The organism is Massilia sp. BGA-UO-ETr-WB1, from assembly GCF_059567845.1.
In genome coordinates this window covers 898,595-954,503 of the sequence record NZ_JCAQOT010000026.1, presented here as the reverse complement: position 1 = coordinate 954,503, position 55,909 = coordinate 898,595, and the positions used below count along the sequence as shown (strand labels likewise).

General features: G+C 65.0%; 53 protein-coding genes (2 of these 53 cut by a window edge). 35 read left to right on the top strand and 18 right to left on the bottom strand.

Annotated features, from left to right (window positions below; all coding sequences use genetic code 11):
* Nucleotides 1–3,620, bottom strand: partial view of a methionine synthase gene (metH, locus tag AC56DV_RS26680; RefSeq protein WP_496317226.1) — the 5' portion only. It extends 163 nt beyond the left edge of the window; only the first 3,620 of its 3,783 coding nucleotides appear in the window; it begins with the start codon at nucleotides 3,618–3,620; the stop codon falls past the left edge of the window.
* 127 nt (nucleotides 3,621–3,747) lie between these two features.
* Here metH and AC56DV_RS26675 point away from each other — a divergent pair, with 127 nt between their 5' ends.
* Entirely contained in the window at nucleotides 3,748–4,566 is an 819-nt protein-coding gene (locus tag AC56DV_RS26675) for a glycosyltransferase (protein ID WP_496317225.1), read from the top strand.
* Between the two features lie 98 nt (nucleotides 4,567–4,664).
* Nucleotides 4,665–5,081, top strand: a complete 417-nt coding sequence (locus AC56DV_RS26670; protein WP_496317224.1) for a tautomerase family protein — start codon at nucleotides 4,665–4,667, stop codon at nucleotides 5,079–5,081.
* 7 nt (nucleotides 5,082–5,088) lie between these two features.
* Here the strand turns inward: AC56DV_RS26670 and AC56DV_RS26665 are convergent, their stop codons facing one another.
* The 3 genes from AC56DV_RS26665 to def form a co-directional block, all read right to left on the bottom strand.
* Entirely contained in the window at nucleotides 5,089–6,021 is a 933-nt protein-coding gene (locus tag AC56DV_RS26665) for a LysR family transcriptional regulator (protein ID WP_496317223.1), read from the bottom strand.
* A gap of 3 nt (nucleotides 6,022–6,024) precedes the next feature.
* A complete protein-coding gene (fmt, locus tag AC56DV_RS26660) occupies nucleotides 6,025–6,984 on the bottom strand; it encodes a methionyl-tRNA formyltransferase (protein WP_496317222.1) in 960 nt (319 codons plus the stop codon).
* Nucleotides 6,985–7,062: 78 nt separating this feature from the next.
* Entirely contained in the window at nucleotides 7,063–7,605 is a 543-nt protein-coding gene (gene def, locus AC56DV_RS26655; protein WP_496317221.1) for a peptide deformylase, read from the bottom strand.
* Nucleotides 7,606–7,767: 162 nt separating this feature from the next.
* Between def and AC56DV_RS26650 the strand changes: the two genes are divergently transcribed.
* From AC56DV_RS26650 to AC56DV_RS26635, 4 genes are all read left to right on the top strand, one after another.
* Nucleotides 7,768–8,874, top strand: coding sequence for a LysM peptidoglycan-binding domain-containing protein (locus AC56DV_RS26650; protein ID WP_496317220.1), 1,107 nt, complete (start codon nucleotides 7,768–7,770; stop codon nucleotides 8,872–8,874).
* 8 nt (nucleotides 8,875–8,882) lie between these two features.
* A complete protein-coding gene (gene dprA, locus AC56DV_RS26645) occupies nucleotides 8,883–10,082 on the top strand; it encodes a DNA-processing protein DprA (RefSeq protein WP_496317219.1) in 1,200 nt (399 codons plus the stop codon).
* A 52-nt stretch (nucleotides 10,083–10,134) separates the two neighbouring features.
* Nucleotides 10,135–10,599 (top strand): Smg family protein, encoded by a 465-nt coding sequence (locus AC56DV_RS26640; protein WP_496317218.1) that lies wholly within the window; start codon nucleotides 10,135–10,137, stop codon nucleotides 10,597–10,599.
* A 207-nt stretch (nucleotides 10,600–10,806) separates the two neighbouring features.
* The gene (locus AC56DV_RS26635; protein WP_496317217.1) at nucleotides 10,807–13,503 is read left to right on the top strand and encodes a DNA topoisomerase III; all 2,697 of its coding nucleotides are present in this window, start codon (nucleotides 10,807–10,809) and stop codon (nucleotides 13,501–13,503) included.
* 61 nt (nucleotides 13,504–13,564) lie between these two features.
* Here AC56DV_RS26635 and AC56DV_RS26630 read toward each other — a convergent pair whose 3' ends face one another.
* Together AC56DV_RS26630 and AC56DV_RS26625 are read right to left on the bottom strand one after the other, a co-directional pair.
* On the bottom strand, nucleotides 13,565–14,284 hold the full coding sequence (locus tag AC56DV_RS26630; RefSeq protein ID WP_496317291.1) for a hypothetical protein: 720 nt from the start codon (nucleotides 14,282–14,284) through the stop codon (nucleotides 13,565–13,567).
* Complete coding sequence (locus AC56DV_RS26625) at nucleotides 14,284–14,970, bottom strand: hypothetical protein (protein WP_496317216.1); 687 nt, start codon at nucleotides 14,968–14,970, stop codon at nucleotides 14,284–14,286. Before AC56DV_RS26625 ends, AC56DV_RS26630 begins: the two co-directional genes overlap by 1 nt.
* Nucleotides 14,971–15,454: 484 nt before the next feature.
* On the opposite strand from AC56DV_RS26625, the gene arsA reads away from it, so the two are divergent.
* Nucleotides 15,455–17,227, top strand: coding sequence for an arsenical pump-driving ATPase (gene arsA, locus AC56DV_RS26620; protein WP_496317215.1), 1,773 nt, complete (start codon nucleotides 15,455–15,457; stop codon nucleotides 17,225–17,227).
* A gap of 42 nt (nucleotides 17,228–17,269) precedes the next feature.
* Here the strand turns inward: arsA and AC56DV_RS26615 are convergent, their stop codons facing one another.
* From AC56DV_RS26615 to AC56DV_RS26600, 4 genes are read right to left on the bottom strand one after another with little or no spacing between them, the layout of a single operon-like run.
* Nucleotides 17,270–18,259 carry an FAD:protein FMN transferase gene (locus tag AC56DV_RS26615; RefSeq protein ID WP_496317214.1) on the bottom strand — a complete coding sequence of 330 codons (990 nt, stop codon included), beginning with the start codon at nucleotides 18,257–18,259 and terminating at the stop codon, nucleotides 17,270–17,272.
* Complete coding sequence (locus AC56DV_RS26610) at nucleotides 18,243–20,453, bottom strand: PepSY domain-containing protein (protein WP_496317213.1); 2,211 nt, start codon at nucleotides 20,451–20,453, stop codon at nucleotides 18,243–18,245. Before AC56DV_RS26610 ends, AC56DV_RS26615 begins: the two co-directional genes overlap by 17 nt.
* Nucleotides 20,454–20,461: 8 nt before the next feature.
* Entirely contained in the window at nucleotides 20,462–20,932 is a 471-nt protein-coding gene (locus AC56DV_RS26605; protein ID WP_496317212.1) for a DUF2271 domain-containing protein, read from the bottom strand.
* Nucleotides 20,929–21,294, bottom strand: a complete 366-nt coding sequence (locus AC56DV_RS26600; RefSeq protein ID WP_496317211.1) for a PepSY domain-containing protein — start codon at nucleotides 21,292–21,294, stop codon at nucleotides 20,929–20,931. Before AC56DV_RS26600 ends, AC56DV_RS26605 begins: the two co-directional genes overlap by 4 nt.
* Before the next feature lie 285 nt (nucleotides 21,295–21,579).
* Between AC56DV_RS26600 and AC56DV_RS26595 the strand changes: the two genes are divergently transcribed.
* The 3 genes from AC56DV_RS26595 (at nucleotide 21,580) to AC56DV_RS26585 (ending at nucleotide 24,323) form a co-directional block, all read left to right on the top strand.
* Nucleotides 21,580–21,975 carry a hypothetical protein gene (locus AC56DV_RS26595; RefSeq protein WP_496317210.1) on the top strand — a complete coding sequence of 132 codons (396 nt, stop codon included), beginning with the start codon at nucleotides 21,580–21,582 and terminating at the stop codon, nucleotides 21,973–21,975.
* Between the two features lie 211 nt (nucleotides 21,976–22,186).
* Nucleotides 22,187–23,824 (top strand): methyl-accepting chemotaxis protein, encoded by a 1,638-nt coding sequence (locus AC56DV_RS26590; protein ID WP_496317209.1) that lies wholly within the window; start codon nucleotides 22,187–22,189, stop codon nucleotides 23,822–23,824.
* 79 nt (nucleotides 23,825–23,903) lie between these two features.
* Complete coding sequence (locus AC56DV_RS26585) at nucleotides 23,904–24,323, top strand: hypothetical protein (protein ID WP_496317208.1); 420 nt, start codon at nucleotides 23,904–23,906, stop codon at nucleotides 24,321–24,323.
* A gap of 16 nt (nucleotides 24,324–24,339) precedes the next feature.
* Here AC56DV_RS26585 and AC56DV_RS26580 read toward each other — a convergent pair whose 3' ends face one another.
* The 4 genes from AC56DV_RS26580 to AC56DV_RS26565 all read right to left on the bottom strand — a co-directional run bounded on the left by AC56DV_RS26580 (nucleotide 24,340) and on the right by AC56DV_RS26565 (nucleotide 30,947).
* The gene (locus AC56DV_RS26580) at nucleotides 24,340–27,912 is read right to left on the bottom strand and encodes an ABC transporter permease/M1 family aminopeptidase (RefSeq protein ID WP_496317207.1); all 3,573 of its coding nucleotides are present in this window, start codon (nucleotides 27,910–27,912) and stop codon (nucleotides 24,340–24,342) included.
* A gap of 10 nt (nucleotides 27,913–27,922) precedes the next feature.
* Entirely contained in the window at nucleotides 27,923–28,816 is an 894-nt protein-coding gene (locus AC56DV_RS26575) for an ABC transporter ATP-binding protein (protein ID WP_496317206.1), read from the bottom strand.
* 151 nt (nucleotides 28,817–28,967) lie between these two features.
* A complete protein-coding gene (locus AC56DV_RS26570) occupies nucleotides 28,968–30,164 on the bottom strand; it encodes an ABC transporter permease (protein ID WP_496317205.1) in 1,197 nt (398 codons plus the stop codon).
* A 3-nt stretch (nucleotides 30,165–30,167) separates the two neighbouring features.
* Nucleotides 30,168–30,947: an ABC transporter ATP-binding protein gene (locus AC56DV_RS26565; RefSeq protein ID WP_496317204.1), complete on the bottom strand. Its 780-nt coding sequence runs from the start codon at nucleotides 30,945–30,947 to the stop codon at nucleotides 30,168–30,170.
* A gap of 97 nt (nucleotides 30,948–31,044) precedes the next feature.
* On the opposite strand from AC56DV_RS26565, the gene AC56DV_RS26560 reads away from it, so the two are divergent.
* Together AC56DV_RS26560 and coq7 are read left to right on the top strand one after the other, a co-directional pair.
* Entirely contained in the window at nucleotides 31,045–31,497 is a 453-nt protein-coding gene (locus AC56DV_RS26560; protein WP_496317203.1) for a hypothetical protein, read from the top strand.
* 33 nt (nucleotides 31,498–31,530) lie between these two features.
* Nucleotides 31,531–32,175: a 2-polyprenyl-3-methyl-6-methoxy-1,4-benzoquinone monooxygenase gene (gene coq7, locus AC56DV_RS26555; RefSeq protein WP_496317202.1), complete on the top strand. Its 645-nt coding sequence runs from the start codon at nucleotides 31,531–31,533 to the stop codon at nucleotides 32,173–32,175.
* On the opposite strand, the gene AC56DV_RS26550 is transcribed toward coq7, so the two are convergent.
* Nucleotides 32,172–32,594 (bottom strand): OsmC family protein, encoded by a 423-nt coding sequence (locus tag AC56DV_RS26550; RefSeq protein ID WP_496317201.1) that lies wholly within the window; start codon nucleotides 32,592–32,594, stop codon nucleotides 32,172–32,174. The two genes, coq7 and AC56DV_RS26550, sit on opposite strands and share 4 nt — an antisense overlap.
* Nucleotides 32,595–32,852: 258 nt before the next feature.
* Here AC56DV_RS26550 and AC56DV_RS26545 point away from each other — a divergent pair, with 258 nt between their 5' ends.
* The 6 genes from AC56DV_RS26545 to erpA all read left to right on the top strand — a co-directional run bounded on the left by AC56DV_RS26545 (nucleotide 32,853) and on the right by erpA (nucleotide 37,961).
* Nucleotides 32,853–35,054, top strand: a complete 2,202-nt coding sequence (locus AC56DV_RS26545; RefSeq protein ID WP_496317200.1) for an NHL repeat-containing protein — start codon at nucleotides 32,853–32,855, stop codon at nucleotides 35,052–35,054.
* 136 nt (nucleotides 35,055–35,190) lie between these two features.
* On the top strand, nucleotides 35,191–35,619 hold the full coding sequence (rplM, locus tag AC56DV_RS26540; protein WP_056398365.1) for a 50S ribosomal protein L13: 429 nt from the start codon (nucleotides 35,191–35,193) through the stop codon (nucleotides 35,617–35,619).
* Nucleotides 35,620–35,628: 9 nt separating this feature from the next.
* A complete protein-coding gene (gene rpsI / locus AC56DV_RS26535) occupies nucleotides 35,629–36,021 on the top strand; it encodes a 30S ribosomal protein S9 (RefSeq protein WP_056398368.1) in 393 nt (130 codons plus the stop codon).
* Between the two features lie 123 nt (nucleotides 36,022–36,144).
* Complete coding sequence (argC, locus tag AC56DV_RS26530; RefSeq protein WP_496317199.1) at nucleotides 36,145–37,182, top strand: N-acetyl-gamma-glutamyl-phosphate reductase; 1,038 nt, start codon at nucleotides 36,145–36,147, stop codon at nucleotides 37,180–37,182.
* Nucleotides 37,183–37,194: 12 nt separating this feature from the next.
* Entirely contained in the window at nucleotides 37,195–37,539 is a 345-nt protein-coding gene (locus AC56DV_RS26525) for a hypothetical protein (protein WP_496317198.1), read from the top strand.
* Nucleotides 37,540–37,595: 56 nt separating this feature from the next.
* On the top strand, nucleotides 37,596–37,961 hold the full coding sequence (gene erpA / locus AC56DV_RS26520; protein WP_161071691.1) for an iron-sulfur cluster insertion protein ErpA: 366 nt from the start codon (nucleotides 37,596–37,598) through the stop codon (nucleotides 37,959–37,961).
* 75 nt (nucleotides 37,962–38,036) lie between these two features.
* Here erpA and AC56DV_RS26515 read toward each other — a convergent pair whose 3' ends face one another.
* Both AC56DV_RS26515 and AC56DV_RS26510 read right to left on the bottom strand, forming a co-directional pair.
* A complete protein-coding gene (locus AC56DV_RS26515) occupies nucleotides 38,037–39,128 on the bottom strand; it encodes an anhydro-N-acetylmuramic acid kinase (RefSeq protein WP_496317197.1) in 1,092 nt (363 codons plus the stop codon).
* Between the two features lie 153 nt (nucleotides 39,129–39,281).
* A complete protein-coding gene (locus AC56DV_RS26510; RefSeq protein ID WP_496317196.1) occupies nucleotides 39,282–40,667 on the bottom strand; it encodes a M23 family metallopeptidase in 1,386 nt (461 codons plus the stop codon).
* Nucleotides 40,668–40,822: 155 nt separating this feature from the next.
* Here AC56DV_RS26510 and tyrS point away from each other — a divergent pair, with 155 nt between their 5' ends.
* The 15 genes from tyrS (at nucleotide 40,823) to AC56DV_RS26435 (ending at nucleotide 54,095) form a co-directional block, all read left to right on the top strand.
* Nucleotides 40,823–42,058 carry a tyrosine--tRNA ligase gene (gene tyrS, locus AC56DV_RS26505; protein ID WP_496317195.1) on the top strand — a complete coding sequence of 412 codons (1,236 nt, stop codon included), beginning with the start codon at nucleotides 40,823–40,825 and terminating at the stop codon, nucleotides 42,056–42,058.
* A complete protein-coding gene (gene dtd / locus AC56DV_RS26500) occupies nucleotides 42,055–42,501 on the top strand; it encodes a D-aminoacyl-tRNA deacylase (protein ID WP_496317194.1) in 447 nt (148 codons plus the stop codon). Before tyrS ends, dtd begins: the two co-directional genes overlap by 4 nt.
* Before the next feature lie 30 nt (nucleotides 42,502–42,531).
* Nucleotides 42,532–43,182 (top strand): YbhB/YbcL family Raf kinase inhibitor-like protein, encoded by a 651-nt coding sequence (locus AC56DV_RS26495; RefSeq protein ID WP_496317193.1) that lies wholly within the window; start codon nucleotides 42,532–42,534, stop codon nucleotides 43,180–43,182.
* An 11-nt stretch (nucleotides 43,183–43,193) separates the two neighbouring features.
* Entirely contained in the window at nucleotides 43,194–43,847 is a 654-nt protein-coding gene (locus AC56DV_RS26490; protein WP_496317192.1) for a histidine phosphatase family protein, read from the top strand.
* Between the two features lie 151 nt (nucleotides 43,848–43,998).
* Complete coding sequence (dusB, locus tag AC56DV_RS26485; RefSeq protein ID WP_496317191.1) at nucleotides 43,999–45,015, top strand: tRNA dihydrouridine synthase DusB; 1,017 nt, start codon at nucleotides 43,999–44,001, stop codon at nucleotides 45,013–45,015.
* 43 nt (nucleotides 45,016–45,058) lie between these two features.
* Nucleotides 45,059–45,292, top strand: a complete 234-nt coding sequence (locus AC56DV_RS26480; RefSeq protein WP_056398400.1) for a helix-turn-helix domain-containing protein — start codon at nucleotides 45,059–45,061, stop codon at nucleotides 45,290–45,292.
* Nucleotides 45,293–45,390: 98 nt separating this feature from the next.
* On the top strand, nucleotides 45,391–46,977 hold the full coding sequence (gene purH, locus AC56DV_RS26475) for a bifunctional phosphoribosylaminoimidazolecarboxamide formyltransferase/IMP cyclohydrolase (RefSeq protein ID WP_496317190.1): 1,587 nt from the start codon (nucleotides 45,391–45,393) through the stop codon (nucleotides 46,975–46,977).
* 133 nt (nucleotides 46,978–47,110) lie between these two features.
* Nucleotides 47,111–47,659: a crossover junction endodeoxyribonuclease RuvC gene (gene ruvC, locus AC56DV_RS26470; protein WP_496317290.1), complete on the top strand. Its 549-nt coding sequence runs from the start codon at nucleotides 47,111–47,113 to the stop codon at nucleotides 47,657–47,659.
* Nucleotides 47,660–47,683: 24 nt separating this feature from the next.
* A complete protein-coding gene (gene ruvA, locus AC56DV_RS26465; protein WP_496317189.1) occupies nucleotides 47,684–48,262 on the top strand; it encodes a Holliday junction branch migration protein RuvA in 579 nt (192 codons plus the stop codon).
* Nucleotides 48,263–48,276: 14 nt separating this feature from the next.
* Entirely contained in the window at nucleotides 48,277–49,332 is a 1,056-nt protein-coding gene (ruvB, locus tag AC56DV_RS26460; RefSeq protein ID WP_496317188.1) for a Holliday junction branch migration DNA helicase RuvB, read from the top strand.
* 19 nt (nucleotides 49,333–49,351) lie between these two features.
* Nucleotides 49,352–50,305: a LysR family transcriptional regulator gene (locus AC56DV_RS26455; protein ID WP_496317187.1), complete on the top strand. Its 954-nt coding sequence runs from the start codon at nucleotides 49,352–49,354 to the stop codon at nucleotides 50,303–50,305.
* 110 nt (nucleotides 50,306–50,415) lie between these two features.
* Nucleotides 50,416–51,183 (top strand): SDR family oxidoreductase, encoded by a 768-nt coding sequence (locus AC56DV_RS26450; RefSeq protein ID WP_496317186.1) that lies wholly within the window; start codon nucleotides 50,416–50,418, stop codon nucleotides 51,181–51,183.
* A 46-nt stretch (nucleotides 51,184–51,229) separates the two neighbouring features.
* A complete protein-coding gene (locus AC56DV_RS26445) occupies nucleotides 51,230–52,033 on the top strand; it encodes a glutaminyl-peptide cyclotransferase (protein ID WP_496317185.1) in 804 nt (267 codons plus the stop codon).
* A gap of 197 nt (nucleotides 52,034–52,230) precedes the next feature.
* A complete protein-coding gene (locus AC56DV_RS26440; RefSeq protein ID WP_496317184.1) occupies nucleotides 52,231–53,601 on the top strand; it encodes a DUF4214 domain-containing protein in 1,371 nt (456 codons plus the stop codon).
* An 11-nt stretch (nucleotides 53,602–53,612) separates the two neighbouring features.
* Nucleotides 53,613–54,095 carry a YaiI/YqxD family protein gene (locus AC56DV_RS26435; protein ID WP_496317183.1) on the top strand — a complete coding sequence of 161 codons (483 nt, stop codon included), beginning with the start codon at nucleotides 53,613–53,615 and terminating at the stop codon, nucleotides 54,093–54,095.
* Here the strand turns inward: AC56DV_RS26435 and AC56DV_RS26430 are convergent, their stop codons facing one another.
* Nucleotides 54,096–55,085: an OmpA family protein gene (locus AC56DV_RS26430; protein ID WP_496317182.1), complete on the bottom strand. Its 990-nt coding sequence runs from the start codon at nucleotides 55,083–55,085 to the stop codon at nucleotides 54,096–54,098.
* Between the two features lie 176 nt (nucleotides 55,086–55,261).
* Here AC56DV_RS26430 and pqqA point away from each other — a divergent pair, with 176 nt between their 5' ends.
* Nucleotides 55,262–55,393 (top strand): pyrroloquinoline quinone precursor peptide PqqA, encoded by a 132-nt coding sequence (pqqA, locus tag AC56DV_RS26425; protein ID WP_496317181.1) that lies wholly within the window; start codon nucleotides 55,262–55,264, stop codon nucleotides 55,391–55,393.
* 57 nt (nucleotides 55,394–55,450) lie between these two features.
* A protein-coding gene (gene pqqB / locus AC56DV_RS26420) for a pyrroloquinoline quinone biosynthesis protein PqqB (protein ID WP_496317180.1) crosses the window boundary here: on the top strand, nucleotides 55,451–55,909 show its beginning. The gene runs 462 nt beyond the window's last position; only the first 459 of its 921 coding nucleotides appear in the window; its start codon is at nucleotides 55,451–55,453; the stop codon falls past the right edge of the window.

Genomic DNA, 55,909 nt, shown 5'->3' with positions numbered 1-55,909 from the left:
AACGATTCGGTCAGCTCCATGCCGATCTCTTCGGCCTGCAGCACCTTGAACATGTCCGCCTTCACCGTGTGCTCCGGGCAGGCCGGGTAGCCCGGCGCGGGACGGATGCCGGCGTACTCTTCGGCGATCATCTGCTCGTTGCTCAGCGTTTCGGCGGCCGCGTAGCCCCACAGGTCTTTGCGCACGCGCTCGTGCATGTATTCGGCGAACGCTTCGGCCAGGCGGTCGGCCAGGGCCTTCAGCATGATGGACGAGTAGTCGTCGTGCGCGTCTTCGAAGCGCTGCTCGTACTTCTCGATGCCCAGGCCGGAGGTCACGGCGAACATGCCGATGTAGTCCTTCACACCGGATTCTTTCGGCGCGATGAAGTCGGCCAGGCACTGGTTGGGGCGCTGCACGCCGTCGATGATCGGCTTCACGCCCTGCTGGCGCAGGCCGTAGTAGGTGAAGGCCACAGTGCTGCGCTCGTCGTCGGTGTAGACCTCGATGTCGTCGTCGTTCACGCTGTTGGCGGGCAGCAGCGAGACCACGCCGTTGGCGGTGAGCCAGCGGCCGTCGATCAGTTTCTTCAGCAGCGCCTGGCCTTCCTCGAACACCTTGCTGGCCGCTTCGCCCACCACCTCGTCGGTGAGGATGGCGGGGAAGGGACCGGCCAGGTCCCAGGTCTGGAAGAACGGACCCCAGTCGATGTAGTTGGCCAGCAGCGCCAGGTCCACGTTCTTGAACACGCGGCGGCCGATGAACTTCGGCTTCACCGGCTTGAATTCCAGCTTGGCCTTGTTGGCGCGCGCGGCGGCCAGCGACACGGTCGGCAGCGCCTTCTTGTTGGCGTGCTGCTCGCGGATGCGCACGTAATCCTGCTCGATCTCGGCGATGTACTGCTCGCGGCTTTCCGGCGTCAGCAGCGACTGCGCCACCGACACCGAACGCGACGCGTCCGGCACGTACACCACCGGGCCATCGTAGTTGTGCGAAATCTTCACCGCCGTGTGGGCGCGGCTGGTGGTGGCGCCGCCGATCAGCAGCGGGATCTTCATCATGCGGAAGTGCTCGTCGCGCTGCATTTCCTTGGCCACGTGGGCCATCTCTTCCAGCGACGGCGTGATCAGGCCGGACAGGCCGATGATGTCGGCGTTTTCCAGCTTGGCGCGCGCCAGGATCTCGGAGCAGGGCACCATCACGCCCATGTTCACCACTTCGAAGTTATTGCACTGCAGGACCACGGAGACGATGTTCTTGCCGATGTCGTGCACGTCGCCCTTCACGGTGGCGATGACGATCTTGCCCTTCGGTTTGGCGACGATGCCGGTGCGCTTTTCCTCGGCCAGCTTTTCCTCTTCGATGTAGGGGATCAGGTGGGCCACGGCCTGCTTCATCACGCGCGCCGATTTCACCACCTGCGGCAGGAACATCTTGCCCTGGCCGAACAGGTCGCCGACGATGTTCATGCCGTCCATCAGCGGGCCTTCGATCACGTGGATCGGGCGGCCGCCGGAAGCCAGCACCTGCTGGCGCATCTCTTCCGTGTCGTCGGTGATGAACTGGGTGATGCCGTGCACCAGCGCGTGCGCCAGGCGCTTCTCGACGATGGCGTTGCGCCATTCCAGGTTCTGCTCCTGGGCCTTGCCGCCGGCCTTCAGGGTGCCGGCGATTTCGATCATGCGCTCGGTGGCGTCTTCGCGGCGGTTCAGCACCACGTCTTCCACGCGCTCGCGCAGCTCGGCCGGCAGGTCGTCGTACACGCCCACCATGCCGGCGTTGACGATGCCCATGGTCATGCCGGCCTTGATGGCGTGGTACAGGAACACGGTGTGGATCGCTTCGCGCGCCGGGTCGTTGCCGCGGAAGGAGAACGACACGTTGGACACGCCGCCGGAGATCTTCGCGTGCGGCAGGTTGTCCTTGATCCAGCGCGTGGCGTTGATGAAGTCCACCGCGTAGTTGTTGTGCTCCTCGATGCCGGTGGCGATGGCGAAGATGTTCGGGTCGAAGATGATGTCTTCCGGCGGGAAGCCCACCTGCTCGGTCAGCACCTTGTAGGCCCGTTCGCAGATCTCGATCTTGCGCTCGAAGGTGTCGGCCTGGCCTTTTTCGTCGAAGGCCATGACGATGACGGCGGCGCCGTAGCGGCGGCACAGCTTGGCCTGGCGGATGAATTCATCCAGGCCTTCCTTCATCGAGATGGAGTTGACGATGGATTTGCCCTGCACGCATTTCAGGCCCGCCTCGATCACGTCCCACTTGGAGGAGTCGATCATGATGGGCACGCGCGAGATGTCCGGTTCGGAGGCGATCAGGTTCAGGAAGCGCGTCATGGCCGCCAGCGAGTCCAGCATCGCCTCGTCCATGTTGATGTCGATGACCTGGGCCCCGTTCTCCACCTGCTGGCGCGCCACCGACAGCGCTTCGTCGTACTGCTCGTTCAGGATCATGCGCGCGAACGCTTTCGAGCCGGTGACGTTGGTGCGCTCGCCCACGTTGACGAACAGCGAGTCGTCGTCGATGGTGAACGGCTCCAGGCCGGACAGGCGCTGCGCCACTTTCACTTCCGGCAGCGCGCGCGGCGCGGTGTCCTTCAACAGCGCGGCGATGGCGGCGATGTGGTCCGGCGTGGTGCCGCAGCAGCCGCCGGCCACGTTGATGAAGCCGGCGTCGGCAAATTCGCGCAGCAGGGCCGAGGTGTCGGCCGGCAGTTCGTCGAAGCCGGTGTCGCTCATCGGGTTGGGCAGGCCGGCGTTCGGGTAGATGCAGACGAAAGTGTCGGCGATCTGCGACAGCTCTTCGGCGTAGGGGCGCATCAGGGCCGCGCCCAGCGCGCAGTTCAGGCCGATGGTCAGCGGACGCGCGTGGCGCACCGAGTTCCAGAAGGCCGGCACGGTCTGGCCGGACAGGATGCGGCCGGAGGCGTCGGTCACGGTGCCCGAGATCATCAGCGGCAGGCGTTCCTGCTCCGGGCGCTCCTCGAAGTACTGGTCGATGGCGAACAGCGCGGCCTTGCAGTTCAGCGTGTCGAAGATGGTTTCCACCAGCAGCACGTCGGAGCCGCCGTCCACCAGGCCGCGCACCTGCTCGTAGTAGGCGGCGACCAGCTGGTCGAAGGTCACGTTGCGGGCGGCGGGGTCGTTCACGTCCGGCGAGATGGAGGCGGTCTTGGGCGTCGGGCCCAGCGCGCCGCACACGAAGCGCGGCTTGTCCGGGGTGCTGTACTTGGCGGTGGCCGCCTTGGCCAGCTTGGCCGCTTCCACGTTCATCTCGTAGGCCAGGTGGGCCATGTGGTAGTCGTCCTGCGCGATGGAGGTGGCGCCGAAGGTATTGGTTTCGATCAGGTCCGCGCCGGCGGCCAGGTAGCGCTCGTGGATTTCTTGGATCACGTGCGGCTGCGTCAGCGTCAGCAGCTCGTTGTTCCCCTTGACGAACAGCTCGCGCGCGCCGCTGTTGGCCGGCGCAGCGAAGTCGGCGAAGCGGCCGGCGGGGCCGCCGCGGTAAGCCATTTCATCCAGCTTGTACTGCTGGATGATGGTGCCCATCGCGCCGTCCAGGAACATGATGCGCTTGGCGAGCAGGTCGCGCAATTGGGCTTCGGTCTTGGAATAGCGTGGCTGGCTGGCTTTGTTGTTCATTTCGTACTTTCGCGACGTGGCTGAAGGGATGCTGTGCATGCAATACCGGGTCTAAAATTATACGGCATTGCAGCAACGGCGGTATAAGCCGCAGCAATATGGCCGTTGTTCCGGTACCATTGCGTGCATGAAGATAACCGTTATCATCTCCGCGCACAAAAAGCGCCGCGAAATGGAATTCGTCCTGACCGGCTATGCCGCCCAGACCCGCATGCCGGACCAGATCATCGTCTCCCAGGACGGCGAGTTCCCGGAGATCGCCGAGGCGGTGGCCAATTGCCGCCACCTGGACCTGCCGTTGATCCACCTCACGCAGGAACACCGGGGCTTCGGCAAGTGCCGCGCCCTGAACCAGGCCATCCTGCGGGCCAGCGGCGACCTGCTGCTGTTCACCGACGGCGACTGCGTTCCGCGCGACGACTTCGTCGAGACCTATCTGCGCCTGAGCCGTCCGGGGGCGTTCCTGGCCGGCGGCAGCCATATCAGCGTGCCGGAGGCGTACCATTTGAATAACGACCTGCGCCCCGCGATCCTGGACCAGCGCCTGTTCGACTACGACTTCCTGCGCGCCATCCCGGGCTTCGACAAGAACCGCAACCGCCTGCTGCGCAACCCGCGCCTGCAGCGCTTCTACGATTTCCTGTCGCCGCGCAACGCCTTCAGCGGCGCCAACAGCTGCGCCTTCCGGCACGACGTGCTGGAAGTGGGCGGCTTCGACGAAAGCATGGCCTACGGCGGGGAAGACCTGAACATGGGCCTGCGGCTGAACAACATCGGCGTGCGCGGCGTGCGCGCGCGGCATTCCATCGTCAGCCTGCACCTGGACCATGGGCGCGGCTACTACGACGCCGCGCTGCACCAGGCCAACCAGGACTGGAACAAGGAAGTGCGCAGCCGGCGCCACGTGCTGCCGCGCGTGTCGCCTATCCGCCAGTTGAAGCGGTAGTGCGCCAGGCGCACAAATCTTGTGCGCCGCCACGGCTGGTGCGGGTGGTGAAGGGGGCCTACGATGGCTACACCTTAACCACTTGTAGGAGTAGCGCCATGCCCATCCTGAACCTCACCCTGTCCACCGCTCCAAGCGCCGAACAATCGCAGCGTGCCGCCGCCATCCTGCTGCGCCTGACCAATGACATCCTGCACAAGGCGCAGCCGCTGACGTCGATCGCCATTTCGCATGTGCCGGCGCAGCACTGGTACATCGGCGCCGCTTCGCTGGCGCACCAGGAGAAGAGCAGCTTCTTCCTCGACATTAAAATCACCGACGAGACCAACACCGCGATTGAAAAGGCGGCCTACATCAAGGCCGTGTTCGAGGAAATGGCGGGGCTGCTGGGGCCGCTGCACGAGGTCAGCTACGTCCACATCGACGACGCCCGCCCCGCCGCCTGGGGCTACGGCGGCCTCACCCAGCAATACCGCGCGGTGCAGAAGGCGATGGCTGCTGCAAGCCCGGCGTAGGCCGGCCTCAGGCCCAGCCGCGCTCGCGGTAGTGGGCGGTGGCGAAGTCGATGAAGGCGCGCACTTTCGGGGACAGGTGGCGGCCCTGCGGGTAGAGCGCGTACAGTTCGCGCGGGCGCTGCGGGTAGTCCGGCAGCAGCGCGGCCAGGGCGCCGCGCTGCACGTCTTCATGCACGATGAAGGCGGCCGCGCTGATGACGCCCAGGCCGGCCAGCGCGGCCGCGCGCAGGGCCACGCTGGTGTTGGCTTGCAGGCTGCCTTGCACGCTGACGGTCTCCTCGCCGCCGCCGGGGCTGCTGAAAGTCCATTCGCGCGGGTGCTGCGCCTGCGTGTAGACCAGGCAGTTGTGCCGCCCCAGCTCGGCGGGCGTGCGCGGCGTGCCGTGCTGCTTCAGATAGCCCGGGCTGGCGGCCAGCAGCAGCGGGCTGCCGGCCAGTTTTTTGGCGATCAGCGTGGAGTCGGGCAGGCTGCGCGTCAGGCGCAGGGCGACGTCGAAGCCGTCTTCAATCAGGTCGACGATGCGGTCGTTGCAGACCAGGTCCACTTTCAGTTCGGGATATTGCGCGATGAACGCGGGCAGCCAGGCGGCCAGCTCCAGCGTGCCGAAGGCCATCGGCGCGTTGATGCGCAGGCTGCCGGACGGGCGCGCCTGGTGCTGGCCGACGGCGCGGTCGGCGTCGTCCAGGGCGTCGAGGATCTGGCGGCTGGCTTCGTAGTACTGTTTGCCGGCATCGGTGAGGGCGAAACGGCGCGTGGTACGGTTCAGCAGCTGGGCGCCGAGGTGGGCTTCCAGCTGTTTGACCTGGCGCGAGACGGCGGTATGGCTCAGGTTGAGCGCCTCGGCGGCAGCCGTGAAGCTGCCCAGTTCGACTACGCGGCGCAGGGCGCGCAGCGCAGCCAGCTGGTCGATGCGCACCGCTTCCGGCAAGGTCGCGCTCACCGCTCAGGCGAAGCGCAGGCCATCCAGCGCGAAGCCTTTGATGAACTCGCTGGCCGGCAGGCGCTTGCCGCCCGGCTTTTGCAGTTCGGTCAGGCGCAGCGAACCGCCGCCGCCGCAGGCCACCACGATGCCGTGCTGCGCGTCGGCCGCCAGCACCTGGCCGGCCGGGGCCGAACTGTCGGCGTCCAGTACCTCCGCGCCCCACAGCTTGATGGTCACGCCGTTCACGTCGCCGTGCGCGCCGGGGAAGGGATTGAAGGCGCGGATCTTGCGGCCGATCGCGCGCGCGGACTGGGAAAAGTCCAGCGCCGCTTCCTCCTTGCTGATCTTGGCGGCGTAGGTGACGCCCGCTTCCGGCTGCGGCACCGCTTCCACGATGCCGTGCTCCATCTTCTGCATCACCTTGACGACCATGCGCGCGCCCATGGCGGCCAGCTTGTCGTGCAGTATGCCGGTGCTGTCCTGCGGGCCGATCGGCAGGCGCTCGATCAGCAGCATGGGGCCGGTGTCCAGGCCTTCTTCCATCTGCATGATGGTGACGCCGGTTTCCGCGTCGCCGGCTTCGATGGCGCGGTGGATCGGCGCGGCGCCGCGCCAGCGCGGCAGCAGCGAACCGTGGATGTTGATGCAGGGCTTGATGTCGAGCGTGCTGCGCGGCAGGATCAGGCCGTAGGCGGCCACCACCATGGCGTCGTAATCGGTCGCCAGCAGCAGCTCATGGGCTTGCTTGGCCTCGGCGGCGCGCTGCGGGTCTTTGCTGTCCATGCGCAGCGACAGGGGCTGCGCGACGGGAATGTTGTGCGCCACGGCGTACTGCTTGACGGCGGACGGGTGCAAATGCATGCCGCGTCCGGCAGGGCGGTCGGGCTGGGTCAGCACCAGGGGGATCTCGAAACCCGCCTCGTGCAGGCTTTGCAGCGCAACGGCTGCGAATTCGGGTGTGCCCGCGAAGATTATTTTCATCTTTTGTCCTCTGGAGGTGGCACTAAACTGGTTGGCACAAAACAAACATGGCCGGACTGCGCCGGCCATGTACTGGCATCAGATGCGGCGGCCTTGCTCGCGCAGCGCTTTCTCGCGCGCCAGCCCGCGCTCTTCCTTGATCATGCGGGTCTTGATGCGGTTGCGCTTCAGCGGCGACAGGTATTCCACGAACACCTTGCCCATCAGGTGGTCCATTTCGTGCTGGATGCACACGGCCAGCAGGCCGTCGGCTTCCAGTTCGAACTGTTCGCCCTTGACGTCGAAGGCGCGCACTTTTACCTGGGAGGGACGCTCCACGCCGTCGTACACGCCGGGCACCGACAGGCAACCCTCGTCGTATACCTGGCGCTCTTCGCTGGCCCAGATGATTTCCGGGTTGATGAAGGCGATCAGGTTGCTTTTGTCTTCGGTAATGTCGATGACGACAACGCGCTCATGGACGTCCACCTGGGTGGCGGCCAGGCCGACGCCGGGCGCTTCGTACATGGTTTCAGCCATGTCGCCGACCAGTTTGGCCAGGCGCGCGTCGAAGGCCGTAACGGGCTGCGCAATCTTGTGCAGGCGCGGGTCGGGATAGCGGAGAATATTCAGTATGGACATGCGGATTGGTCGTGTGACTTAAAAATGCAACAGGCGCACCCTGCTGCGCAGCGTGGTTTCTCTTGCTAGTTCAGGGTATTATGGGCAGAATTTGATTCAGCAGGGCAACCCTCAGGTCGCGATCCAGCCTTTCGTCCATGCCCGCCTTTAACGGACATCTCAATGAAAAATTTTAGCACAGTCGGCGCACGCCTGTTGATCGCGACGCTCATTTCCGGTGCAGCGGCAGCCTCGGCGCAGGCCTTGACCTGCGAATTCCGGCCCAACGCGCCGGACCAGCACGTGGTGGTCAAGGGCGACACCCTGTGGGATATTTCCGGCAAGTTCCTCGACCGTCCCTGGTGCTGGCCACAGGTGTGGGGCATGAACCGCGAGGAAATCCGCAATCCGCACTGGATCTATCCGGGCCAGATCGTCTACCTGGACCGCGCCGCTGGCCGCCTGCGCCTGGGCAACCGGGTGGGGGCCGGCAGCGGCAGCGGGTCGGGCGACCCGTCCGCGCTGCGCCTGTCGCCGCAGTTGCGCATGGAAGGGTTGGGCAAGGATGCCGTGCAGTCGATCCCGACCGGCGACATCGAACCCTTCCTGACCCAGCCGCTGATCATCGAAGAGGACGAGCTGAAGAACGCGCCCCGCATCATCGCGGCGCAGGAAGGCCACGTGTTCCTCGGCAAGGATGAAAAAGCCTATGTGCGCGGCGACCTGAAGGGAGGCACCTCGTTCCAGGTGTTCCGTCCCGGCAAACCGCTGAAGGACCCGGTCACCAAGGCCGTGATCGGCCAGGAAGCTTTCTATTTAGGCACGCTCAAGCTGGTGACGGCCGCCAAGCCGGGTTCCGAAGTGCACACCTTCACCGTGGCCACCGCCAAGGAAGAGATGGGCAAGGGCGATCTGCTGATGCAGGCGCCGCCCACGCCGATGCAGAATTACGTGCCGCACCCGCCGGAGCGCCAGGTGGACGCGGCCGTGGTGGCCATTTACGGCGGCGTGAGCCACGCGGGCCAGAACCAGGTTGTCAGCATTAATCGCGGAAAGCTTGACGGACTCGATATCGGCTCCGTGCTGCAGCTGTACCATAAGGGGCAGACGGTGATCGATCCGGGCGCCAGCAAAGGCTGGCACAACCTGGGCAAACCGCAGGTCAAGCTGCCGGACGAGGAAGTGGGCAGCTTGTTTATCTTCCGCGTGTTCAAGCATATTTCTTACGGCCTGATCATGCAGGTGACGGCGCCAGTGGAAGTGGGCGACGTCGCCAAATCGCCGGAGTAACCCCCGCCGTGCAAGCCACGGATACCCCCGCCCCCGCCGCCGCGCAACCCTTGAGTTGCGCGGTGCTCGCCAGTTGGCTGCGTCTGCAGCTGACGCCCGGCGTCGGCGTCGCCGCCGGCGCCGAGCTGATATCTGAACTGCAACATCCCGGCCGCGTTTTCGAGGCCGACCCCGCCGCGCTGGGCAGCCTGCTGTGCGAGGTGCTGGCAGACAAGCTGGTGCCTGCCGCCGTGCAGGCGCTGCGCTGCCCGCCGCCGGCGCTGCTGGCCGAGTGCGCCCGCCTGGCCGAGGCCGCGCTGCGCTGGCAGGAGCAGCCCGGCCATGCGCTGATGGCGCTGGACGACCCGGCTTTCCCGCCCCAGCTGAGCAATATCCCGGCCGCGCCGCTGCTACTGTATACAAGAGGGCGGCGCGAGCTGCTGTACCAGCCTGCAGTGGCCATCGTCGGCAGCCGCAACGCCAGCGCGCAGGGCGTGGCCAACGCCGACCGCTTCGCCGAAGCCCTGGCGGCGGCCGGGCTCACCGTGGTGTCCGGGCTGGCGCTGGGCATCGACGCGGCCGCGCACAGCGGCGCGCTGGCCGCCGGGGCGGCGGCAGGCGGCACGGTGGCCGTGGTCGGCACCGGCATCGACCGCGTGTATCCTGCCCGCAACCGCGAGCTGGCGCTGCGCATCGCCGCAGAGGGCTGCATCGTCAGCGAGTATCCGCTGGGCACGCCGCCGCTGCCGGACAACTTTCCGCGCCGCAACCGCATCATCAGCGGCCTGGCGCGCGGCGTGCTGGTGATCGAGGCGGCCGCGCAGTCCGGATCGCTGATCACGGCGCGCTCTGCCCTCAACCAGGGACGCGACGTGTTCGCCGTGCCCGGTTCCATCCACTCCGCGCTGAGCAAGGGCTGCAACGCGCTGATACGGGAGGGCAACGCCAAACTGGCCGAGTCCGCCGCCGACGTGCTGGTCGAACTGTTGCCGGCGGCGCCGTCCGGCGCCGGCGCCGAGCGGCTGCAGGCCACCGCCCAGCTGCGCGCCGAGCTCGACGCGGTGCTGACCGCGCTCGGCCACGACCCGGCCCATGCCGACGCCCTGGCCCTGCGCGCCGGCCTGTCCGCCGCCGACGCGCACAGCCACCTGCTGGCGCTGGAGCTGGCCGGCTTGGTCGAGAGATTGCCGGGAGGAATTTTTCAGCGCCTGACCCGCCGCAGCCAGTGACGATGCGGTGCAGGGCTTGTGTTTCGCCGTTCTTAACTGTTAGAGTAGCGCCATGTTCGACATCCTTGTTTATCTCTACGAGACTTATTACCGCCCCGATGCGTGCCCGGAACCGGCCGCGTTGGCGAGGAAACTGTCGGCCGTCGGTTTCGACGATGAAGAGATCTCCGAGGCGCTGGTCTGGCTGACCGACCTGAATGAAATGGCCGGTGTCGAGCAATCGCTGACGGCCGCGTCCACCGGCACCCGCTACTATGTGGAAGAGGAGCAGGACGCGCTGGGCACCGCCGCCATCGGCTTCATCCAGTTCCTCGAAAGCGCCCAGGTGCTGTCGCCGCTGCAGCGGGAAATCGTGATTGAACGCGCGCTGGCGCTGGATGAAATTCCCGTGTCGCTGGGCAAGCTCAAGGTCATCGTCCTGATGCTGCTGTGGAGCCAGGGCAAGGAACCGGACGCGCTGATGTTCGACGACCTGTTCGGTTCCGATGAAGATCAGATGCCGCGCCTGCTGCACTGAACCCGCTTCCCGTTGTTCCCCGCTTGCAAGCTGCAAGAATGCAAGAATACCCTGTGCAAGATTACCCTATGCAACGGCAGCGCCATGCCGCCATACTGCGGCAACCCTGCCGGGATTGCAAAAGTTCAGCATGCGGTATAAGAATGTTCTGTATGATGCGCATGCTGCGCCAAATCCAGAGTAAAAAAACAAGAGAATACGAAAACTATGAGCAAAACCCTCATCATCGCCGAGAAGCCATCTGTCGCGAACGACATCGCGAAGTCGCTGGGCGGCTTTACCAAGCACGATGAGTACTTTGAGTCGGACGAATATGTGCTGTCCTCGGCCGTGGGCCACCTGCTGGAAATCGCGGTGCCGGAAGAGCACGACGTCAAGCGCGGCAAATGGAGCTTCGCGCACCTGCCGATGATCCCGCCGTACTTCGCGCTGAACCCGATCGCCAAGACCGAGTCGCGCCTGAAAGTGCTCAACAAGTTGATCAAACGCAAGGACGTCACCGGCCTGATCAACGCATGCGACGCGGGCCGCGAAGGAGAACTGATCTTCCGCCTGATCGCGCAGAACGCGAAAGCCAAGCAGCCGGTGCAGCGCCTGTGGCTGCAGTCGATGACGCCCAACGCGATCCGCGAAGGCTTCAACAACCTGCGCTCGGACGACGAAATGCTGCCGCTGGCCGACGCCGCGCGCTGCCGCTCGGAAGCGGACTGGCTGATCGGCATCAACGGCACCCGCGCCATGACCGCGTTCAACTCGAAAGAGGGCGGCTTCTACCTGACCACCGTGGGCCGGGTGCAGACGCCGACCCTGTCGATCGTGGTCGAGCGCGAAGAGAAAATCAAGAAGTTCGTCTCGCGCGACTACTGGGAAGTGCGCGCCGAGTTCATCTGCGCGGCCGGCGTGTACGAAGGCCGCTGGATGGATTCCAGCTTCAAGAAGGACGAGAACGATCCGGAAAAGCGCGCCGAGCGCCTGTGGTCCAAGGCCGCCGCCGACAGCATCGCGCTGGCCTGCAAGGGCCGCCAGGGCAATGTCACCGAGGAGTCGAAGCCGACCACCTCGATGGCGCCCGGCCTGTTCGACCTGACCAGCTTGCAGCGCGAGGCCAACGGCCGCTTCGGCTTCTCGGCCAAGAACACGCTCGGCCTGGCCCAGGCGCTGTACGAGAAGCACAAGGTGCTGACCTACCCGCGTACCGATTCGCGCCACCTGCCGGAAGACTACCTGGACACCGTCAAGGAAGTGCTGGGCGTGCTGGGCGAGAACCACAACTACCACAGCTTCGCCAAGCAGATCCTGACCAAGGGCTGGGTCAAGCCGAACAAGCGCATCTTCGACAACAGCAAGATCTCGGACCACTTTGCCATCATTCCGACCGGCATCGCACCGAAGAACCTGTCCGAGCCTGAACAGAAACTGTACGACCTGGTCACGCGCCGCTTCATGGCCGTGTTCTTCCCGGCCGCCGAGTTCCAGGTCACCACCCGCTACACCGAAGTGTCCGGCCACCAGTTCAAGACGGAAGGCAAGGTCATGACCAACGCCGGCTGGATGGCCATCTACGGCAAGGACGTGGCCGCCGACGACGACAAGGAAGGCAGCGGCATGCTGGTGCCGGTCGCCAAGGGCGAGAAGGTGCACACCGAGAAAGTCACGGCCAACGGCCTGGTCACCAAGCCGCCTGCGCGCTACACCGAGGCGACGCTGCTGTCGGCCATGGAAGGCGCGGGCAAGCTGATCGACTCCGACGAGCTGCGCGACGCCATGTCCGGCAAGGGCCTGGGCACGCCGGCCACGCGCGCGGCCATCATCGAGGGCCTGCTGGGCGAGAAATACCTGCTGCGCGAAGGCCGCGAACTGATGCCGACCGCGAAAGCGTCGCAGCTGATGACCTTGCTGCGCGGCCTGGGCGTGAACGAGCTGACCGCCCCCGAGCTGACCGGCGAATGGGAATACAAGCTGTCGCAGATGGAAAAGGGCCGCATTTCGCGCGAAGAATTCATGCGCGAAATCGCCCAGATGACGCAAATCATCGTCAAGCGCGCCAAGGAATACGACAACGAGACGATACCGGGCGACTACGCCACTTTGACGACGCCGTGCCCGAACTGCGGCGGCGTGGTGAAAGAGAACTACCGCCGTTTCGCCTGCACCAAGTGCGAATTCTCGATGAGCAAGACGCCGGGCAGCCGCCAGTTCGAAATCGCCGAGGTGGAGCAGCTGCTGAAGGACCGCACCATTGGTCCGCTGCAAGGCTTCCGTTCCAAGATGGGCCGTCCGTTCGCCGCCATCCTGCGCATCGTGCGTGACGAGGACATCAGCAACTTCAAGCTGGAGTTCGACTTCGGCCAGAACGACGAAGAAGGCGAGGACGGCGAAGGCGTGGACTTCACCGGCCAGACGCCGGTGGGCCCGTGCCCGAAATGCGCCGCCAGCGTGTACGAGATGGGCCTGGCCTATGTCTGCGAGCGCAGCGTAGCCAAGCCGAAGACCTGCGACTTCCGCAGCGGCCGCATCATCCTGCAGCAGGAAATCCTGCCGGAGCAGATGAGCAAGCTGCTGAACGACGGCAAGACCGACTTGCTGCCGGGCTTCGTGTCGCAGCGCACGCGCCGTCCGTTCAAGGCCTTCCTGGTGAAGGGCAAGGACGGCAAGATCAGCTTCGAGTTCGAAGAGCGCAAAGCCAAGCCGGGCGCCAAGCCGAAAGCGGGCAAGGCCGATGCGGCCGAAGGCGCGGAAGGCGACGGCGGCGCAGCAGCAGCGCCGGCCAAGCAGTCCGCCGCGAAAGCAGTCGCCAAACCGGCAGCCAAGCCGGCTGCCAAGAAGGCAGCCGCGAAACCGGCAGCCAAGAAAGCCGCCGCCAAAAAGCCGGCCGCCAAGAAAGCCGCCGCCACAGCGGAATAAAAAACGGGACCTTCGGGTCCCGTTTTTTTATTCCCGCGTCCGCGCGCGGACCGATGCAAAGCTACGCCAGCGCCGTAACGCGCCAATGGCCAGGTGCGAAGGGCAGGGTGGTGATGTCCGCCAGTGCGAACTGCTGCGTTGCCAGGGCGTCCGCGTCGGGGATTTCCAGGCCTTCCTGCCAGGCGTGGTTGGACCCGGCGATGCGCCAGCCGCCGCCCTTGTGCAGCACGGTGAACTCGCCCCAGGACCCCGCATCCGGTGCGGCGGGGGAATAAGCGTCGCCGGGGCTGCCGCAGGCCCAGGCCATCCAGCGCTCGCCGATGATCAGGTAGGCAATCGATGCGCCGCCCGCCGAGCCCGTGGCTTCCAGCCGCACGCCGCGCATCGGGGCCGAGGCCATGCGCACCCAGTCTTCCTCGTAGCTGTTGTCGATGCCGGTTTCGTGGACCGCGTCCTCGCCGTCGAAGCGCATCCAGCCCGCGTCCAGATCGGCGCTCAGGGCAGGGAAGGCGATCTCGGGCCGCCACTCGCAGCGCTCGCCCGCCACCACGGTCTTGCCGGCAAAGCCGGTCTGCGCGCTGAAGCGGGCCAGCTGAGCGGGCGCGAGCTTGGCCAGCTGGGCGCGGCTGGCCATGGAAGGACGGTCGATGGGGATGCGTAAATCGATGTGGAAACTTGCAGACTGGAACCACCAGACTTGCGTGCTCAGGTCGCTGGTGCCATTGCTGCGCCAGATACCGGTGCGTCGCCACAAGCCTTGATAGATCGCAGGAACTGTCATCACCGCAAGTCTTCGGTATAGAAGTAGACCGTGCCGCGGAGTGCGGACGGAGCAGCCTGCAGCGCGGCGGCCAGCGCCTTGGCGTCCGGTTCGGCCATGCCGTTCTTGGCGATGGTGACCGGGGCGTAAGGCGCCTGCGATGCTGCATGGTACGAAACAATATGATCGAAATCAGGGCGGCTGTCGATCTCCTTGATCAGGTATCGCTGTTTTCCGTTGCCGATTTGCACATAAGTTGCTGTAGGGATCGTTTTTAAGGCTGGCGAGAGCTGCCGGTACAGCAAAACTTTCTCGACCACCAATGTTGCCGCGCTGTATTGCGTCTTGCCGCCCTGCTCGAAATGGCCCAGCACCAGATCGGCCTTGAACTGGCGCAGCGGCTCGGCGGCGTCGGGCGCCAGGCGGTTCAGCTCGAACTTTTCCGGGTCCACGGTCCACAGTGCCGTGTTGCCGTCCAGCCGGCCTTTCAGCGCCGCATCCAGCTTGGCGTCCGCCACGCGCACTTGCAGCACCACCTGGTAATCGTGCGGCGCATGGAACATGGGCAGGTGCGAGGCGTACAAGCCGTCCTTGCCGCCGAACAGCGCCATGCCGTGGGTGCCGAAGGTCGGACCGGCAGTGGCTGAGAGTCCTGTCAGCGCCGCCGTCGCGCCGAGGAGCCATTGTAATCTGATGAGTGTTTTCATGCCTGCAATAATAGTCCCAGCTCCTGCTGGGCGTACAGTGCTCGCTGCGGGTGATGCGTCATTCGGGGAACTTTGACTTAGATCATTCACATTCAGCGTTCCCCGCCGCAGAATGGTCCCCATCCCCGGCCGCGTCTGCACCGCCGCCGGGCGATCATTCGGGGAGAACCATCATGCAATCCATGCAAAATTGCGCTTCGGCGGCCGCCGCCACGGCTATTGCCCTCGCACTGGCCGCTTGCGCTGTGCCAGATCAGGGGCGGCATAGCCGGCATCAACACCAAGGCGGGGTGGAAAGCTCTGCCCACACAGCCGGCCCGGCAGGCGGCACGGGGAAGATGGACAAGCAATCGATGTGCGAGATGCACCGCAAGATGCAGGGCGAACAGGCCGGGCCCGGTGTCCGCAGCATAGCCCCCGGCAACACGCCGGGCGGTTCCGAGACAGCGCGCCCTCCGGCGGACATGATGGGGCAACGATGCCAATGAACCCCGCCCCGCTGGCTTTGCTGGACCATCCCACCCGCCATATCTTTTTCACCGGTAAAGGGGGCGTCGGCAAGACCTCGCTCTCGGCCGCGGTGGCGCTGCATCTGGCTGACCTCGGGAAACGCGTTTTGCTGGTTAGTACAGATGCCGCCTCGAATCTCGATGAAATGCTGGGCGTTGCGCTGTCCAACCAGGCCACGCCGGTTCCCGGCGCGCCCGGCCTGGCGGTACTGAACATCGATCCCGAAGCCGCAGCCGAGGCCTACCGCCAGCGGGTGCTGCAACAAATGGGGCCGGCCGCCGCCAGCGAGGTCGCCACCGTCAGGGAGCAGTTGTCCGGCGCCTGCACCACCGAAATCGCCTCCTTCGATGAATTCTCATCGCTGCTGGCGAATGCCGGGAACGGCTATGACCACGTCATCTTCGACACGGCGCCCACTGGCCACACGCTGCGCCTGCTGAGCCTGCCGAAGGCTTGGACCGGCTTCTTGAACGGCAACGATCGCGGCGCATCTTGCCTGGGGCCGCACTCCGGGCTGAAGATGCAGGAGCAGCGCTTCCAGGCCGCGCTGGCCGCCTTGTCGGATGCGAGCCGCACAACAGTTGTGCTCGTCGCTCGCCCGGACCAGGGCGCCATGTCGGAAGCTGCGCGCACCTCCAGAGAGCTCACCGCCTTGGCGCTGCAGAACCAGCGGCTGGTCGTCAACGGCGTATTCCACGCGACCGAGCGCCACGACGCCGTCGCCATGGCGCTCGAAGCGCTGGGCCGGCAGGCGATCGATGCGATGCCGCCTGCGCTGCGCGCCCTGCCGCAGGACCGTGTGCCGCTGCGTCGCTTCGACACCATCGGCCTGCCCGCCCTGCGCGCGCTGCTCGATGGCAGCGACGCCGTGCCCGCTGCCCCCCCGGCGCTGCCTTGCATGCAGACCGCCCCCGGCCTGGACGTGCTGGCCGACACGCTGGCAGACGCGGAATGCGGCCTCATCATGGTGATGGGCAAGGGCGGCGTCGGCAAGACCACCATCGCCGCGGCCCTGGCGCTGGGGCTGGTCGCGCGTGGAAAAACGGTGCATCTGAGTACCACCGACCCCGCATCGCATCTGGCCGCCACGCTGGACGGCGCGGTCGAGGGATTGCGGGTCGACCGCATCGATCCCGCCGTCGAAACCCGGCACTACATCGACAAGGTCATGGCTACCAAGGGCGCCGGCCTGGACCCGCAGGAACGGGCCCTGATGCTGGAAGACCTGCGCTCGCCCTGCACCGAGGAGGTCGCCGTTTTCCATGCGTTTTCCCGCGTGGTGAGCGAGGCCCGCAGCGCCTTCGTGGTACTGGACACCGCGCCCACCGGGCATTCGATGCTGCTGATGGACGCCACCGGCGCCTACCACCGCCAGATGGCGCGCGAATTCGAACAGCGTGCCGGCGCCCGCTTTGTCACGCCCCTGATGCGGCTGCAGGACCCTGATTACACCCGTATCATCCTCGTCACGCTGCCCGAAGCGACGCCGGTATCGCAGGCGGCGGCGCTGCAGCAAGACCTGCGCCGGGCCGGGATCGAACCCTACGCATGGGTGATCAACAAAAGCATCCTGGCCAGCGGCACCCGCGATCCGCTGTTGGCTGCGCGCCTGGCTGGCGAAGCGGCGCAGATCGCGCGCGTGGAACAGCAACTGGCGCGCAGGATTTTTGCGCTGCCCTGGCTGCCCGAGGCGCCGGTCGGTATCGCGGCGTTGTCCAGGCTGGCGGGCGGCGCGGACGGCGCTTGACGCGCTCGAGGCCGCTCGGGCTGCGAAATATCGGCAACCTGCTCACATCCGGTTCGGCGCCGGTTCCCCGCCGGCCCCGCCTCCGGTCGCGGGGATCCAGATTTCCCGCAGCGTGCCGCGGTCGCGCAACGTGAACAGGGCGTCCATGCCCAGCTCACGGCTAATCCTGGCGCCGGCATGCAAGCCCAACACCATCAACGCCGTTGCCCACGCGTCGGCCAACATGCAGGTCGGCGCCAGCACCGTCACGCCGGCAAGGTTGCTTGCCACCGGTTGTTGCGTGGCCGGGTCCATCGTATGCGAGCAGCGCCGGCCCCCGACGTCTACCCATCGCCGATAATCCCCGGACGTGGCGATCGCCGTGTCCGCCAGCTCCATGGTTCCGGCCACCTCGCGCACACCGTATGTGGGTTTTTCTATCGCAACTGTCCAGGCCTGGCCACCGGGCTTGCACCCGCGCGCCCGCATTTCCCCGTCGATACCGACCAGGTAATTGGCGATACCCCATTGCTCGAGGCATTGTGCAAGCCGATCAACGCCATAACCTTTTGCTATGCCCGACAGGTCGAGGCAAACCGGCGTGCGTTTGCGTACCCGCCTTCCTTCACGGTCGAGCTCCAGGCCGGCGGCGCCGGCCAGCGCGCCGCTGGGCGCGGGCGGCAGCGCGGCCACCCGCTGGGGCGCTGGGCCAAACCCCCACGCGTCGACCAGCGCCCCCAGGCCGATGTCGAAGGCGCCCCCCGATGCCAGTCCCACCTGCATGCCGGTTTCGAGCACTTCGGTCAGTTCGTCCGGTATGCTGATCCAGCGTTGTTCGGGCGCGGCGTTGACACGGCAGAGATCGGAGGCGGGGTTCCAGCTCGACATTTGCCGGTCGACTTCGTCCACCGCGGCGAACAGGCTGGTGCCGATAGCGCTGGCATCGGTTGCTGGCGCGGCGTAGAAGACGGCGGTGTAGCGCGTTCCCATGGTCGCGCCGTTGAGGCTGTGGCGCTGCAGGACCGGCGCCGGCGATTCAAAAGACGTCTTCACGGTATCTTCCCTCTCTCTTGAGTGACGGGACATCCAGATGAAGGGGAGCCAGCACTTGGTTCAGGGCTTGCCGAACGCTCTCGGCCATCGCACGGCTGCCGCAGACCAGCACCTGGCCGCCATCGGCGATCAGGTTGCGCAGGTGCTCGGCATCGTCGATGAGCCGGTTCTGCACCCGTGTCCCATCCTTCACGCGCGAGAAGGCTGCGTGCAGCTGCGTGAGGCGGCGGTCCGCGAGGTAGTTGCGCAGTTCAGGTTCATACAGGAAGTCCGATTCGGGATCGCGGCCGCCCCAGTACAGGTACATCGGGTGCTTGCCGCTGTTGTTGCGGATGAAGCCGGCAAGCGGTCCAATCCCCGTGCCGGCACCCACCAGTATCACGGGAGCCTTGCCGGATGCCGGCCGGAATTGCGGATTCGGCAGAATAAACGCGTCGATGCGCGCGCCCGGCCGCAGGCCATGCAAATAGCCGGAGCACAGTCCGCCGGGCTGGCGCCGCACGCAGATCTCGAGCACACCATCGCGCGCGCCACTGGCCAACGAGTAGAACCGTGGCACCGGACTGCCCGGCGCGATCACCCCCACCAGGTCGCCTGCCTCGAAATGCGGCAACCGCCGCCGCAGCAGCCGCCTAGGCCAGCTACCGGTATGCCGGACCGGGCTGGCGTCAAAGCGCAGCACCGCCGTTGGTTGCGGTTCCTGCACGCCGTAGTCGATGCGCTCCGCCAGGCGCAAAACAAAGGTGGGCGGGTGACGGGGCGCGTAGTCGAGCTTGAGCTCGAGGCCCAGCATGGCGCCGACGCTGCTGCCCCAGCGCATGAATTCCTGCGGCGACTGGCGGTCGACCGTTGCCAGCTCCAGCGCGCGCCGCCATCCATGTCTGCTCATGGCCGCGTCCACGTCCCTGGCGAACTGGCAGAACTTCGGAAACTGCCGATCGCCGAAGCCGAGGACGCAAAATCCGAGCGCTGGATTGGCCGGCAAGCGCTCCAGCTGCGCAAGGAAGCGATTGGCGGTGGCCGGCGCATCGCCGTCGCCATAGGTCGCCGTCAGCAGCATCAGGTTGCGCGCGGAGCGATAGCGCGCCGACAACTGGTTCATCGCTGCGGTATGGACCTGGCGCCCATGGGCGCGCAAGGCGCCGTGCAATGCCTGGGCAAAGCCCCAGGTGCTGTTGTTCTCGCTGCCGACCAGGATCACCGTGTCCGCCAACTGCGCGTTGCAGTTGCCGCGGATACGCGGCATGGCGCTGCGGCGCCGCCACCACACGGCCGCGCCGGTGACGGCCAGCCAGGGCGCGGCTAACGCGCATGCGCCAAGCAGCAGGCCCAGCCACCACAGGCCTTCGCCGGTGTGCAGCCGGTACACCAGCTCATACCCTTCGCGCACCACGCTGTGGGGGCGGTAGGTCAGCAGGGCGCCGGTGGACTGGTCGACATAGCCGTCGCCCTGCACCGTTCGCAAGGTGTACACTGCGGCGGGGTCGCCGGGGATGGGAAACACCAGTTCGCGCAAGTCGGCCAGGTCTGCCAGTTTGAGCGCGGCGAGTCCGGCGGGCGCCGTCGGCGGCCCGCCGGAGGTGGTGGCAGGGAAATCGGGTTCGCTCTGCATGCCGTCGGCGACCAGGCCGAAGGTTGCCGCCGACATGTACCCGCCGGTCAGCGCCGACAACAGCAGGCCGGCGACCGCCAGCCGCCCCAGCTCGGCATGCCAGCGCTGGCTCCAGTTGCCATGCAGCGGCGCGCCGATCCGGCGCCAGCCGCCGCTGCGCCTGATGAGCAATACTATTCCGGAAACGCACAGCCCCAGCAGGGCCAGCGCCGTCAGTCCGGCCGCGACGCGGCCAGGCGTGTCCAGTAGTAGCGTGCGGTGCAGTTGCTTGACCCAGCGAAACAGCGCCGACGGCGCATAGGGAGTCGCGGCGCCGCTGGGATCGACGCGGACCACGCTGGCGCCGGCATCGGTGCTGTAGTAGACGATCAATGATCCGGACGGCGTGCGCTGGATCTGCTCGACGCCCGGGTACTGGCGCGCGACGCGCCCGGCGATCTCGGCTACGCTGACGCCGCGCGGCACCGTGGTGCCCAGCCGGTCCAAGGCCGGATCGAGCGACAACACAGCGCCAGTCAACCCCAGCAGTATCACCAGCAAGCCGCACAACAGGCCCGGGACGGAGTGTAGCTGACGCAGCATGCAAACCCTTACATATCGTAACTGAATGCCTTTATGTAGCCGCGCCCCGGGACCGGCTTGCCTGCGCCTGCCTTGGTCAGCGGGACACGCACCTCGGCCGGGTGGTCGCGTCCATCCTCCACCGCGCTGTCGATGCGGATTTCATAACCGGCATCGATCAGCGCATCCGCCAGTTCGACCGTGACCTTCAGCGATGTGCCGCTGCCCGCGCTGGCACCGCTGATGCCGTCGTAGGCACGCGCGTCGAACCCGCTGCCGCGCGCCCAGGCACTCATGTGTTTATAGTATTTCGACTTCTTCCCGGCAACCCATAAGGTCTTCTTATAATTGCCCGCCGCGTCGGTGACGTAGAACGCGAGGTAGGCGCCGCTGCCGCCGTAATTTTGCAGTTGCGTGGTGAGCACGACGGGGCGTGCTTGTACCATTGCGGGGAGCGCCAATGAGCCCGCGAGGCAGGCGCCGGTAAGAAGATGTTTCATCGCTTGTTTCCTTGAATAAGCGGGCTGGCCAGCCTGTCCGGTTCAGCGGCTGGCCGCGCCGGGCGCAGATAGTCGGACGCGTCGCCCTGCGGTCCGAATTCGACCTCCAGGTTGCGGATGCGCAGCGTTGCTGGCCCGTACTTGGCCTTCACTTTATTGCCCAGCCGGTCGGTGCCGCGCACTTCGTAACAACCGTCATCGACCTTGATGCGGTGGACAGTCCACCCGCCCAGTTCGACTTGCCGGCGCAACACTTCACGCGGTTTCCACGCCGCGATGGGATCGGTGCAATCGGTGTCGGCGAGCGCCGTGCAACTGGCGCCAAGGGCGGCAAGCGCGGCGAGCATACGAAACACTGTCATCGCTGCTCCTTGAGAAGATCGGCCTTAACCCATGAGGACAGGCTTGGAAGTGAGAGGCATAGGGGGAATTGTAGAAGGTCGATACCTAAAAAAATTTGAGGCAGGTCAAATTTGCCCGAGTGCTCTGATGGCAGGGGGCGGCGGCCAGCGCGACGACTGTCTTGTGCTCCTTGCCTTGACTGTAGAGATTGCTATAGTGAAGATATGATCCCCGCGTTAACATTGCCGCGTAGTTATCCCCTGTACCAGCCGCCAGTCGTGGAGGAGACTGGAACGGAGGGGGCTGTGCTGCCGTCGATCGCGGTGAGCCTGTCGACGCAATCCAGCGTGGTGGCTTCGCTGGGCGGCAACAGCCCGACGGTGCAGATCTATACCGCGTCCGGCTTGCTGAACTCGATCCTGCAGGCCGGTTCGCTGCCTGATCCCGTGGCGGTGCCGCCGCCCGGCAGCCCGACCCAGGGGCAGGCCCAGCAGCAGCAAGACCAGCTGATCGCCGACAGCCTTGTCGCCAGCACCCTCAGCTCCGGCCTCTACACCGGCTCCGGCCTGCTGCAAAGCGCGCCGTCCATCCTGTCGTCCTATTGGGGCGACATCCTCAAGACCCGACCCAACCTTGCCGGCGTGGCCGCCAGCGCCAGTTTCGACGGCGCCGTGCTGGGCGCGTTCGAGGCTTATGCGTAAATCTACGTAGTTTCCACGAGGAATTTTTTTTAACTTCGTGTTAGACTCTCCGCCTTCCCTAGCTGTTCAGTCAATACCAAGTGCCGCTTTCCAAGCAAGCCGCACGCTGTCTCATCGTAGCAATCATTTTCCCATGGACGCACTGGCACCAGTTCTCAGCCGGGGCGCGGTTCATCCGCCTGTGTCCCATACATAGCTTTTGAGAGAAAAAATGAAAAACCTGAAAATTGGCACCCGTCTTGCCGGCGGCTTCGGACTCGTGTTGCTGCTCACTATGCTGATGACCTGGATAGGCTTGAGCCACATGCAGTCGGTCGCTGAGGCGACCAGCGAAATGATGCAGCAGCCGCTGGCCAAGGAGCGCATGATTTCCGACTGGTATCGCCTGATCCACACCAGCGTGCGCCGCACCACCGCCATTTCCAAGTCCAGCGACGCCAGCCTGGGACCGTTCTTCGCGGCCGACGCCGCCGCTTCCACCAGCGAAGTGAACGAGCTGCAGAAAAAGGTGGAGCCGCTGCTGCAAAGCGATGAGGAAAAGAAGCTGTTCGCCGACATGGTGGCGGCGCGCAAGCGCTATATTTCCTCGCGCGACGGCATCGTGGCGCTGAAGAAAGAAGACAAATTCGAGGAAGCCGCCGCGCTGCTGGAGCAGCGTTTCATCCCGGACGGCAAGGCTTACCTGGACGCGCTGAACGGCCTGCTGGTGATGCAGCGCCAGAGCATCGACGCCAACGCGGCGAACATCGACGCCAGCTACCAGGCCAACCGCCGCTTCATGCTGGCGTTCGCCGCCGTGGTGGTGGCGCTGGGCGGCCTTTGCGCCTGGCGCTTGACGCGCGGCATCACCCAGCCGCTGTGCCGCGCGGTGGAAATCGCCTGCGCCGTCGCCTCCAACGACCTGCGCAGCGACATCGTGGTCGACAGCAACGACGAAACCGGCCGCCTGCTGCAAGCACTGAAAACCATGAACGACGGCTTGGCCCGCGTCGTCGGTGAAGTGCGCGCCGGCACCGACCAGATCGCCACCGCGTCCGGCCAGATCGCCGCCGGCAACCAGGACTTGTCGGCGCGCACCGAGCAGCAGGCCGGCAGCCTGGAAGAGACCGCTTCGTCGATGGAGGAGCTGACCTCGACCGTGAAGCAGAACGCCGACAACGCGCGCCAGGCCAACCAGCTGGCCGAGGCCGCGTCGCACGTCGCCGAGCGCGGCGGCGAAGTGGTGGGGCAGGTGGTGGAGACGATGGAATCGATCAACGCGTCGTCGCGCAAGATCGTGGACATCATCAGCGTCATCGACGGCATCGCCTTCCAGACCAACATCCTGGCGCTGAACGCGGCGGTGGAAGCGGCGCGGGCCGGCGAGCAGGGCCGCGGCTTTGCCGTGGTGGCCACCGAAGTGCGCAACCTGGCGCACCGCAGCGCCGCCGCCGCCAAGGAAATCAAGACCCTGATCGACGACTCGGTCGGCAAGGTCAACGCCGGCAGCCAGTTGGTCGAACAGGCCGGCATGACCATGAGCGAAGTGGTCGACAGCATCAAGCGCGTGACCGACATCATGGGCGAAATCACCACCGCCAGCATGGAGCAGAGCGCCGGCATCGAGCAGGTGAACGAAGCCATGATCCAGATGGACCACGTGACGCAGCAGAACGCGGCCTTGGTGGAAGAAGCCGCCGCCGCCGCTAGCGCGCTGCAGGAGCAGGCTGAATCGCTGGCGGACGTGGTGAGCGTGTTCAAGTTGTCCGAAGGCTACAGCCATGCGCCGGCGCTGACCCTGCATACTTCGGCCGCCGCCCCGGCGCCCCGGCGCGCAGCCAGCCAGCAAGCCTTGCGCCTGCGCGCCTGACCCGTAACTCTGCAGCGTGCGCTGCAAAATTCCCGAAGTGTGTAGAGTGTGGCAACAACTACATGCTTTGGGAGAAATTATGCGAAATACCTGCTTGAAATTGAGCGCGCTGTGCGCCGCGCTGCTGCTGTCCGCTTGCCAGACCACGCAGACCTCCAACACCGCCGCCCAGGACGAGGCGCCGTCGCCGAAGAACCCCGAGTTCACGTCCGAGATGGCGAAATTCAACGCCCAGTTCCCGAACGCCAAGGTCAGCAAGTACGAGGACGAATCCATCGCCTACAACAACGCGCAAAAGTTCGACGAGCGCGGCAATTGCCATGGCAAGTCCAAGTATCCGGTCACCATCATGCTGCTGCTGGACGCGAACGGCAAAGTCACCAATACCGTCACGGACGTGGAGAACAGCAAGGCGGCCTGCTTCCGCCAGAATTACGCCGCCGTGCAATTCCCCAAACCGCCCATCGCGCCTTACCGCAAGGCGATTCTACTGAAATAAGTTGCTGAACTAAGCATCACTGCTCGACGGCGATCATATTGTCGTCGGGCTTGCGGTCGATCAGCTTGTTGTCCGGATCGATGCCGGCTTTGGCCGGCCGGCCGTTCACCACCAGCGTATACACGCCTTCCTTCTGCGAAATCAGCTTGCGTTCGCGCAGCAGGCTGTTGCCGTCCTTGTCGTCCACGCCCAGGTCGATCAGGTCGCGGATCGCCACCTCCTTCTCGGCGCCCAGCTCGTCGGCGCGCAGCTTGCTGGCGTGCACTTTCAGGGTCACCTCGTACTTGCCGTCCTGCCGCTTGCGCGCGGTCGCGCTCAGCGCACGGTTGTCGTGCAGCACGATGGAATTGAACAGGTCGTCGATCAGGTAGGCCTGCTCGGGCGGCGCGATCCTGCGCAGCGCGTCCACCAGCACCGTCACGCTCGGATAGGGCGGCGTGTGGAAGGCGTGCTGCGCCAGCAGGCCCTTCAGCACGGCGTTCACCTTGTCCTCGCCCAGGATGTCCTGCAGCTGGTACATGGCTAGGCTGCCCTTGCGGTAGTGGATGTAGGGCTGGTTCTCGTTGTCGGCCAGCGGCAGCTCCTTCTTGTTCTCCAGCGCGCGGCCCATCAGGTAGTGGTTCAGGTCGTAGCGCAGGAAGCGGCGCATCTTGTCCGGGCCGAACTGCTTTTTCATCACCATCAGCGCCGAGTATTCGGACAGCGTTTCGCTCAGCACGGTGGCGCCGCGCGTGTCGCCGCCCACCAGCTGGTGCGCCCACCACTGGTGCGCCACTTCGTGGGCCGTGACGTAGAACGGATAGTCGATGTCCTTCGGATTCTTGTCGTCCACCTTGGCGATGAAGCCCACGCTCTCCGAGTACGGGATGGTGTTCGGGAACGACTGCGCAAAGCCGGCGTAGCGCGGGAACTCGACGATGCGCACCACCTTGTGCTGGTAGGCGCTGAAATTTTTCGTGTAGTACTCCAGCGCATCCTTCACGCCCTTGGCCATGCGGTCCAGGTTGTACTCGTGGCCGGGATGGTAGTAGATCTCGATGCCCACGTCCTGCCACCAGTCGTGCTTGACCGCGTAGCGGGCCGACTGGAAAGCGTAGAAGTTCAGGATCGGCTTGTCCATCTTGTAGTGGAAGTAGCGCCGGCCGTTGGCTTTCCATTCCTTTTCCAGGCTGCCGGGCGCCACGGCGATCTGGTCGGCGCTGGTGCTGACGGTGGCGTCGAAGATCACCCAGTCGGCGTCATTGCCGAGGTAGTTGTTGGCCAGGCCTTTCGGATCGTCGCGCGGCAGCGCGCGTTCCTGCGCCGGCAGGCCGTGGCGTTTGCGGTCGCGCGGGTCGGTCAGCTCGGCCTGGCGCTGGTAGCCGATGTGCGGCAGCTTGGTGTTGTTGAAGAAGGTGCCGTTGGCCACCACCGGCGTGTCCTGGCCCAGGCCGAAGATGCCCTTGGGCGCATAGTCCAGCTCGAACTCCAGCGGCATGCGCGCGCCCGGCGCCAGCGGGGTGGACAGGCTGTAGCGGTACACGCCCAGGTCCTCGTCCTTCATTTTCAGGTGCGCCACCTGGCCGAAGCGCAGCGGCTGCATGTCGGCCGTGGTGTCCTGCGTGATGTAGATGTCGGTGATCGGCTGCGCGCCCTTGTTCTCGAGCATGTAGCGGCCCTTCACCTTCAGGCGGCGCCGCTCCGGCTCGATGGCCACGCCCAGCTGCACGTCCGTGATGCGCGGCTGCGCCAGCGCGGCCAGCGGCTTGTACTTGCGCTCGTAGTCGGCGCGCTCGGCCAGTTGCTGGTAGGACGATTTGTAGCAGTTGGCGATATGCAGGTTGTAGAACAGCACGCCGCCGGCGCCCAGCACGATGCTCACGCCCAGGGCCAGCGTGGCCAGCACCGGCATGGTCAGCGCGTGGCGCGCCAGCGAGATGCGCTGGCGCCACTCGTCGTTGTTGCCGCGCGCCCAGAACAGCAGCGACAGCACCACCAGGATCAGCGCCGCGCCGCCCCAGTACAGCTCGAACCAGCGCTCGCGCACCAGGTAGTGGCCGTAGCCGTTCATGGCCGAATAGACAAAGCTGGGCGAGGTGCCGTACACCAGCAGCGGGTGCTCGATGCCCAGCGACGGCAGCGTGATGCTGGCCACGAAGTAGACGATCATGGCGAAGTGGGCCATGTATTTGTGGTTCAGCACCACCTGCGCGGCAATCGCCAGCACGGCCACCAGCGCGTATTGCGGCAGCTGGATGGTGAACAGGTGCTGGAAGTACAGGCCCGGTTCGAACTGGAAGTAGCCGTTGAAGACCTGGATCGTCATGCCGCACAGCATCACCACCAGCATCAGCAGCGCCTGCAGGCCGATCAGGGCGAACAGCTTGGACAGCAGCGGCAGCCAGCTCGGCACCGGCAGCGCGTCCAGCATCTGCGCCATGCGGTTCTCGCGCTCGCGCCACACCAGCTCGCCCGCGTAGAAGGTGGTGATCACCAGCATGAACAGCGCGAAGGTGTCCGACACCATCTCCAGCACCATGTAGGTGATGGGATAGGTCTTGGTGCCGAACATGGAGCCCATGTCCAGCGCGCCGGCGAACATGGTCAGCACGCCGGCCAGCACGATCACCAGGAAGTACACGTTCTTCACGGTTTCGCGCAGGTTCAGCCAGCTCATCTTGGCCAGCAGCAGGCCCAGGCTGCGCGACTGGAAGTCCGGCGCCTCGTGCGTGTGGCTGGCCGAGTGGCTGATGCGCAGCGCCGGTTCGGCGTCGCCGCGCGCGTCGGCCTTGCCGCTGTCGATGCTACTGACGAAGCGGAAGCGCCAGTAGCCCAGCAGCAGCACCACCAGCGAGAACGAGGTCCAGATCACGCGGTTCAGCAGGTACACGCCTTCCGGCAGCACCAGGCGCGTGTTGCGCTCGGCGATCGGCCAGTACTCGGTGAGGTTGATGGCGGCGGCGGTGCCGAACGGGTCGATCAGCGCGGCCAGGGTCTTGTAGTCCAGGTCGCGCGCCAGGCCGGGCGCGACGATGTAGCCGATCAGCATGACCACGCTGGAGATGTACACCGGCAGCATGCGCCGCGTCAGCGCGGCCAGCACGAAGAAGATGGCGCCGAAGATGAACAGGTTGGGCAGCAGCGTGGCGAAGTAGGGGATCAGCCAGGCGGCCAGCGGCGGGTCGCCCAGGCGCTCGGGATCGACTCCGGGGATGAAGGTGCCCAGCCAGGCGCCCAGCAGGATGGACGAGAACACCACCGCCAAGGTCAGGTAGGCGCCGATGAAGCGGCCCAGCATGTACTGGTACTTGCGGATCGGCGCGCTGAAGAAGAAGTGGTGCATGTCGTATTCGAAGTCCTGCTGCACCGAGCGGCCCATCATGGCGGCCACCACGATCACGCCCAGGCAGCCGAGGAAGCTGGCGGTGAACAGGATGGAGCGCGGCGCATTGATGAACACGCGGCCGCCGAAGGTCACCACGGCTTCCTTGAACACGCCGCCGGCGGCCGCCATCCACAGCATGGCCAGCAGCAGGAACATGCCGAAATAAACCCAGGTGGACAGCATTTTCAGGCGCTGGCGCGCCTCGAACAGGGCGATGGCGAACATGGTGGCCACCTTAATCGCAGCGATCGGCCGCGTTGTGGCGGCCGGCGATGGTGGCAAAGTAGAGGTCTTCCAGGTCGCCGATGGCTTCCTCGAAACCGTCGCCCGGATCGTCGTCGCTGTAGACGTGGATCAGCGTGCGGCCGGACAGCAGGCGGGTGGAGATGACGGCGTGGCGGGTCTGGAACTGCTGCAGGTCTTTCTTGTCCACGAAGCGCGCCCAGATCTTGCAGCTGATGTCGTCGATCAGCTGCTGGGTCTGGCCGGTGAGCAGCAAGTGGCCCTTGTTGATGATGGCCATGTTGGCGCACAGGTCGGCCACGTCGCTGACGATGTGGGTCGACAGGATCACCGTGCGGTCCTCGCCGATGTCCGACAGCAGGTTGTGGAAGCGCACCCGTTCCTGCGGGTCCAGGCCGGCGGTGGGTTCGTCGACGATGATCAGTTTCGGGTCGCCCAGCAGCGCCTGGGCGATGCCGAAGCGCTGGCGCATGCCGCCGGAATAGGTGCCCAGCTTCTGGTGCCGCACTTCGAACAGGTTGGTCTGCTGCAGCAGGCCGTCCACCACTTCGCGCCGGCGGGCCCGGTTCGACAAGCCCTTCAGCACCGCGAAGTGGTCCAGCATTTCGTAGGCCGACACTTTGGGGTAGACGCCGAAGTCCTGCGGCAGGTAGCCCAGCAGGCGGCGGATCTCGTCCTTTTCGTCCAGCACGTCCAGTTCGCCCAGGAACACCGAGCCCGAATCGCATTCCTGCAGCGTCGCCAGCGTCCGCATCAGGGTCGACTTGCCGGCGCCGTTCGGGCCCAGCAAGCCGAACATCCCGGCCGGTATCGTGAGCGAAATATTGTCCAGCGCCACCACCCCGTTGGCGTAAGTCTTGGACAAGTTGCGGATGCGTAATTCCATGCTGACTCCTATCGTGTCCTGCTGCACTGCAACAGGACGTACCACTATTCAATGTTGGCATTGTATTGAAATTGCGGCTGAGCGGTGGCTTCATTGCGACAGTCGGCAAAATCGGGGTTCCAGAGCGCCCAAAGCGGGGAATGGGAGCCTGTCAGTTGCGGAACAGCACCTGTTCGCGGCTGAACCACCAGCGGCACAGGGCCAGCAGCGCGCCGGCCGTGATGGTGGTGGACACCAGGATCACCGCGAACATGCGGTAATCCATGGTGCCCTTGACCAGTTCCTTCATGGCCAGCGACACATTGGTCAGCGGCACCATGGCCCAGAACCAGTTCAGTTCCACGCCGGGCAGCAGGGCCACCATCACCGGCAGCAGCGACAGCAGCATCAGCGGCGAGATCAGGCCGGCCGCCTCCTTGTAGCTTTTGGCGTAGATCGACAGCGACAGCAGCACCGAGGCGAAGATGGCGGCGGTGGGCGCCAGCATCAGCGCCAGCATGGCCATGTCCAGCACGCCGATCGCGCGCACCATGGCGGCCAGGTCGGGCGAGGCGGTGGCGCCGAAGAAGAACAGCAGCATGCTCATGCTCACCACCATCAGCACCGACGAGGTCAGGCCGATGGTGAACAGCACCAGGAACTTGGCCAGCACGATGGCGCTGCGCGGCACCGGCGCCAGCAGCAGCGTTTCCAGCGTGCCGCGCTCCTTCTCGCCGGCGCCCAGGTCGATGGCCGGGTACATGGCGGCCATCAGGCAGCCCATCAGCAGCAGATAGGGCAGGATGCCGCCCAGTATGGCGCCCATTTTCTCGCGCTTGCCGGCCGTGGAGCGTTCCTCCAGCGTCACCGGGTTGAGCGCGAAGCGCAGCTGGCTTTTGCTCAGGTTGAGCGCCGACAGTTCCTGCTCGCGCAGCTCGGCGTTGTGCGCATCGAGCTCGGCCGAGACGCGCTTGCGGATCACGTCCACCATGACGGCGCTGTTGTAATGCAGCACCACGCTGGCCTGCTGCTTGCCGTCCAGCTGGCGCTGGAAGTCCGGCGGGATCACCAGGGCGAACTTGATCACGTCCTGGTCGATGGCCTTGCGCACCTCGTCCGGCGTGGCCAGCGCCACTTCGCGGAAGCCGCGCTCGGCGGTGAAACGCCGGCTCAGGCCGGGCGCGTGTTCCTTGCCGAACACCGCGTAGGTCAGCTCGGCGGTGCGCGCCTTGTTGAACATATTGGTGGACAGGTAGCTGAAGCCGCCCAGTATCAGCGGCATGGCCAGCACCGGGATCAGCACGGTGAAGATGAAGGTCTTGCGGTCGCGCGCCAGCTCCAGGATTTCTTTCAGATAAATGGTCCACATGGCTCAGCCTTCGCGGTTGATGACGTCGATGAAGGCGTCGTACAGGTCGGCGCTGCCGCCCAGGTGGCGCAGCTGGTCGATGGTGCCGTTGAAGGCGGTCTTGCCGTGGTTGATGATGCACACCCGGTCGCACAGCTTTTCCACCTCGTGCAGGTGGTGGGTGGAGAACACCAGCGGGATGCGCAGCGCCTTGTAGCTGGCGATGAAGTCCAGCAGGATCTTGGACGACATCACGTCCAGCCCGGTGGTCGGCTCGTCCAGGATGACGATCTGCGGGTTGTGCACCACGGTGCGGGCGATGGCGCATTTCTGCTTCATGCCGGTGGACAGGTGGTCGGCGCGCTTGCTGCCGTAGTCCTGCATCTGCAGCAGCTCGAACAGCTCGTCGCAGCGGCGCTTCAGGTGGGCGCCTTCCATGCCGTGCAGGCGGCCGAAGTACTCGACGTTCTCGCGCGCCGTCAGGCGCCCGTACAAGCCGGTGGAGCCGGACAGGAAACCGATCTGCTGGCGCGCCAGCAGCGGGTTCTGCAGCAGGTCCACGCCGTTCACCACGGCCTTGCCGGCGTCCGCCGTCAGCGCGGTCGACAGCAGCCGCAAGGTGGTGGTCTTGCCGGCGCCGTTCGGGCCCAGCAGGCCCAGCACCTCCCCGGGCGCGCAACTGAAGCTGACGTCGCGCACCGCGTGGAACCAGCCGTCGTGGCCGCGCGGGTCGCGCGTGGCCGCCGGCTGTCCCTTGTGCCCATGCAGACGGAAGCGCTTGGCCAAGCCCTGAACTTCGAGCATTTTGTTATCCTGTTGTAAAGATGGTGAGCAAGGGTAGCATGCCAAAATTCCGGCGTGCAAGGTACAAAAGCGTTTTGTCTTGCTATAGTCGAACCATATGAAAAACACCCAGCTGATCGATACCGCCACCAAGGAAAAAATCCTCGCCGTCACGCGCAGCGGCACCACCGTGTCCGAAGCCACCGGCTTCTTCCGCGTGGCGCTGGGCTTGCACTACCTGTCCGGCCTGATGACCAAGGAAACCCTGGATTTCAAGAAGCTGGACAAGGAATACAACCGCTTCATCTACCACGCCATCGGCAAGGGCCACAGCATCACCAGCATCCTGCAATATATGAGCGGCGAGAAGGTGATCAAGGTAGTCGATTCGCCGCGTTTCCTGCGTTCCTTTGGCGAGCACTGCGACGCGGTGCCGGTGGACAGCATTCCCTTCCTGCTGGGTCTGAACCTGGGCGTGGCCAAGGATTTGTCCGGCATCGACGTGCGCGGGCCGGTGGCCGACTGGATCGAGCGCCAGCGCATCCTGCGCGAGGAGCGGGAAGGCCTATAATGATGTCTTCTGAACCAGTTTGAGCAGAACATCATGGCAGCAAACCATTTCCACACCCCCCTGGACCGTTTCATCGCCGGCGCCGACAAGGCGCTGCGCGTCATGGCCGGCGTGGCCTCGGCCTCGCGCCCGAACCCGGCCGCGCACGCGGCGGACGCGGCCCTGACCGAAGCCGAGCAGCGCCACGCCGCCGGCCTGATGCGCGTGAACCACGTGGGCGAAGTGATGGCGCAGGCGCTGTACAACTCGCAGGCCCGCTTCGCGCGCAGCGACGAGATCCGCGCGCAGTTTGAACACGCTTCGCGCGAGGAAGAGGACCACCTGGCCTGGACCGCGCAGCGCCTGGGCGAGCTGGGCTCGCAGATCAGCGTGCTCAACCCGCTGTTCTACGCCGGCGCCTACGCGCTGGGCACCGTGGCTGCCGTGCTGGGCGACGCGCGCAGCCTGGGCTTTGTGGTGGAAACCGAGCGCCAGGTGGAGAAGCACCTGACCAGCCACCTGGACAAGCTGCCGCCGCAGGACGCCAAGTCGCGCGCCATCGTCGAGCAGATGCGGGTGGACGAGGTGGCGCACGGCGAAGCGGCGCAGAAGATGGGGGCGGAAGCCGCGCCCTTGCCGGCGCGGCTGGCGATGACGGCCATGGGCAAGCTCATGACCGGCACCGCGTACTACATTTAAGCTTCCACGATCTCGTAGGAGTGCGTGATCTCGGCCGTCTTGGCCAGCATGATGGACGCCGAGCAGTATTTGTCGTGCGACAGCGACACCGCGCGCTCCACCGTGGTCTGCTTCAGATTCTTGCCGGTGACGGTGAAATGGAAGTGGATCTTGGTGAACACTTTCGGATCGGTGTCGGCGCGCTCGGCCTTCAAGGTCACGTCGCAGCCGCGCACGTCTTCCCGGCCGCGTTTCAGGATCAGCACCACGTCATAGGCGGTGCAGCCGCCCGTGCCCAGCAACACCATCTCCATCGGGCGCGGCGCCAGGTTGTGGCCGCCGCCTTCCGGCGCGCCGTCCATGTTCACCAGGTGGCCGGAGCCGGTCTGGGCCAAAAAGCTCATGCCCGACGGGCCGTTCCAGCTGACTTTGCATTCCATTTCATCTCTCCGTAAAAAAACTTTGCCACCATTGTAATGGAGCAAAGCCGGCCGCGCTTTCGGGGCCGCTTCAGGCCGCCGCCGGCGCATTGGTGCAGTGCGACATCTTTTGCTGCCGCAGGGCTTGATTTCAGTGGGTATCCATCTGCAATGCACTGCAACATAAATGTTGCCCCCGCCCACGCAATCTCGCATACTGATGCGCATCCGTTCTTCGCGTCACCCTTGCGTCCATCCCTTTCATACAGGTAGGTAATCATGAGCCAAACGACTGCATCCGAGACCAGTTTCAAGCACCTGTGCCACTACGGCGAGCTGGCCCTGCCCGGCAGCACCAAGAGCGGCGAGCTGCCGGGCGATTTCACCATGAACTCCCCGGTCGGCGTTGCGCGCGACAACTACAACCACGTGTGGGTGTGCGATACCGGCAACAGCCGCGTGCTGGTGTTCACGGCCGATTTTGAAACGCTGCTGCACGTGATCGACGGCGACCCGGCCAGCACCGGCCTGGACCAGCGCCTGCTGATGCCGTTCCACCTGTGCCCGCACCCCACCGACGACATCATGTACTGCACCGACATGGGCAACGGCCGCGTGGTGGCGTTCGAATACGACGAGCACAGCGCCGACTTCCAGTTCGCCTTCGGCAACGTGGCCGGCAACACCAACGGCGCAGCCTTCGTCCCGCTGTCCGACCCGAACGGCATCACGGTGGTGAAGGAAGCCGATGGCGAGCACTACATCTACGTGGCCGACGAGTTCTTCCACACCGAAGGCGACGTGCGCAGCCGCTGCGTGAAATTCACGCTGGACGGCGAGTTCGTGCTGCAGTTCCGCGCCGTGAAAGACTTGAACAGCACCCACGAGCTGCTGTGGCCGCAAGGCCTGGCCAGCGACTCGAAGGGCAATCTCTACCTGGCCAACACCGGCTACTACGAAATCCTGAAGATCGACACCGCCTGGCCCATCAAGAACGAGACCGTGCAGGCCACCAAGGAAACCGCCTTGCTGCACGGTTTCGGCCTGCCCACCGGCATCGGCAAGTTCAACGTGATGCGCTCGGTGTGCGTGATCGACGACTACGTCTTCGTGCCCGGCCAGGTGGAAAACTCCATCATGGTCTACACCCCGGAAGGCAAGCTGCAGGAAAAAGTGATGGGCATGCTGCCCATGTGGAACCACGAGCCCGAGCCGGTGCATTCGTATAACGACCTGATCTACGGCGCGCTGGAAGACCGCGTCTTCGTCGGCCCCTACCAGATCTGCGCCGGCAAGGAAAAGAACACCTATTACATCAGCGAGCCGTTCGCCTCCACGGTGCTGCACGTGAGCATCAACATCATCGACGACAAGCTGCCCACCGTGGCCGTGCTGCTCGACTCGGTGGGCCACCGGCGCGACAATGCGTCGAACACGCTGGCCACCTCGCAGTTCAACTGCATGACCTCGGTGATCCGCGTCGACCCCAACCGCAAGGGCGACGGCGTGCTACCCAGCAAAAACTGGTGGGACGGCTGGGCCAAGACCACGGCCGGCGTCTACCAGTACTGGTACGACCACATGCTCAAGCACACCGGCCTGGACCCGCTGGCCCATGTCGGCACCGCCTCGTACAATATCGATTCCGGCAACTGGTGCCTGAAGACCTACAACACCGCCGTCAATCCCTACGCCCAGCTGAAGGACATGGTGCGCGGCTTCTTCACGCCCGGCGACATCGCCATGACGGCCTACTACCCGTCGCAGCCGCTGCTGGGCCAGGTCTGCCCCGGCACGCCGCTGATCTTCATCACCAACTTCAACATGTGCACGGTGTCCATGTACCAGTACGGCCCCAAGGGGCACCTGCTGAACTACGGCGTGCCGTTCGGCCGCCAAGGCGTGGGCGGCGAGGGCACGCTGAAGGCGCCGCAAGGCATCACCGTCAACAGCCACGGCGAAATCTACATCGCCGATTCGCTCAACAACCGCATCTCCAAGTGGCAGCTGCAGGCCACCGGCATCGTCACCTTCGTCAAGAACTTCGTGTGGGAAGAGGGCGGCAAGCCGCTGGCCTCGTTCACCCCGTGCGACATGGACGTCGACTCGCAGGACCGCGTGTTCGTGTGCGACCAGTTCAACAACTGCATCCGCGTGTTCGACCGCGACGGCAAGAGCCTGTGGAGCTACGGCCGGGCCGGCTACTGCGACGACCTGGAAAAAGATTATGAAAACTTCTACCTGCCGGCCAGCCTGTGCATCGACGGGGACGACAACCTGATCGTCAACGACCTGGTGAACCGCGCGCTGAAGGTGTTCAAGATCGGCGAGAACACGCTGACCTACAAGACCGGCGACCTGGTGTTCAAGAAATACCCGGAGGCGGGCGGGGTGTGGATGCCGTTCTTCATCTACGCGCACAAGGGCAATGTGTATGTGCCGGACACCACCTTCAACGTCGTCAACGTCTACAGCTATTGACCGGAATGCGCAAGCCGGGCTATAATTGCCGGCTTTCCCATTCGCTCAGGGAAAGTAAACAACAAGGATGCGTCCGCTGCAACACCGGGGCGGAACCACCAGATGAGCGTTTTTATCTTTCACAGAAAGTCATAACATGAAAACTTTTTCCGCTAAGGGCCATGAAGTCCAGCGCGATTGGTTCGTGATTGACGCGACGGACAAAGTCCTCGGCCGTGTTGCCAGCGAAGTGGCACGCCGACTGCGCGGCAAGCATAAGCCAGAGTTCACCCCTCACGTCGACACCGGTGACTTCATCGTCATCATCAACGCAGGCAAACTGCGCGTGACCGGTACCAAAGCAACCGAGAAGACCTACTACCGTCACTCGGGCTACCCAGGTGGCATCTACGAGACGAACTTCCTGAAAATGCAACAGCGTTTCCCAGGCCGCGCTCTGGAAAAAGCCGTCAAAGGCATGCTGCCAAAAGGCCCACTGGGCTACGCAATGATCAAGAAGCTGAAAGTGTACGCCGAGGGTTCGCACCCGCACGCTGCTCAGCAACCTAAAGCACTCGAAATCTAAGGAACTGACATGATCGGTAACTACAACTACGGCACCGGCCGTCGCAAGAGTGCAGTGGCTCGCGTGTTCATCAAGGCAGGCACTGGCCAAATCATCGTTAACGGCAAGCCAGCGGCTGAGTACTTCTCCCGCGAAACCGGCCTGATGGTAATCCGTCAACCACTGGAACTGACCGGCAACGTCGAGCGTTTTGACATCAAAGTCAACGTGCACGGCGGCGGCGAGTCCGGCCAGGCAGGCGCTGTGCGTCACGGCATCACCCGCGCACTGATCGACTACGATGCAGCTCTGAAGGGCGACCTGGCACGTGCCGGCTTCGTCACTCGCGATGCGCGCGAAGTTGAACGTAAAAAAGTTGGTCTGCGCAAAGCACGTCGCGCAAAACAATTCTCGAAGCGTTAATTTGCTTCATACAGCGTGCGCTGCGGCGCATGCTGTCGAGAAAGCCGCCCGGTACGCCGGGCGGCTTTTTTTCAGCCCTGCTAAAATGGGCGTCCCCTCTTCATTAACTCCCAAGGAAAGAACATGATCAAAGTTGGCATCGTCGGCGGCACCGGATACACCGGAGTGGAACTGCTGCGATTGTTGGCCGTCCACCCTCAAGTGCAGCTGACGGCAATCACGTCGCGCAAAGAGGATGGTTTGCCGGTGGCTGACATGTATCCTTCCCTGCGCGGCCGCGTCAACCTGGCGTTCTCGGCGCCGGACAAGGTCGACCTGGCCCAGTGCGACGTGGTGTTCTTCGCCACCCCGCACGGCGTGGCCATGGAGCAGGCGCCGGCGCTGCTGAAGGCGGGCGTGAAAGTGATCGACCTGGCGGCGGACTTCCGCATCAAGGACCAGGCCGTATTTGAAAAGACGTACAAGATTCCGCACACCGCGCCGCAGCTGATCGAAGAGGCCGTGTACGGCTTGCCCGAGCTGAACCGCGACGACATCAAGGGCGCCAAGCTGATCGCCAACCCGGGCTGCTACCCGACCACCATGCAGCTGGGCTTCGTGCCGCTGCTGAAGGCGGGCCTGATTGATGCAGGCAACCTGATCGCCGACTGCAAGTCCGGCGTGTCCGGCGCCGGCCGCAAGGCCGAGATCGGCATCCTGTTCTCCGAGTCCAGCGACAACTTCAAGGCCTATGGCGTATCCGGCCACCGCCACACGCCGGAAACGGTAGCCCAGCTGCAACGTTTTAGCAGCGACAAGGTCAACCTGATCTTCACGCCGCACCTGGTGCCGATGATACGCGGCATGCACTCCACGCTGTACGCCAAGCTGACCAAGGACGCGAGCAACGAGGAACTGCAGGCGCTGTTCGAAGACGCCTACAAGGACCAGCCGTTCGTGGACGTGATGCCGTTCGGCTCGCATCCTGAAACCCGCAGCACGCGCGGCGCCAACATGCTGCGCCTGGCGCTGCACCGCCCGGACAACGGCAACACCGTCATCGTGCTGGTGGTGCAGGACAACCTGGTCAAGGGCGCCTCCGGCCAGGCTGTGCAGTGCATGAACCTGATGTTCGGCCTGGAAGAAGGCCTGGGCCTGAACAACATCGCGCTGCTGCCGTAATCGGCGGAAACCGTGGCGAAAAAATGGCAGGGGCGCGGCGCCTCGGCGCCCGAAACCGTGCTGGTGGAGCAGAAGGCGCCGCTGTTCAAGCGCATTGCCGCGGTCGCCATCGCGCTGGTGCTGGGCGGCGCGCTGCTGGTGTGGGGCGTGGACCTGGGCCAGCGCATCTTCGGCGCCAGCCAGGGCGCGCCGAGCGCGCAGCAGCAGCTCGAGCTGGTGCAGGCTGAACTGGTGCAAGTGACCGCCGAGCGCGACGCGCTGCTGGCCATAGTCAAGCAGGCCGGCCTGCCGCTGCCGGGCGAACAGGCAAAAACTGTTGCCCCAGATCCAAAGCCGGTACAGGAAACCAAGCCCTGACAGCATGAGTTCCGACTAAGGTCTATAATGGCCGTACGAATTTTGAGGAGTACCACATGAATGCAGTAGCTGAAGTGCAAGACGAAGTAATCCCGGTCCCTATCGTGTTCACCGACAGCGCCGCGCAGAAGGTTGCGCAACTGATCGAAGAAGAGGGCAATCCAGACTTGAAACTGCGCGTATTCGTGCAGGGCGGCGGCTGCTCGGGCTTCCAGTACGGTTTCACGTTCGATGAAATCGTCAACGAAGACGACACCACCATGGACAAGAACGGCGTGCAGCTGCTGATCGACTCCATGAGCTACCAGTACCTGATCGGCGCCGAAATCGACTACAAGGACGACCTGGAAGGCGCGCAATTCGTCATCAAGAACCCGAACGCCACCTCGACCTGCGGCTGCGGTTCGTCGTTCTCGGCGTAAGCTGCTGCGAAGTCCCAGTCGCCGTAGGGCGGGTTGGCGCGGCGCGCCGAGCGTAGCGCAACCCGCCATCCCGCCTCAGCGCGGATACAGCGCCCCCAGCACGCGTTCGCCGCGCGCACCCGTCACCGCCGGCAGGTTGCCCGTCTCGCGTTCATTGAAGCGGAACGCCAGCCACGCAAAGGCCAGCGCCTCCACCCGGTTCGGCTCGACGCCCAGCGCGGCGGTCGATTCCACCGTCACGCCCAGTTCGGCCGCCAGGCTGCGCATCAGCACGCCGTTGTAGGCCCCGCCGCCGCACACATACACCGCCTCCGGCTTGGCCGCCTGCTCCCGGATCCCGTTCGCCAGGGTCAGCACGGTCAGCTGCGTCAAGGTGGCCTGCACGTCCTGCGGCGCGGCCGACGCGTAGGGCGCCAGCTGCGCATCCAGCCACGCCGCATGGAACAGATCGCGCCCGGTGCTCTTTGGCGCCGGCAGCGCAAAGTAGGGCTCGCGCAGCATGGCGTCCAGCAGCGGCTGTATCACCTGGCCGGTGGCGGCCCAGGCGCCGTCCTCGTCGTAAGCCTTGCCCTGGTGGCGGGCGATCCACTTATCCATCAGTACATTGCCGGGGCCGGTGTCGAAGCCGGTGGTCTTGCCGTCGGCGCGCAGTACGCTGATATTGGCGATGCCGCCGATATTGGCCACCACCCGCGTCTTGCCCGGCTGGCTGAACATCGCCTGGTGGAAAGCGGGCACCAGCGGCGCGCCCTGGCCGCCGGCCGCCACGTCGCGGCTGCGGAAATCCGCCACCACATCGATGCCGCACAGCTCGGCCAGCAGCGCGGGGTTGCCAGTCTGGCGCGTAAAGCCCAGTTCCGGCCGGTGGCGTATGGTCTGCCCATGCGAACCCACGGCGCGCACGTCGGCCGGCTTCATTTCGGCTTGCGCCAGCACCTCCGCCACGCACTGCGCGTAATACTGCGCCAGCGTGTTGGCCGCCAGCGCCTCGCGCTCCAGCTCATTCGGGCTGGCCGCCTGCAGCGCCATCAGCTCCTCGCGCAGCGCCGGCGGGAAGGGCACGTACGCCGCCGCCATGGTGCGCGCCGCGCCGGCCCAGAAATCCACCAGCACCCCGTCCACGCCATCCAGGCTGGTCCCCGACATCAAGCCGACATACAGGCTCATACGCACCTCCTCATAGTTTCCCTCTATTGTGCCTCACCCCAGCCGAAATGGGGTCAGGGTTAATATTGCCAGAATAATTAACCCTGACCCCATTTTGCTTGGGCGAAAAAAAACGGCGCCGATGGGGCGCCGTCCGGATCCGCGAGGGGGGACTTATTTTGCGGCCAGGCTGGAGGCGTTGGCGTTGGTGGGGCGCAGCAGCGCGAAGCGGTGCATCATGTCGCCGGAGACGGCCTTGAAGCGGGTCAGCTCGGCTGCGGTCAGCGGGGCTTGCGCTTGCACGTTGAGCTTGTTCGGGTCCTTGGCTTCGCCGCCGACGCGGAATTCGTAGTGCAGGTGGGCGCCGGTGGACCAGCCGGTGCTGCCGACGTAGCCGATCACGTCGCCCTGGCTGACCTTGCTGCCTTTCTTGATGCCCGGTGCAAAGCGGCTCATGTGGGCGTAGGCGGTGGTGTAGTTGGACCAGTGCTTCAGCACCACCAGGTTGCCGTAGCCGCCTTGCGAGCCGGCGAAGTCCACCACGCCGTCGCCGGAGGCGCGGATCGGGGTGCCGGTGGCTGCCGCGAAGTCGATGCCCTTGTGGGCTTTCCAGTTGCCGGAAATCGGGTGCACGCGCATCGAGAAGCCGGACGAGATACGGGAGAATTCCAGCGGCGACTTCAGGAAGGCCTTTTTCAGGGACTTGCCGTCGAAACTGTAGTAGCCGCCGCCCTGGTTGCTGGCCGGGTCTTCAAACCAGACCGACTGGTAGGTGACGCCGCGGTTGGTGAATTCGCCGGCCAGGATGCGGCCGGCGCGGATGAACTCGCCGTCCTGCCAGAAGGTTTCGTAGACCACGTTGAAATGGTCGCCGCGCTTCAGGTCGGAGCGGAAGTCGATATTGGTGGAGAACATTTCCACGATCTGGCGCACCACGCTGTCGGGCAGCTTGGCGCCGTCGTTGCTGGCGTCGGTGGCCGCGTACAGGGACGAGGAGTTGATGGTGCGCGCGTGCATTTCGACGCGCCGCTCCAGCTTGGCCGCTTCTTCGGTGGCTTCGAAGCCTTCGCCTTTGCGGCTGACCAGGATGTTCTTGACCGGGGTGTCCTTGCTGTCGACCACGGTGGCGCGCAGCCACACCAGGTTGCCGTTCTCGTCGGTTTGCGCTTGCACGCGCTTGCCGGTTTTCAGCTGCATGACGCCTTTGGCCACTTTATCCTTCTTGATGAAGGTTTCGGCCGCGTCGTCTTCCACGCCGAGACGGGTCATCAGCGTGGCGAGCGTGTCGCCGGCGCGGATGCGTTCTTCGTGGACGTATTTTTCGGTGGATTCTTGCTGTTCGAGGGCGCCGATTTGCGCGGAGATGTTCGGAAGTTCGAGGGCGGTGGAGACTGACTTGACCGGCAGGTCCGCCGCGTCAGGCGCGAGCGGAGCGACGCCGGCCGCACCGAAGGCGCACACAGCAAGGAAAATTGCCGATGCACTCATGATGCGCGCCTTGCGCGTCGAACCTAGCAAGTTGACCAAGCCTTGGCTTGTGAATTTGTTTATAGGGTTCATGCAATCAGTTAAAATTTACCGCTTGAACTGTTCCGGACTTGATATTTTTTTAGTTGTCGTCTTGTTGAATTTTCATGCGGCAAGATTGATGGGATCGCGAATTATATCAAACTATCGGACTCATCCTACATTTTCACTAGAATTGTGCCTCCCTTATGGTAACTGCAACCCAAACCGCTCTGCCGCTGTCCGACCGCGTGCAGGAAGCCCTGGCCATCACCAAACGCGGTGTCGATGAGCTGCTGATCGAATCCGAGTTCGCGCAAAAGCTGGCGCGTTCCGAGCAGAGCGGCGTGCCGCTGCGCATCAAGCTGGGCCTGGACCCGACCGCGCCGGACTTGCACTTGGGCCATACCGTGGTGCTGAACAAGATGCGCCAGCTGCAAAACCTGGGCCACCAGGTGATTTTCCTGATCGGCGACTTCACCTCCATGATCGGCGACCCGTCCGGCCGCAACGCCACCCGTCCGCCGCTGACGCGCGAGCAGATCGAAGCCAACGCCGCCACCTATTTCAAGCAGGCCTCGCTGGTGCTCGACCCGGCCAAGACCGAAATCCGCTACAACTCCGAGTGGTGCGACCCGCTCGGCGCGCGCGGCATGATCCAGCTGGCCTCGCGCTACACCGTGGCGCGCATGATGGAGCGCGACGACTTCACCAAGCGCTTCAAGAACGGCACGCCGATTTCCGTGCATGAGTTCCTGTACCCGCTGATGCAGGGCTACGATTCGGTGGCCCTGAAGGCCGACCTGGAACTTGGCGGCACCGACCAGAAATTCAACCTGCTGGTGGGCCGCGAACTGCAAAAGGATTGGGGCCAGGAGCCTCAATGCATTTTGACCATGCCGCTGCTGGAAGGTTTGGACGGCGTTGAAAAAATGTCCAAATCGAAGAACAATTACATCGGCATCACCGAGCCGGGCAACACCATGTTCGCCAAGATCATGAGCATTTCCGACGTCATGATGTGGCGCTACTACGAACTCCTGTCGTGGAAATCGATCGAAGAAGTAGCGGCGCTGAAGGGCGCCGTGGAGCAGGGCGGCAATCCGCGCGACGCCAAGGTGGCGCTGGCGCAGGAAATCGTCGAGCGCTTCCATTCGCGCCAGGCGGCGGAAGAGGCGCTGGCCGACTTCGTCAACCGTTCCAAGGGCGGCATTCCGGACGACGTGCCGGAAATCACCCTGGCCGGCGCGCCGGCCGGTATCGCCCAGCTGCTCAAGCAGACCGGCCTGTGCGCTTCGGTGTCGGAAGCCACCCGCATGGTGGACCAGGGCGGCGTGCGCGTGGACGGCGCCGCCGTCAGCGACAAGGCGCTGAAGCTGGAGGCCGGCACGTTCGTGCTGCAAGTGGGCAAGCGCAAGTTCGCGCGCGTCACCTTGACGGCATGATAGGGCTGCTGCAACGGGTCAGCAGCGCCGCCGTGGTGGTCGATGGCGCGACGGTCGGCGCCATCGACGCCGGCCTGATGGTGCTGGTGTGCGCCGAGCGCGGCGACAGCGAGAAGGAGGCGGACGCGCTGCTGAACAAGCTGCTGGGCTACCGCGTGTTTGCGGACGAGGCCGGTAAAATGAACCGCAGCGTGACGGACGTGGCCGGCGGCCTGCTGCTGGTGCCGCAGTTCACGCTGGCGGCCGACACCAAGTCCGGCACGCGCCCGTCGTTCACGCCGGCGGCCGCGCCGGCGGACGGCGCGCGGCTGTTCGAGTATTTCGTGCGCCAGGCGCGGCTGAAGCACGCGCACGTGGCAACCGGCCGGTTCGGCGCCGACATGAAAGTGTCGCTGACCAATGACGGCCCGGTGACGTTCTGGCTGCAGGTCGAGCCTAAATAACAGCGAAGCAACAATGAAGCGGAGGCGGTGGTGAAACTCTGGAGCGATTCTTTCAAGAAGGGCGGCGTCATCCCCGCCGAGTTTGCGTTTGCCGAGCCTGATCCGCACAGCCGCATCAAGCTGGCCGCCAACCGCAATCCGCACCTGGCCTGGAGCGAGGTGCCGAATGGCGCCCGTTCGCTGGTGCTGCTGTGCATAGACGGCGACGCGCCGGCCAATGCGGCCAAGGTCAACCAGGAAGGCAAGACGCTGGACGCCGCCGACGAGCGCGCCGACTTCTACCATTGGGCGCTGGCCGACATCCCGCCCGGGCTGGCATCCATTGCCGCCGGCCAACTGGCCGATGGCGTGGTGCCCAAAGGGAAAGCGGGGCCGGACACGGCGCTGACCGTGCTGGATGGCGTGGAGCACCGCATGCGCCAGGGCATCAACGATTACACCGGCTGGTTCGCGGGCGACCCCGGCATGGCGGGCGACTATTTCGGTTATGATGGCCCCTGCCCGCCGTGGAACGACTTGCGGGTACACCATTATGTGTTCCGGCTGTATGCGCTGGACGTGCCGCGCCTGCCGGTCGAAGGCCGTTTCACCTGCCTGCAAGCATGCGAAGCCATGCGCGGCCACATACTGGACGAAGCACAAATCATCGGCGCCTACAGCCTGAATCCGCAGGCGCGCTAAACCAGGGTTACATGACTACCAGCATCTTATTGATACGCCACGGCGAGACGGCGTGGAACGCCGTGCGCCGCCTGCAGGGCCACATCGACATCCCACTGAACGAAGAAGGGCGGCGCCAGGCCGACGCGCTGGCGCGCGCGCTGGCGGCCGAGCCGCTGCACGCCGTCATCTCCAGCGATTTGCAGCGCGCGCTGCAGACCGCGCAGGCGGTGGCCGGCCAGCAGGACGGCGCCGGGGCCCACGTCCAGCAGGACGTTCAGCTGCGCGAGCGCTGCTACGGCGTGTTCGAAGGCATGCTGTACGCCGACATCGAACGCACTTATCCGGCCGAGTTCGCCGCCTGGCAGGCGCGCGACATCGACGCCGTGATGCCGGCCGGCGAGCGGGCGGCCGAGAGTTTCCGCCAGTTCTTCCAGCGCTGCATGGACGGCATCGCCGCCTGGGCCGGGCGCCATCCGGGCCGCACCATTGCCATCGTCGCCCACGGCGGCGTGCTGGAATGCGCCTACCGCGCCGCCACCGGCATGACCCTGGACAGCCCGCGCGACTTCCAGGTGAAGAATGCCAGCATCAACCGTTTCACTTTCGATAACGGCAAGCTGGCGCTGCAAAGCTGGGGCGAGACCGCCCACCTGGAACAGCTCGTCCTGGACGATATTGTCTAAGCCGCAATTGATTGAAAATTCCGCACGGAAACACAGTTTTCATAACTGCCAAGCTGCACAAGCACGGGAATCAGAATAAATAGTGCTTATTATTTGTGCACACCTTCGGTTAGAATAGACGGTTTCCCCGCTCCACTTTCAGGCTCACCCAGTGCAAATCGGTCCTCACATTCTCCGCAACAATGTCTTCGTCGCCCCTATGGCGGGCGTGACGGACAGGCCGTACCGCCAGCTGTGCAAGGAGCTGGGCGCGGGCTACGCGGTGTCGGAGATGGCGGCCTCGAATCCGCGCGTGTGGGCCTCGGAAAAAAGTTCGCGCCGGCTCGACCATGCCGGCGAAATGGAGCCGAAAGCGGTGCAGATCGCCGGTTCCGACCCGCAGGAATTGGCCGATTGCGCAAAATACAACGTTGACAAAGGCGCCCAGATCATCGACATCAACATGGGCTGCCCGGTCAAGAAAGTGTGCAACAACTGGTGCGGTTCGGCCTTGCTGCCGCACGAGGAGCTGGTCGAGCGCATCCTGCACGCCGTGGTGGGCGCGGTGGACGTGCCCGTCACGCTGAAATTCCGCACCGGCTGGGACCGCGAAAACAAAAACGCGCTGCGCATCGCCCGCATCGCCGAACAGGCCGGCATCCAGATGCTGACCCTGCACGGCCGTACCCGCGCCGACGGCTACACCGGCGATGCCGAGTACGACACCATCGCCGCCGTGAAAGCCTCGGTGGCCATCCCGGTGGTGGCCAACGGCGACATCACCTCGCCCGAGAAAGCCCGTTTTGTTCTGGACAAAACTGGCGCGGACGCCGTCATGGTCGGCCGCGCCGCCCAGGGCCGTCCGTGGATTTTCCGCGAGATCGATCATTACCTGCGCACCGGCACCCATCTGCCCGCGCCGCTGGTGTCCGAAGTGGCCGAACTGATGGACGAGCACCTGCAGGCGCACTACGCCTTCTACGGCGAGCGCAAGGGCATGCTGACCGCGCGCAAGCACATCGGCTGGTATGTGCGCGACCTGGAAGGCGGCGAGGAATTCCGCCAGCGCATGAACCGCCTGGAGTCCACGCAGGAACAGTTGCAGTCGGTTAAAGAATTTTTCGAATCCCAATGGAAGTATGGCGAGCGGTTACAATACCGCCTCGCCGAAGAAAAGCTGGCCGCCTGAACGGCGCCGGCGTGGCAGATCAATTAGCAGAAATAATATAAAAATGAGCAAAGAAAGCATTCAGGAAGTCGTCCAGAAATCGCTGGAAGATTACTTCAACGATTTGGGCGAGCAGCAGGCGTCGAACATCTATGACATGGTCGTGCTGACCGTGGAACGTCCGATCCTCGAAGTGGTCATGACCCGCGCCGACGGCAACCAGTCGCATGCCGCGCAGATGCTGGGTATCAACCGCAACACCCTGCGAAAGAAATTGCAGGAGCACGGCCTGCTGTAAGGTCCGCTGACGTCCCGGCTTGCATGGCTGTGACCGGCCAATGCGGCCGGTGAGTTGACCTTTGTCCCCACAGAATATTCAACAACCTAGCCACAGCCATGATTAAACAAGCTCTCATCTCCGTTTCCGACAAGACCGGCGTCCTGGACTTCGCCCGTGCCCTGTCCGCCATGGGCGTCAACATCCTGTCCACCGGCGGCACCGCCAAGCTGCTCGCCGACAACGGCGTCGCCGTGACCGAAGTGGCCGACTACACCGGCTTCCCGGAAATGCTGGATGGCCGCGTCAAGACGCTGCACCCGAAAGTGCACGGCGGCATCCTGGCGCGCCGCGACTTCCCGGAGCACATGGCCAAGCTGGAAGAGCACGGCATTCCGACCATCGACATGGTGGTGGTCAACCTGTATCCGTTCCAGGCCACGGTGGCCAAGGACAGCTGCACGCTGGACGACGCCATCGAGAACATCGACATCGGCGGCCCGGCCATGCTGCGCTCGTCGGCCAAGAACCACAAGGACGTGGTGGTGATCTGCGATCCGTCCGACTACGGCCACGTGCTGGCCGAGATGAAGACCACCGACAACGCGCCCGGCTACGTGTCCTACGAAACCCGCTTCATGCTGGCCAAGAAGGTGTACGCGCACACCGCGCAGTACGACGGCGCCATCGCCAACTACCTGTCCAGCCTGGGCCCGGACCGCGAGCACGCCACCCGCGCCGCCTACCCGCAAACGCTGAACGCGCACTTTGAAAAAGTGCAGGACATGCGCTACGGCGAAAACCCGCACCAGTCGGCCGCGTTCTACCGCGACCTGGCGCCGGTGGCCGGCGCGTTGGCCAACTACACCCAGCTGCAGGGCAAGGAACTGTCGTACAACAACATCGCCGACGCGGACGCCGCGTGGGAATGCGTGAAGTCGATGGGCGGCTTCGACCGGAGCGCCGCCTGCGTGATCGTCAAGCACGCCAATCCATGCGGCGTGGCGCTGGGCGCCAACGCGGCCGACGCCTACAAGCGCGCGCTGCAGACCGACCCGACCTCGGCCTTCGGCGGCATCATCGCCTTCAACGTGGAAGTGGACGGCACCGCCGCCACCGAACTGGCCAAGCTGTTCGTGGAAGTGCTGATCGCGCCGTCGTTCACCGCGGAAGCCAAGCAGATCCTGTCGGCCAAGCAGAACGTGCGCTTGCTGGAAATCCCGCTGGGCAATGGTGTGAATTCCATGGACTTCAAGCGCGTGGGCGGCGGCCTGCTGGTGCAGTCGGCCGACTCGAAAAACGTGCTGCTGGCCGACCTGAAAGTGGTGACCAAGCTGCAGCCTACCCAGCAGCAGCTGCAGGACCTGATGTTCGCCTGGCGCGTTGCGAAATACGTGAAATCGAACGCCATCGTCTTCTGCGGCAACAACATGACGCTGGGCGTGGGCGCCGGCCAGATGAGCCGCATCGACTCCGCGCGCATCGCCTCGATCAAGGCGCAGAACGCCGGCTTGACGCTGACCGGTTCGGTGGTGGCGTCGGACGCCTTCTTCCCGTTCCGCGACGGCCTGGACGTGGTGGTTGACGCCGGCGCGACCTGCGTGATCCAGCCGGGCGGCTCCATGCGCGACCAGGAAGTGATCGACGCCGCCGACGAGCGCGGCGTGGTGATGCTGTACACCGGCACCCGCCACTTCCGCCATTGATCTGTCAATAAGCGGCCATAAGCGCTCCGAACGGGGCCGGACGGGGAAACCTGTCCGGCCCCGTTTTTATTGCACTGTGCTTATATACAGCTTTTGCTGCTTGCCGGCGATGTTGTTGATGTACAATCCCAGCATGATTATTCTCGGCATCGACCCAGGCTTGCGCACCACCGGCTTCGGCGTCATCCACAAGCAGGGCGCGAAGCTGCGCTATATCGCGTCCGGCACCATCAAGTCCGGCGAGGGCGACCTGCCGGCCCGCCTGAAGGTGATCCTGGACGGCGTGAGCGAAGTGGCCGCCACCTACCAGCCGGACTGCTCGGCCATCGAAAAAGTCTTCGTCAACGTCAATCCCCAGTCGACCCTGCTGCTCGGCCAGGCGCGCGGCGCGGCAATCTGCGCGCTGGTCAGCAACGGCCTGTCGGTGGCGGAATACTCGCCCACCCAGCTGAAACAGGCCGTGGTCGGCACCGGCAAGGCCGACAAGGCCCAGGTGCAGGACATGGTGGCGCGCCTGCTGGCGCTGCCCGGCTTGCCCGGCTCGGACGCGGCCGACGCGCTCGGCGTGGCCATCTGCCACGCCAACAGCCACGATGCGCTGGCGCTGATCAGCCTGGCCGGCGGCACGGCGGCGAGTCCCCTGGCCGGCCTGCGCATGCGCCGCGGCCGCCTGGTCGATTAAACACATTCACTAAGGTTCCAACCCATGATCGGACGTCTCTCCGGCATCCTGCTTGAAAAAAATCCCCCGCAACTGCTGGTTGACGTGCAAGGCGTCGGCTACGAAGTCGACGTGCCCATGAGCACCTTCTACAACCTGCCCGGCGTGGGCGAGAAGGTGGTGCTGTTCACCCACCAGGCCATCCGCGAAGACGCGCACCTGCTGTTCGGCTTCGGCAACGCGGAGGAGCGCGCCGTGTTCCGCCAGCTGATTAAAATCAGCGGCGTGGGCGCGCGCACCGCGCTGTCCATCCTGTCCGGCATGTCGATTGCCGACCTGGCGCAAGCGGTCACCTTGCAGGAATCGGGCCGCCTGGTGAAAGTGCCCGGCATCGGCAAGAAGACCGCCGAGCGCCTGCTGCTGGAGCTGAAAGGCAAGCTGGGCGCGGACATCGGCGCCGGCGGCGCGCATCCGGTGCACGACTCCCAGGCCGACATCCTGAACGCGCTGATCGCTTTGGGGTATTCTGACAAGGAAGCGCTGCTGGCGCTGAAGACCGTACCCGCCGGCGCCGGCGTGTCGGACGGCATCAAGCAGGCGCTGAAAGCGCTGTCCAAGGGCTAACGTAGACACAAGCAATGAGCATCCAGACCGACAATTTCACCGAACAGCGCATCATCGATGCCGCGCCCTCGTCGCCGAACGAGGAAGCCATCGAACGCGCGCTGCGCCCCAAGCATCTCGATGAATACGTCGGGCAGGCCAAGATCCGCGACCAGCTGGAAATCTTCATCGCCGCTGCGCGCGGCCGCAAGGAAGCGCTGGACCACACCCTGCTGTTCGGCCCGCCCGGCCTGGGCAAGACCACCTTGGCCAACATCATCGCGCGCGAAATGGGCGTGAACCTGCGCCAGACTTCCGGCCCGGTGCTGGAGCGTCCGGGCGACCTGGCCGCGATCCTGACCAACCTGGAAGCGAACGACGTGCTGTTCATCGACGAGATCCACCGCCTGTCGCCGGTGGTCGAGGAGATCCTGTACCCGGCGCTGGAGGACTACCAGATCGACATCATGATCGGCGAGGGCCCGGCGGCGCGTTCCGTGAAGCTCGACCTGCAGCCGTTCACCTTGGTGGGCGCCACCACGCGCGCCGGCATGCTGACCAATCCGCTGCGCGACCGCTTCGGCATCGTGGCGCGGCTGGAGTTCTACACCGTGCCCGAACTGACCAAGATCGTCAGCCGCAGCGCCGCGCTGCTCAAGGCCAGCATCGACGTGGAAGGCGCGGCCGAAATCGCCCGCCGCGCGCGCGGCACGCCGCGCATCGCCAACCGCCTGCTGCGCCGCGTGCGCGACTTCGCGGAAGTGAAGGGCAACGGCGACATCACGCGCGACGTCGCCGCCGCCGCGCTGGTGATGCTGGACGTGGACACCGTCGGCTTCGACGTGATGGACCGCAAGCTGCTGGAAGCGGTGCTGTACAAATTCGGCGGCGGCCCGGTGGGCATCGGCAACCTGGCGGCCGCCATCGGCGAAGCGGCCGACACCATCGAGGACGTGCTGGAGCCCTACCTGATCCAGCAAGGCTACCTGCAGCGCACGCCGCGCGGCCGCGTGGCCACGGCGGCGGCCTACCAGCACTTCGGCGTGACGCCGCCGCGCACCAACCCCACCGGCGACTTGTGGGACCAGTAAGCCCGCCCGCGCCACGCTAATGGACGAACTGCGCGCCATCGCCACCTTTGTGCGGGCTGCTGAACTGGGCAGCTTCAACCGCGCCGCCGAGGCGCAGAACACCACGCCGCAGGCGGTCAGCAAGACCATCCGCCAGCTGGAGCAGCACCTGGGCGTGCGCCTGTTCCACCGCACCACCCGCAAGAGCACGCTCACCGAAGAAGGCCAGCGCCTGCTGGAGTCCGTCAAGCCCGGTTTGGACGGGCTGGTCGGTGCGCTCGGCAGGGCCCGCAGCGCCGCGCTGGACGACCAGGGCGTGGTGCGCATCACCGCGCCCGGCGCTGTCGGCCGCAAAGTGCTGATGCCGCTGCTGGCCGAGTTCCAGCAGCGCTATCCGCTGATCCGCTTCGAGCTGCTTCTGTCGGAGGGCTTCAGCGACATCGTCGATGAGCGCATCGACGTCGGCTTCCGTGCCGGCAATCCGCCGGACCTGCAGGTGATCGGACGCACGTTGTTTGCCGTGCAGCAGATCGTTTGCGCCACGCCGGCCTATCTGGCGCAGCACGGCGCGCCGCGCAGCATCGCCGAGCTGCAGGCGCACCGCTGCACCGCCTACCGCCAGCCCGGCAGCGGCCGCGCCATGCCGTGGGAGTTCGAGGTCGATGGCGGCACCGTGTTTCAACAGATGCCCACCGTGCTGTGCAGCAACGACCCGGAGGCCGACATGCATGCCGTGCTGGCCGGCATGGGCATCGGCCAGGTCGACAGCATCAATGCCGCCGCCCCGCTGCGCAGTGGTCTGCTGGTGCCGCTGCTGGTATCTACCGTCAGCGAGCGCATGGGCTTGCATCTCTACTACCCGCAGCGGGCCGACATGCCGGGGCGCGTCCGGCGTTTCATCGACTTTGCTGTCGAGCGCTTGCAGGGCGGCACGGCGTACTCGGTGCCGCGCGTAGAGCTGCTGGCGCTGGCGAGCGCTTGCAACGTCGATTGACAACTGCTGGTTGTCTTTGTATCGGTATTGATAGACTACTTTGGTTGTCCGTAAAAACTTAAAGTTCTCCCTGTCGCCGCGTCGCCGGCATTTAACCCAAGGAGAACAGCATGAACCAAGCTACCCAACTGTCCGGCCGCGTGGCCGTCGTCACCGGCGCATCGAGCGGCATCGGCCGCTCCACCGCCAAACTGCTGGCCGCGCGCGGCGCCAAAGTGGCCGTGCTGGCGCGCCGCAAGGATGCGCTGGATCGCCTGGTGGCTGAGATCGAGCAGGCCGGCGGCACCGCCATGGCGCTGGCGGTCGACGTCACCGATCAGGCTACTATCGACGCGGCGGCTGCCGCCGTGCTGGCCGCCTGGGGGCCGGCCAACCTGGTCTTCAACAACGCGGGCTTGATGCTGCCCGGCGCCATTGAGGAAAACAAGCTGGAGGAGTGGAGCCGGCAGATCGACATCAACGTGGACGGCGTGATGCGCATCATCCACGCCTTCGTGCCGCAGCTGAAGCAGGCTGCTGGACAGGGCGCGACCGTGGACCTGATCAACACCTCGTCCATCGCCGGCCAGTACATCTATCCCTATTTCGCCGTATACAGCGCCACCAAGGCCTACGTCAGCCACCTGACGCGCCACATGCGCGTGGAGCTGGGGCAGCAGAACATCCGCGTCTCCATGATAGAGCCGGGCATCGTCGCCACCGAACTGCAAAGCCATGTCACGCACCAGGGCGTGCTGGACTGGCTGGCCGGCGCTGCCGAAACCATGGAGTTCCTGCAGCCGGAGGACGTGGCCGAAGTGGTGGGTTTCCTGGCGTCGCAGCCGCCGCGCGTGAACCTGATGCAAGTGGTGGTGATGCCGACCAAGCAGGCCACCTGAGGCTGGCGTTATACTGCATGGCTTATTTATTCGCAATGGAATGACCATGCAAAGATGGAGCAGCACCGGATGGAGCCGCAGCAATGCAGCAGGGCGCCTGGCCACAGCCGGCCTGGCGCTGTGCGCCTTGCTGGGCACGGCGCAGGCGGCCGTGCCGGTGTACGGCTACGAAATCAAGCGCAGCTACCCGCACGACCCGCAAGCGTTCACGCAAGGCTTGCTGTTCCAGAACGGCATCCTGTACGAAAGCACCGGCCTGAACGGCCGCTCCTCGGTGCGCAAGGTGGCGCTGGAGACCGGCAAGGTGCTGCTCAAGACCGACATCCCGCCGCAGTTTTTCGGCGAAGGCATCACGGCGGTGGGCAACGTCATCATCGGCCTCACCTGGACCAGCCAGACCGGCTTCATCTTCGACAGCGAAACCCTGCAGCTGAAGCAGACCTTCAGCTACCCCGGCGAAGGCTGGGCGCTGGCCACCGACGGCGAGCGCGTCTACATGAGCGACGGCACCGCCTACATCCGTGTGCTGGACCCGAAAACCATGCAGCAGACGCGCCGCATCCGCGTCACCGCCGACGGCGAGCCGGTCACGCAGATCAACGAGCTGGAGTGGGTGGAAGGCCAGATCTACGCCAACATCTGGCAAACCGACAAGATCGCCCGCATCGACCCCTTCAGCGGCCGCGTGCTCGGCTGGATAGATCTGAGCGGCCTGGCCGCCAAGGCCGGCATCGAAGCCGGCAGCGACAATGTGCTCAACGGCATCGCCTACGACAGCGCCAAGCGCCGCCTGTTTGTAACCGGAAAGCTATGGCCAAAGCTGTTTGAAATTGAACTGAAGCGCAAGTAAACAAGTTGCAACAGGCGATAGCACCTCGCCAACTCTGCGCGATTCCGCGTGTGGATGCGCTGCGACAGTGACTTTTAGTCGTGGCGAAGCGTCATTGAATGTTGCGGTGCACCCGGTTAGGCTGGTGAATATTGCCTTGCGGCACTTTTTAAAATGCCGGCGGCCGCTCCCTCTTCAGTTCGATCGGACACTTCCACATGGACATTACCGTACCTCGCCTCGTCAGCTTTTCCATATCCTCCACGCTGGACCTGAGCCTGGGCCCGCGCAACCTGGCGCTGCGGGTGGACGCGCGCGATGAAGTCGGCGGCTCCGGCCCCGGCTGGGCGCAAGTCTGGATGCAGCAGGCCCCGCTGTCGCCGCTCGGTCCCAGCCAGGCCATCACCATCGGCTTGCCGGGCAGTGCCGCCCCCTTGAGCGACGGTTCGGCCAGCCGCGTGTTCCCGATCAGTACCGCCACGCCGCCCGGCGTCTACCGCGTGTACGAGGTCGCCGTGTTCGATATGGCGGGCAATGTGCGCCACTATTTTGAAAGCGACCTCGCCGCGATGGGCTTCGGCACCTCCGTCACCGTCACCGGCGGCGTGGCGGACACCACGGCGCCGGTGCTGACCGGGCTGGTGCTGCCGGGCGTGGTGGACCTGGGCAGCGGCGCCAAAGAGCTCAGCTTCACCGCGCACGTGCAGGACGCTGCCGGCGGCAGCGGTGTGGCGGGCGTGGACCTGTTCTTCGACCGCGACTTCTATCTCGACACGTTCACCGGCTCCGCGGTATCGATAGGCGGTTTTGTGGGCGGCAGCGACACTTTCTTCGACGGCACGCTGAACGCCGCCTCCTACACCGGCTCACTGGGGGCTGCGACCGAGGCGGGCATGTACAACCTGCTGGGCGCGGTGGTCACCGATCAAAGCGGCAACTCGGCGGAATACACCGCCGCGCAACTGCAGGCCATGGGGATCAACACGCAGTTCGAGGTGCGCAGCGGCGAGCCGCAGGGCGCGCCGGCTCCCGGCCCCGCCTTAGTCACCGGCAGCGCCGGCATCGATGAAGTGAGTTACGCTGCGGCCAGCACCGGATTCACGGTGCGCAAGTCCCTCGGCGGCTTCGTGGCCACCGACGGGCAGGACATCAACGACACCCTGGTCAACGTGGAGCGCCTGGCGTTCACGGACCAGAATATTGCGCTGGACGTGGACGGCCACGGCGGCCAGGCCTACCGTCTCTACCAGGCGGCATTCGACCGCCAGCCGGACCTGCCGGGCCTGGGTTTCTGGATCTCCAATCTGGACAAGGGGTGGACCCTGCTTGACGTCGCCGGCCGCTTCCTGGACAGCGTCGAATATGGACGGCTGTACGGCACCGCCTTGCAGGACCAGCAATTCGTCACGGAGCTGTATCATAACGTGCTGCACCGGGACCCGGAGCAGGCCGGTCTGGCGCACTGGATGACTAAACTGGACCAGGGCGCCACGCGCGCAGAACTGCTGGTCGGTTTCAGCGAGAGCGCGGAAAACATGGCGCAGGTCATCGGCGCCATAGAAAACGGCATGGCCTATATACCTTATTAAGAAAGCAGTAGATGCAAATTTGGGTGGATGCGGACGCTTGTCCGGCGGTGATCAAGGAGATCCTGTACCGCGTGGCCGAGCGCACGCAGATGAATGTCACCCTGGTGGCGAACCAGCTGATGCGGGTGCCGCCGTCGCGCTTTGTCCGCTCGGTGCAGGTGCCTGCCGGCGCCGACGTGGCGGACCAGGAAATCGTGCGCCTGCTGGCGCCGGGCGACCTGGTCATCACCGCCGACATCCCGCTGGCGTCGGACGTGCTTAAAAAGGGCGGCCTGGCGCTCAACCCGCGCGGCGAATTCTATACCAATGACAACATCGCCCAGATGCTGACCATGCGCGCCTTCATGGAAGAGCTGCGCAGCGGCGGCGTCGATACCGGCGGCCCGGCGCCGTTCAGCCAGGCCGACCGCCAGAGTTTCGCCAACACGCTGGACCGCCACCTGGCCAAGGTGAAGGCGGCCGCCCTGCGCGCCGCCGGCCCCAGCCCGGCGTAGTTACTGTTCCACCAGTTCCACGCGCCGGTTCCTGGCGCGCCCGGCTTCGCTGCCGTTGGACGCCACCGGCGCCAGGCTGGCAACGCCGCGCGCCAGCAGGCGCCTGGCGTCGATCTTGTAAGTGCCGGCCAGCGCCGCCGTCACCGCTTCGGCGCGCTTTTGCGACAGCGCGCCGTTGGCCTCCAGGCTGCCCTGGTTGTCCGTGTGGCCGACGATGGCCACTTTCAGCTGCTTGTTCTGCGTCAGCAGCTTGGCCATTTCGTCCAGCTGGGTCTTGGACTCCGGTTTCAGCTCGGCCTTGCCGGTGTCGAAGTACACGCCGTACAGAGCGATCTTGCCCTCGGCGGCCAGGCCCTTGCCCATGTCGTCCGCGTTCACCGTCACACTGCCGGCCTTCATGGCGCCGGATTCAATGAATTGCAGGAAGTAGGGGCTGCCAACGCCGCTGTCCTTCTGCGTGCTGGAAGGCGGCTGCACCGTGAGGATGGCCGTCACATTGCCTTCCGGCCGCGCCAGTTGCGCCACCAGGTAGCGCGGCGGATAGTTGCCGTTCGTACCCAGCCGCGTGATGGCTGAATAGCCTCCCACGAAGGATTGCGGTTTCTCGGACCAGGCGGCGGCATAGGCGCCCAGGTTCTGCCTGGCGCACTGCTCCGGCACGTCGCAGGCGTAGAGGATTTTGAAGCGGCTGCGCTCCAGCGCTGCCTGGTAGCTGCGGAACACTTCCAGGTCGCTGACGTTCGGCGGCGCCACGTAGTAGTAGTTATGGAACTTGCCTTCCAGCGTCATGGTCTTGCCGTCGCCCAGCGGCACCACGGACTGTTCGAAATTGATGCTGCCGGCATTGGCCAGGATGGAGCCCTGGAAGCGGCTCAGGAGCGGATAGTCCTTGGCGCCGGGCTTTTCCTTGTAGCTGCCGCCGGCGGCGCCGGCCAGCATGGGCATGCAAACAGCGAGCGCGAGCAGCGCATGGAGGCGGAAGGGATGCATTGCATTTCCTTTTCAATAACAACATGGAAATATATGCGGTTTGCGCCGCCCGCCGCGCACGCCTGAGCTGTTCCATTTTGCCGCACCTGTGTCACAACCTTCCGTTGCAAGTCGGAGCGCACGCCCGGCGCCGGGCAAGAAACTGCACGGCACGGAAGTTGCGTAGATAGCGGTGAATGTCCCGGGGCGCTGCGCCGGGCCTTCAATCCACCCATATCAACGAGGAGACTGTCATGCAATGGAGCAAACCTGAGTTCATCGATTTCCGCTTCGGTTTCGAAATCACGCTGTACGTTTTCAATCGCTAAGGATTGCGGCGGCCGCCGCCCCCTCGGCCGGCCGCCGCAGTTTCGATCGGGCACACCATGAAAATCATCGTACTTGGCTCCGCGGCGGGCGGCGGCTATCCGCAGTGGAACTGCAATTGCCGCAACTGCGGCGGCTTGCGGCGCGGCACGGTCCGCAGCCGCGCCCGCACCCAATCCTCGATCGCGATTTCGGCCAACGGCAGCGACTGGCTGCTGGTCAACGCATCGCCCGACATCCTGGCGCAGATCCGCGCCACGCCCGCCTTGCAGCCGGCCCGCGCCGTGCGCGGCAGCGGCATCGCCGCCGTGCTGCTGATGGACGCGCAGGTCGACCACGTCACCGGCCTGATGATGCTGCGTGAAGGCCAGGCGATACCGCTGTATTGCAGCGCTCCCGTGTGGCAGGACCTGCGGGGCGGCTTCCCGCTGGCCAGCGTGCTGGCGCATTACTGCGGCGTGGACTGGCGCGAGCTGGCGGTGGCCGGCGGCGACTGCTGCAGCTTCACGGTGCCGCAG

What these genes read in the sequence shown, in the direction of transcription:
- AC56DV_RS26675 (WP_496317225.1), top strand. Translation starts at nt 3,748, where the DNA reads ATGAAGATAACCGTTATCATCTCCGCGCACAAAAAGCGCCGCGAAATG.
- AC56DV_RS26670 (WP_496317224.1), top strand. Translation starts at nt 4,665, where the DNA reads ATGCCCATCCTGAACCTCACCCTGTCCACCGCTCCAAGCGCCGAACAA.
- fmt (WP_496317222.1), bottom strand. Translation starts at nt 6,984, where the DNA reads ATGAAAATAATCTTCGCGGGCACACCCGAATTCGCAGCCGTTGCGCTG.
- def (WP_496317221.1), bottom strand. Translation starts at nt 7,605, where the DNA reads ATGTCCATACTGAATATTCTCCGCTATCCCGACCCGCGCCTGCACAAG.
- AC56DV_RS26650 (WP_496317220.1), top strand. Translation starts at nt 7,768, where the DNA reads ATGAAAAATTTTAGCACAGTCGGCGCACGCCTGTTGATCGCGACGCTC.
- AC56DV_RS26640 (WP_496317218.1), top strand. Translation starts at nt 10,135, where the DNA reads ATGTTCGACATCCTTGTTTATCTCTACGAGACTTATTACCGCCCCGAT.
- AC56DV_RS26635 (WP_496317217.1), top strand. Translation starts at nt 10,807, where the DNA reads ATGAGCAAAACCCTCATCATCGCCGAGAAGCCATCTGTCGCGAACGAC.
- AC56DV_RS26630 (WP_496317291.1), bottom strand. Translation starts at nt 14,284, where the DNA reads ATGACAGTTCCTGCGATCTATCAAGGCTTGTGGCGACGCACCGGTATC.
- AC56DV_RS26625 (WP_496317216.1), bottom strand. Translation starts at nt 14,970, where the DNA reads ATGAAAACACTCATCAGATTACAATGGCTCCTCGGCGCGACGGCGGCG.
- arsA (WP_496317215.1), top strand. Translation starts at nt 15,455, where the DNA reads ATGAACCCCGCCCCGCTGGCTTTGCTGGACCATCCCACCCGCCATATC.
- AC56DV_RS26610 (WP_496317213.1), bottom strand. Translation starts at nt 20,453, where the DNA reads ATGCTGCGTCAGCTACACTCCGTCCCGGGCCTGTTGTGCGGCTTGCTG.
- AC56DV_RS26605 (WP_496317212.1), bottom strand. Translation starts at nt 20,932, where the DNA reads ATGAAACATCTTCTTACCGGCGCCTGCCTCGCGGGCTCATTGGCGCTC.
- AC56DV_RS26600 (WP_496317211.1), bottom strand. Translation starts at nt 21,294, where the DNA reads ATGACAGTGTTTCGTATGCTCGCCGCGCTTGCCGCCCTTGGCGCCAGT.
- AC56DV_RS26590 (WP_496317209.1), top strand. Translation starts at nt 22,187, where the DNA reads ATGAAAAACCTGAAAATTGGCACCCGTCTTGCCGGCGGCTTCGGACTC.
- AC56DV_RS26585 (WP_496317208.1), top strand. Translation starts at nt 23,904, where the DNA reads ATGCGAAATACCTGCTTGAAATTGAGCGCGCTGTGCGCCGCGCTGCTG.
- AC56DV_RS26580 (WP_496317207.1), bottom strand. Translation starts at nt 27,912, where the DNA reads ATGTTCGCCATCGCCCTGTTCGAGGCGCGCCAGCGCCTGAAAATGCTG.
- AC56DV_RS26575 (WP_496317206.1), bottom strand. Translation starts at nt 28,816, where the DNA reads ATGGAATTACGCATCCGCAACTTGTCCAAGACTTACGCCAACGGGGTG.
- AC56DV_RS26570 (WP_496317205.1), bottom strand. Translation starts at nt 30,164, where the DNA reads ATGTGGACCATTTATCTGAAAGAAATCCTGGAGCTGGCGCGCGACCGC.
- AC56DV_RS26565 (WP_496317204.1), bottom strand. Translation starts at nt 30,947, where the DNA reads ATGCTCGAAGTTCAGGGCTTGGCCAAGCGCTTCCGTCTGCATGGGCAC.
- AC56DV_RS26560 (WP_496317203.1), top strand. Translation starts at nt 31,045, where the DNA reads ATGAAAAACACCCAGCTGATCGATACCGCCACCAAGGAAAAAATCCTC.
- coq7 (WP_496317202.1), top strand. Translation starts at nt 31,531, where the DNA reads ATGGCAGCAAACCATTTCCACACCCCCCTGGACCGTTTCATCGCCGGC.
- AC56DV_RS26550 (WP_496317201.1), bottom strand. Translation starts at nt 32,594, where the DNA reads ATGGAATGCAAAGTCAGCTGGAACGGCCCGTCGGGCATGAGCTTTTTG.
- AC56DV_RS26545 (WP_496317200.1), top strand. Translation starts at nt 32,853, where the DNA reads ATGAGCCAAACGACTGCATCCGAGACCAGTTTCAAGCACCTGTGCCAC.
- rplM (WP_056398365.1), top strand. Translation starts at nt 35,191, where the DNA reads ATGAAAACTTTTTCCGCTAAGGGCCATGAAGTCCAGCGCGATTGGTTC.
- rpsI (WP_056398368.1), top strand. Translation starts at nt 35,629, where the DNA reads ATGATCGGTAACTACAACTACGGCACCGGCCGTCGCAAGAGTGCAGTG.
- argC (WP_496317199.1), top strand. Translation starts at nt 36,145, where the DNA reads ATGATCAAAGTTGGCATCGTCGGCGGCACCGGATACACCGGAGTGGAA.
- erpA (WP_161071691.1), top strand. Translation starts at nt 37,596, where the DNA reads ATGAATGCAGTAGCTGAAGTGCAAGACGAAGTAATCCCGGTCCCTATC.
- AC56DV_RS26515 (WP_496317197.1), bottom strand. Translation starts at nt 39,128, where the DNA reads ATGAGCCTGTATGTCGGCTTGATGTCGGGGACCAGCCTGGATGGCGTG.
- AC56DV_RS26510 (WP_496317196.1), bottom strand. Translation starts at nt 40,667, where the DNA reads ATGAACCCTATAAACAAATTCACAAGCCAAGGCTTGGTCAACTTGCTA.
- tyrS (WP_496317195.1), top strand. Translation starts at nt 40,823, where the DNA reads ATGGTAACTGCAACCCAAACCGCTCTGCCGCTGTCCGACCGCGTGCAG.
- dtd (WP_496317194.1), top strand. Translation starts at nt 42,055, where the DNA reads ATGATAGGGCTGCTGCAACGGGTCAGCAGCGCCGCCGTGGTGGTCGAT.
- AC56DV_RS26490 (WP_496317192.1), top strand. Translation starts at nt 43,194, where the DNA reads ATGACTACCAGCATCTTATTGATACGCCACGGCGAGACGGCGTGGAAC.
- AC56DV_RS26480 (WP_056398400.1), top strand. Translation starts at nt 45,059, where the DNA reads ATGAGCAAAGAAAGCATTCAGGAAGTCGTCCAGAAATCGCTGGAAGAT.
- purH (WP_496317190.1), top strand. Translation starts at nt 45,391, where the DNA reads ATGATTAAACAAGCTCTCATCTCCGTTTCCGACAAGACCGGCGTCCTG.
- ruvC (WP_496317290.1), top strand. Translation starts at nt 47,111, where the DNA reads ATGATTATTCTCGGCATCGACCCAGGCTTGCGCACCACCGGCTTCGGC.
- ruvA (WP_496317189.1), top strand. Translation starts at nt 47,684, where the DNA reads ATGATCGGACGTCTCTCCGGCATCCTGCTTGAAAAAAATCCCCCGCAA.
- ruvB (WP_496317188.1), top strand. Translation starts at nt 48,277, where the DNA reads ATGAGCATCCAGACCGACAATTTCACCGAACAGCGCATCATCGATGCC.
- AC56DV_RS26455 (WP_496317187.1), top strand. Translation starts at nt 49,352, where the DNA reads ATGGACGAACTGCGCGCCATCGCCACCTTTGTGCGGGCTGCTGAACTG.
- AC56DV_RS26450 (WP_496317186.1), top strand. Translation starts at nt 50,416, where the DNA reads ATGAACCAAGCTACCCAACTGTCCGGCCGCGTGGCCGTCGTCACCGGC.
- AC56DV_RS26445 (WP_496317185.1), top strand. Translation starts at nt 51,230, where the DNA reads ATGCAAAGATGGAGCAGCACCGGATGGAGCCGCAGCAATGCAGCAGGG.
- AC56DV_RS26440 (WP_496317184.1), top strand. Translation starts at nt 52,231, where the DNA reads ATGGACATTACCGTACCTCGCCTCGTCAGCTTTTCCATATCCTCCACG.
- AC56DV_RS26435 (WP_496317183.1), top strand. Translation starts at nt 53,613, where the DNA reads ATGCAAATTTGGGTGGATGCGGACGCTTGTCCGGCGGTGATCAAGGAG.
- AC56DV_RS26430 (WP_496317182.1), bottom strand. Translation starts at nt 55,085, where the DNA reads ATGCATCCCTTCCGCCTCCATGCGCTGCTCGCGCTCGCTGTTTGCATG.
- pqqA (WP_496317181.1), top strand. Translation starts at nt 55,262, where the DNA reads ATGTCCCGGGGCGCTGCGCCGGGCCTTCAATCCACCCATATCAACGAG.